Below are 57,671 nucleotides of genomic sequence, written 5' to 3' on the forward strand. Positions count from 1 at the left end.
TGCACGCCTCGTTACGCGAGATTTTCGAGAGCGATGTCGACAGCATCACCAGCCCGATCGGGGTGCCGCTGGCCCACCTCGGCTTCTTCGTGCTCGATGCATGGTTGCAGCCCGTGCCCGCCGGCGTGGTCGGTGAGTTGTACGTGGCCGGCGCCGGGGCAGCGTACGGATATGTGGGCCAGCGGCACCCCGATCGGGCTGGTGATGCTGTCGACATCGCTCTCGAAAATCTCGCGGAACGAGGCGTGCACCGTGGTCTCGGTGATCCCGTACATGTTGATCAGGCGGGGAAATCCTTCGTGGCCCTGCAGCCACGGGGCCAGCCGCTGCGGTTCCAGTGCCTCGCCGCCGAAGACCACAGCCTCGAGCTTCAGCTGACGTCCGAGCTCGGGCCTGAGCGTGTCGGCGGTTTGCAGCGCATAAAACGCCGACGGGGTCTGGCTCAGCACCGTGACGTCCTCGGTCACCAGCAACTCGTGCAGGTCTTCCGGCGAGCGCACGATCGCATCGGGTACCACCACCACGCGGCCGCCGTACAGCAGCGCACCCCAGATCTCCCACACCGAAAAGTCGAACGCCAACGAATGACACTGCGACCACACCTGACCTGCCAACTCCAGATCGGCGTCCAGAGTCTCCAGTAGGCGCGTCACGTTGCCGTGCGGAATGGCCACACCTTTCGGGGTTCCGGTCGTGCCCGACGTGTAGATGAGGTAGGCGATGTCGTCGGAAGCCGGTTCCGGTAGCGCGGTGCCAGGCAGGCTGTCGACGGCGGTCGCGTCGACGTCGACGACCAGCAGGTCATGACCGGCCAGCTGCGGCCGCAACTCGGCGGTCGTGATCGCGGCGATCGGCGCCGCGTCGCCGAGCACGAACGCAATCCGGCTGGCCGGCACGGACGGGTCGATCGGCACATACGCGGCACCGGTTTTCAGGACGGCCAACATCGCCACGACCGCTTCGGCCGACCGGGCCAACAGCAACGCCACCCGCTGCCCGGGTCCGACGCCCCCGTGCGTCAACCGCTGCGCCAACCGTTCGGCCGCCTGGTCTACCTCGCGATAGGTCCACGAACGCGCGGTGTCGCTGATCGCCACCGCGTCCGGCACTCGGGAGACCTGCGCTGCGAACATCGCCGGAATCGAGGGGGACACCGGCGCCGGCTCGGTCAGCACCGCCCGGTTACCCCAGCGATCCAACCCGGCCTGCTCGTCGTCGTCGAGCAGACGTATCGACGAGAGCCGGCGGCCCGGATCAGCGGCCAGCGCCCCCAACAGCCGCTCCAGCCGTCTGGCGATAGTGGCGGTGTCGTGGTGGGATAACGGCCCGCTGGTCCCCGCCGTGCTGAGGAAAAGCTGGTCGCCGGCGCCCGAGAAGATCAGCCCGAAGTCGCCCACCTGGCCCGGATTGGTGAACGACGCGGATGCCTCGACGCCGGCGAAGTCCATCGTCATTTTCGACGGCATGAAGTTGACGCTCACCCTGTTGGCGCGGCGCTCCGAACCGTGCGGATGGCCTTTACGTTCGAGGGAGTGCACGGGAAACCGCTGATGTTGCAGGGCCTCCCGGATCCGCGCGTCGACGTGCGCGCAGAAGTCGGTCACCGTCGTCGCCGGCGGAACCCGCAACACCAACGGCAGCGCACCGGAGACCATCCCGGGAAGCATCTTCGATTCCGGCAGCACGCGCCTGCTGACCGGGAAGTCGAGCACCACCTCTGAGCCCTCGGCGTACCAGCCCCGCACCAGAAGAGCACACGCCGCGGTGATGACCGACGATCGAGGCATGTGCCACGTCTCGGATAGATGCTGAACCTGCCGGAGCACGACGGGGTCTAGTCGAACCGGTGGCGCAGGCGAATACGGCTCGCCGTCATCCGCGGCATCGGGCAGCCGGTAATTCGATTCGCTGTCCCGCGGCAGGTTCTGCGACCAGTACGTGTGGTCGTCCGAGTAATCGGTGGAGGCTTCGTAGTCCAGCTCGCAACGGACCAAGTCCTGCAACGTTCCGAAGAAGGCCGGCGGAATGGGTTCGTTCGCAGCGATTGCCGCGTAGACCGTCGCAATCCGGTGGGCGAGAAGGGTAATCCCGGATCCGTCGATGACGATGTGGTGGAAGCAGCCGAAGAGATGGAATTCGTCGGTCCAGGTGCGAAATAGCGCAAACCGGTAGAGCGGCCCGGTTGCCGCCATCGGCGTGCCCTGGATCGACGCCGCGATCCGGCGCGCTTCTTGGACCGGATGGTGCGAGTCGCTGAGGTCGTAGAAGGCGACCTCGACGTCCGGGTCGGCGATCCGCTGGTAAGCCGTGCCATCCTGGTCGAAGATGGCCGCCCGGGCCGGTTCGGCCTCGTGCATGACGTGGCGGATCGCCCGCTCGAGCAGATCACGCTCGATCGCGCCGTCGAACCGCACCAGCACGCCCAGTTGCCATTCCGTATCGGAGCGACCGGTTTCCTGCGCGAGCCAGATGTCGAGTTGTCCCCGCGTCAGCGGGAGTGCGCGGTCGTCATGATCCATCCGGATTACCTATCGAGACCCCCTGTCCCGCTGCCAACCTGTCGCGCAGACTCTTCGGCCGGATATCAGGCCAGTTCGCTTCGATGTAGTCCAGGCACGCTGCGCGATCCCCCTCGCCGTAGACCACCCGCCAGCCGGCCGGAACATCTGCAAAAGCCGGCCACAGACTGTGCTGCTCCTCGTCGTTGACCAAGACGAAAAAGCTGCCGTCGCTGTCGTCGAACGGATTGATGTTCACGCGTCTCCAGACCGCCTAATCAACATGAGTAGAACAAGTTCTAGACGATACTGGGCCCCCGACGGCTTGTCTAAGGGTTCGGACGAAGAGTCTGGAAAACGGATCACCGGGTCACCTCACCGAGGGCCCGAAGTCGCCGGCGCACGCAATTGGGATCGCAGTATGCGGTACTCGAGCAGGCCCGCCCGCATCTGCTCGTAGATGGCGGACCCGGGCAGCGCAAGGAAGTTGGCTACCCGAGCATTTCCGTCGCCATACACCTGCTCCCAGTTGCTGCTCGCCAGATCACGCGAGGCAAGTACGTTCGCCGTGATATCGCGGTCGTCGCCGGTGGAAAACCCCAGTTTCGCCAGACGCATCCGGACGAAGTCCCAATCGTCAGGGCTCAGGAAGTCGGTGTGCAGGAACCATGCCCCGGGCCGGCAGATCCGACGGACCTCACTCAGAAACTTGGGCAAATTCCCATACGAATGTGACGACTCGACGTTGAGGACGGCGTCGCACGACTCATCGGCCAGCGGAATATCCAACGCGTCGCCGACTGTGAAGTCGATCGAATCGCCGAGGTGCGTCTTACGACAGAAGCCGATGGCTTCCGCGGACATGTCGATGCCGATGACCTGAGCGCTGAACCTCTCCGCGACGAGTCGCGAGTTGCCTCCGCGCCCACAGCCTATTTCGACGACGGTGCGGTCATTCAGGTCGAGCGATCCGATGACCTCGAACACCAGCCGGACCGAATTGGCATTGAAGGTGCCGTCGCGAATGGCGAACGAGGATTCGTTGTGGGAATCGGTGGGCACGTAACCGTAATTCAGGAAAAACGACGAGTCGGCCACCCCGACCGCCTCCAAGCGGCGGCTCAGCAGATCGTAGAAGCTGTGCCATCCGTCGGCGGTCGTCGACAGCAGGTCGTCAGCCAGGTGCGCCGACATCGGTTGGTTCATTGTGCCGCTCCTATCCGGCAGACTCGGCCGCGCCGACGGGTTCGGCTTCGACTGGCTGGGCCTCGATCGACTGGGGGACCTGACCGGCCAGGTACTCGGCCAGCGACCCGATCGTCGGATAGTCGAATACGGCGGTGGCGGTGATCGTGAACCCGCCGCCGAACTGGGGGAGCAACCTGTTGCTGAATTCGACCGCCATCAGTGAATCCGTGCCCAGTTCAAGGAAGCGGCTGGTCGCGGCCGGCGGCTGCGCGAGCCTCAGGAAGTTCTGCACTTCGCGCCGTAGGTACTCGGTGAGGAAGCTGCCGCGTTCGGCCTCGGGCACCTCGTGCAGACGGCGGAGCAACTCGCTGTCACCACTGGAGGCCGCGACAGCACTCGGCAGCAAGTGGTCGAGGATCGCGGGGCGGGTGCCGCCGAGTCCCTTTGCGGCGCGCTGCCAGTTGGCTTTCAGTACGGTGGCCTGCCCGGTCCCGTGGGCGATGATCTCGCCCAGCCCGTTGAGTGCGGCCGAGGGCTCGAGTGGGATCAGGCCTTGCGCACTGAGGTTGGCGCGGGCGGCGTGCGAGGTCGCCATGCCGCCTTTTGCCCAGGGGCCCCAGTTGATGCTGGTCGCCGGCAGGCCCTGTGCTCTGCGGTCGGCGACGAGCCCGTCGAGCAGCGCGTTGGCCGTCGCATAGTTGGCCTGGCCGGGTGAACCGATCACGCTGGCCGCCGACGAGTACACCATGAAGAAATCGAGGTCGTCGTCTCGCGTCAACCGGTCCAAGTGGCGGGCGCCGAGGGCTTTGGGCGCCAACGTCGTTCGGAACCGCGCGAGGCTCTGCTGGGAGAGCAGCGCGTCGTCGAGTACGCCCGCCAAATGTGCCACGCCCGCCAGCGGCGGCAACTCCGCCCGGATTCGCTCGATCAGTTCGCTGGCCTGCGCCGCATCGCCGACGTCGGCCGCGAAGGTGTGAATGCGGCACCGGTACCGCTCTGCCATCTCGGCGATGGCCTGTTGCGCGTCGGCATCCGGTGCACCCCGGCTGGTCAGCACGATGTCACCGGCCCCGAGCTGGGCCAGGTGGGCCGCCGTGTAGAGGCCGAGTGCACCGAGGCCGCCGGTGATCAGATAGCTCCGATCATCGCGCGGCTGTAGCGGTTTCGGCATCTGCAACACGATCTTGCCGATGTGCCGGGCCTGCTGCATGCGGCGGAACGCGGTCTTCGCCTCGGTGAGCGGGTAGACCTCGGCGGCAATGGGTGCGAGTTCACCCTTGGCCATGCTGTCCGCCAACTCGGTCAACAGGTTCCCGGTCCGCTCCGGCTCGTGCTCGATGCACCAGTCGAGCGCGATGATCTGGTAGTCGATATCCGGACGGGCCGCCGCCATCTGCTCGGGAGTCCAGATGTCGCGCTTGGCGATCTCGGCGAACCTGCCGCCCGGAGCGGTGGCCCGCACGGTCGCTTCGATGAATCCCTCGTTGGTGAGGCTGTTCAGCACGACATCGACACCCGAGCCGCCGGTGTCGGCCAATATCTGGTCGGCGAAATCCGTTGTGCGCGAATCGTAGACGTGCTCGACACCCATCTCACGCAGCGCCGCGCGTTTGTAGGTGCTGGCGGTGGCGAAGACGGTCGCACCGCGCTGCTGGGCGATCTGGATCGCGGCCAGACCGACGCCACCGCTGGCGGCGTGAATGAGCACCCGGTCGCCGCGCCCCACGTTCGCCCAGTCGAACGCGAGCCGGGTCGTCAACGCTCCCGCGGGGACGGTGGCCGCGGCTACCGCACTCACCGCGGTCGGCACAGGCGCCAGGAACTGGGCCGGCACGTTGACTCGGCTCGCGAAACCGCCAGGCATGAAGCCGAATACCCGCTGGCCGATCTCGAATCCGGTGACGCCGTCGCCCAACTCGGTGACGACGCCGGCAAGGTCGCCGCCGCCGACCCGCCCCGGATCGCCCGGATACAGGCCGAGCACGTTGAGCACGTCGCGGAAGTTGAGGCCCGCGGCCTCCACCCGGATCTGCACCTGTCCCGCGCTCGGCGGCGGCACATGTGCCTCGATCAGCCGAAGGTTGTCGATCGCGCCGCGTTCGGTCGGCTCTAGGATGTAATCCTCTGCACGAGGTATCGGGAGATGGCCGTCGCGCGCCCACGGCAGCAGTCGCGGCACCAAGCACTTACCTTGTCGCAGTGCGAGTTCGGGTTCGTCTGTGGGTGCGTCGAGCAGACCGGCCAGTGTGGGCACGGCGTCGCCGAAGCCGTCGCAGTCGACCAGTCTGCACCGAAGCGCCGGCTGCTCGGTGATGACGGTGCGGCCGAACCCCCACAGTGCCGACTGGACCGCGTCCACCGGTTCGCCGGCCTCGGTCGCCACGGCGCGTTCTGTGACGATCCACAGTCCGCCGGTGAGTTTCAGGTCCGGCTGCTCCTGAAGTGCCTGCACGACGGTGAGCAATCGATCGATCTCGATCTCCAGCCGCGCGGTGAATTCGTCGTTTGCCTCGTCTGCGCCCGGTCGCCCGGTGCTGCGCCAGACGATGCCGGTGACCGGCGTACCGCGCTCGGCGGCTTGCGTGAACAGCCGCTGCCAGGATTCCGGACGGCTGTCGTGGTCCAACGACAGGCAACTTGGAACCTCGGCAGCCAGTTCGTCGAAGCCGGTAATCAGCCAGGTGTCGTCGCGGTTCCCGTCGCCCGGAGCCGGCGGCGAAACCTCTTGCCAGCCAAGGGTATACAGGTTCCGGCTGCCGTCGCCGCCGAGTCCGCGCAACAGCGCCTCCCGGGGCGCGCGCTTGACCGTGAACTCGCGAATTTCACCGAGCTGGCGACCGCCCCGATCCACGAAATCGAGGTCGAACACCTGCGTTTCGCTGTCGACGCCGCCACTTTGCCACCGCGCGCGGCAATAGAACCGCTTCGGCAGCCGCTCACGCAATGTCACTCGCCCGTACCGCAGCGGCAGGAAAAGGTCGGCAACGCCGCCGTCTTCGGCCGCCGCGAGCACCGCCGGGAAGGCCGGGAACGCAATTCCGGTGCACAGGTCGAGCAGGACCGGATGGATCGGCTCGTCGCCGAGCTGCTCGGCGAGTTCGTCACCGATGGCGATATCCCCAACGGCCTCACCGTCACCCGCCCACAGCGACTTGAGCGAGGTGGACCAGGTCGGACCCCACGTCAGCTCCATGTCGGCGAAGGTGTCGAACAGCTGTTGCGGGCGCGTGCGGGCCAGTCTCTCGCACGCGGCGTCGATCGACTCGGTCGGCTCCGAAGTCGGCTCGTCGTCGACATCGGGGACGATGTGGCCGTCGGCGTTCAACGACCACTCGGTGTCTCGATCACCGTACGGGCGACTGTGTACCTGGAAGGTCCAGCCGCCGCCGGCCTCGACCGGGTGCACGGTGAGCTGCACCTCCCGGGACGTCTTCTCGCCCAGGATGATCGGCTCGTAGAAGAAGACGTCGCGCACCTGCGCGGGAGTCCCGACCGCCGCAATGGCCATCGTCGCGTACGTCGCGCCTGGGACAACCACGGTGCCGTAGATGACGTGATGCGATAGCCACGGCTGGGTATTGATGGACCAGCGGCTGGTGTAGACGACGTCGCCGGAAGCGAGATCCTTTGCGCTGCCGAGTATTCCGGCCCCGGCGCTGCCGCCGTCGGCGCGGATGTCGGCGGTCTTGGGCCAGTAGCGACTGCGCTGGAACGGATACGTGGGCAGTTCGAACTTCCGGCCCGGCTCGCGGTGCAGCGCCGCGAACCGCGGCCGATGCCCTGCGACGTAGGCCGCGGCGAGCGCTTCCGCCATTTGGCGCTGGGCGTCGGTGCCCTTGCGCAGCGACGCGATCGCCTGCGGAGTCGCGGCGGAGTCCGGCCAGGCCTGCAGTGCGGCACCGGTCAGAATCGGTTGCGGACCGACCTCCATCAACACCGAGCAGCCAAGCTGGGCGACGGTGCGCACGCTTTCGGCGAACTGCACCGGCTGCCGGGAATGCCGCCGCCAATACTGGCCGTCCAGAGGGATTTCCGCGGTGAGAACCTCCCCGGTGCGGTTGCAGACCAGCGGCAGCGTGGGTACCGCGAATTCGAATCCCTGTGCATAGGCCTCGAATTCATCCAATGCTGGCTCGAGCAGCTCGGAATGGAAGGCGTGACTGGTTTCCAGCCAGGTGCAGCGGATCTCATCTCCAGTCAGGCTGGTCACGATCTGTTCGAGGTCCTCGGCGGGACCCGACAGCACCGTGTTGGGTCCGTTGTAGGCGGCGACCGAAATCCGCGGGAATCCGTCGGCGACGCGTTCCACCTGTTCGGCGTCGGCGAAGACCGCCACCATCCGGCCGCCCTCGGGCAGGTTGCCGAACAGCCGGCCGCGCTCGGCCATGAGGCGTGCCCCGTCTTCGAGGCTGAACACGCCGGCCACGCACGCCGCGGCGTACTGGCCCACGCTGTGGCCGAGCACCACGTCGGGCTCAATGCCCCACGACTGCCACAACCGGGCCAAACCCATCTCGATGGCGAACAATGCCGGCTGCGCAAAAGAGGTGTGCCGCAAGGTGTCTGCGTTGTCGGTGTCGAACAGCACGTCGAGCAACGGACGGGGCAGCAGCCCGTCGACCGCATCGGCGCACCGCTGTACGACGTCGGCGAACACCGGTTCGGTATCGAACAACTCGCGCGCCATCCCCGGGTATTGGCTGCCCTGCCCGGTGAACAGCCACGCCGTCTTCGGCCGGTCGCCGCACACGCCGCGCACTGCGCCCGGCCCCAGGCGGTTCTCGGCCAACCCGGCCAACAGCTCGCGACCGCCCTGAACGGAATCCATCACGAGCGCGGCGCGGTGTTCGAAATGCGAACGACCGACTCCGGCGGTGAAGCACACATCGGCGATCTTGGCGTCCGGGCGTGCATCCAGCCAGGCTCCGTACCGCTGCACCAGGGCCGTCAGCGCCTGCGGTGATCGGGCCGACAGCGGTAGCACGCTCAGCGGTTCGGGCGTCGGCTCCGTCGCGACCTCGTCTGCCGATCGCGACGGCGCTTCTTCGATGAGGACGTGTGCGTTCGTGCCGGAGAAACCGAAGGAACTGGTTCCGGCGCGGCGCGGCCTGCCGTTGGCCTGCCAGGGAATCGCCTTGTCCACCACACGAACCGGCAGGGAATCCCACGGAATGTTCGGCGAGGGGTTCTCGAAGTGCAGGTTCTGCGGCAGCACTTCGTGCTGCAGCGACAACACCACCTTGATCAGGCCCGCGATCCCCGCTGCCGACTCGAGGTGCCCGATGTTGGTCTTCGCCGACCCGATCAGCAGCGGGCGGCTCGAGTCACGACCGGCGCCGTAGACCGCCGCAGCGGCCTGCACCTCGATCGGGTCTCCCAGTGAGGTGCCCGTGCCGTGCGCCTCGAGGTAATCGACGTCTCGGCCCTCGACACCGGCGCGGGCCAGGGCGGTGGCGATAAGCCGTTGCTGCGCACCACCATTCGGCACCGTCAAACCACTGGACGCGCCGTCCTGATTAACTGCGCTGCCCCGAATGACCGCACAGATCTGATCGCCGTCGCGCTGCGCATCGGTGAGCCGCTTGAGCACCAGAATTCCGCAGCCCTCGCTGCGCGCATAGCCATTCGCGGCCGCGTCGAAGGTCTTGCACCGGCCGTCGGCGGACAGCATTCTGGCGCGCGAGGTGGCAACGATGGAAGCCGGGCTCACCAACACGTTCACCCCGCCGGCCAGCGCCATGTCGCAGTCGCCGGAGTGCAAAGCCTGGCAGGCCTGATGGACGGCCACCAGCGACGCACTGCACGCGGTGTCCACCGCCATCGCCGGGCCTTCCAGCCCGAGTGCGAACGCCACCCGACCCGCGATGACATTGAGCGCATTGCCGGTGATGAAGTGGGCCTCAATGGTTTCCACCGAGTTGGTGTTGAGCAGTTGCGAGTACTCGTTGGCGGCCACCCCGACGAACACCCCGGTTCGGCTACCCCGCAGTGCGGAAGGCGCGTACCCCGCCCTTTCCAGCCCTTCCCACGCGATTTCCAGCATCAACCGCTGCTGAGGATCCATCCACACGGCCTCGCGCGGGGAGATTCCGAAGAACTCCGGATCGAATCCGTCGATCCTGTCGAGGTATCCGCCGTAACGGGTGTAGATCTTGCCCGGGGCCTCGGGATCCGGGTCGTAGTATTCGTCGACGTCGAACCGGTCGTCCGGGATCTCCCGGATCGCATCGACACCGCCGGACAGCAACTCCCAGTACGCTTCCGGATCGGGTGCCCCCGGAAAACGGCAGGCCACCGCGACGATCGCGATCGGCTCGTCGGTGCGGATCGGCGTGGGCGAATCCAGTTGCGCCGCTGGCTTAGTGGCGGCCGGCGCGCCGATGCTGAGTACGTCGTCGAGCAGGTAGTCGGTCACGTCGACCAGGCGGGGATAGTCCATCGCCAGGGTGGCCGGCAACTCCTGCCCGATGGCGCGCTCGAGTCGGGTGCGTAGTTCCACGGCCATCAGCGAGTCCATCCCGACGGCGAAGAAGCCGGACTCGTCGCGGATCTCGGCCGGATCGATCCGGGTCACCTCCGCGACGACGTCGCGAAGGTAGTCCACGACAAGTTGCTTCCGCTGTTGCACCGGAGCCAGGGTGAGCCGGTCCACCAATTGGGTTGTCCCAGAAGATGTCGGCACCGGTGCCGACTCGGGCACTTCCTTCTGGAGCTGCGCCAGGAATGGCCGTTTGCCGGTCAACTGGTAGAGGGGCAGGAAGCTGGCCCAGTCGATCCGGGCCACCACGCCCTGGACGGTCGAGGACGCCATGAGGTCGACCAGACCCGCCAGTGCGTCGGCGGGCGACAATGGCCGGACGCCGCGCTTGTTCAGTTGCGCGCGGGCGTCCTCGTCGGCCATGCCCGGGGCCGACCACGGACCGAAGTTGACGCTGAAACCGGGGACACCCAGCTCACGCTGCCGCCGGGCCAGCCCGTCGAGGAAGGCGTTGGCCGCGCTGTATGCGGTCTGGCCGAAGCTGCCCCACACCGCGGAGATCGAGGACGTGCTGACGAAGAAGTCCAATTCCAGGTCGGCGGCCGCTTCGGTCAAATGCCAAGCGCCCCAGACCTTGCCGGCGAATACCCGGTCGACCTCGTCGTCGTCGAGGTCGCACAGGGGAGTGGTGCCGATCTCGCCTGCGGCGTGCACGATGCCCGCCACCGGCGGCAGTTCGGCGTGCACCGTGGCGAAGAGGCGGGCGACGTGGCGTGGATTGGCGACATCGGCGGCGACAACCCGCACGTCGCAACCGGTTTGTTCCCGTAGCCCGTCGATACGCTGCTGCGCGACCTCGCTGGGCGAGTGGCGACTGGTCAACACCAGATGCCGGGCGCCGTGCTCGGCCAGGTATCCGGCGACTTCCATTCCGAGCGCGCCCAGTCCGCCGGTCACCAGATACGTTGCGTCAGAACGTAACGCCAACGGGGTCGCGACGGGCTGGCCGGAGCGTCGAGTCAGCCGGGGGACATAGACCGCGTGATCGCGCAACGCGAATTGGTCTTCGGCGGGGGTTGTGACCAGGTGGTCGATCAACCGCGACCAGTCGTCCGCGCCGCTCTGAGGCAAATCCGCCAGTCCACCCCATAATCGCGGATGTTCCAGCGCGGCGGCGCGACCGAGTCCCCACAGAGAACTCTGGTCCGGTGACACGTGGTCGGTGCTCAGGATGTGTTGTGCACCGCGGGTGATCAGCCAGATGGGTGCCCGCAGTTCGGCGGCGGCCGCGGCCCGGAAAAGTCGCCGTGCCCCGCTCAGCACCCGGATGTGCATCCGGTCCAGCGCGCGCGTCGACGCGGCGTCCTTCGGGTCGATGGCGGCGAGATACAGGATCTGTAGCGCGGCTTCGTCGGCGGCCGCGGCGCGCAGCGTGGCTTCGAGCCGCTGCTCGTCCGCCTCGGCTACCGGCAACCCGAGAATCTCGTGCCGGTGCCCGCGCGCAGTCAGCGCATCGACCAACGGCTGAACCGCATCAGCGTCGTCCCCGAAGAGAAGCCAGATCGATCCCTCGCCGGCCGGTGCACCCCCTGGGACTCCGGAACTTGACTTCTCCCACCGGATTTCGTATCGGGAGTCGGCGATCGACTGCGCTTTGCGCTGCTGGTTATGTTGGGCGGCAACCTGTTTCAGTAGGTCGACCGCCTGCTGATTGTCTCTGCCGCCGTCGATCAGCGCGACGAGTTCCTCGATTCGGCCATCCTCGAGAAGCCGGACGGTATCGGTTCGTGCGGCTTGATCGTCGTCAAAGCTCCGGGTGGCGCGGGCCCGTTGCTCACGGAACCAGTACTGACGGTGCTGGAACGGATAGGTGGGCAGGTCGAGCTTGTGCACCGGTCCCTGCTGCAGAGCGGCGAAGTCGGGCAGGTGTCCGACGATGTAGGCGTTGGCGAGGGCTTCGGCGATCTGACGGTGGTCGGCCTTGTTCTTACGCAGCGACGGGATAGCCCGCGGTGCGGTTGCCGGGTCGGGCCAGGCCCGCATCGCCGCTGCGGTGAGCACCGGTTGCGGGCCGACCTCGAGCAGCATCGTGCAGTGCAGGTCGGCCAGCGTGTTGACGCTCTTCGCGAACTCGACCGGTTGCCGCGCATGGCGCCGCCAGTACGCGCCGTCCAGTGTCGCGGTCCGGCCCAGGGCTGCGCCGGTGCGGTTGCACACCAATGTCCGTTGCGGCGAGGCGAATTCGAATCGATTGGCATACGACTCGAACTCGTCGAGGACGGGATCCAACAGCGCGGAATGGAAGGCGTGGCTGGTATCCAGCCAGTCGCAGCGCACCCCGTCGGCTTCCAACCCGGCCACGGCCTGGTCCAGATCCTGCGTCGGTCCCGACAACACGGTGTTGGCGCCGTTGTAGGCGGCCACCGACAGGGTCGGGAACTGGTCGGTCATGCTTTCCACCCGCTCGGCTGGGGCGAACACCGCGATCATCCGGCCGCCGTCGGGCAAGCTGCCGAACAACCGGCCGCGCTCGGCCAGCAGCAACGCCCCATCCTCGAGGCTGAACACACCGGCGACGCAGGACGCGGTGTATTGGCCGACGCTGTGGCCGATCACCACGTCGGGCTCGAAGCCCCACGACTGCCAGAGCCGGGCCAGGCCCATCTCCACCGCGAACAACGCCGGTTGGGCGTAGGCGGTTTGCCTCAGGGTTTCGTCGCCTTCCGGATCGAAAATGACGTCCAGCAGCGGCTTTTCGAGCACCTCGGCGACCGCCGCAGCGCACCGGGTCATCGTGTCGGCGAACACCGGTTCGGTCTCGAACAATTCCCAGGCCATTCCGGCGTATTGGCTGCCCTGACCGGGGAACAACCACGCCGTCCTCGGCTTGTCGGCGCATTCCCCCCGCACCACACCGGTTGCCGGGCGGTCCTCGGCCAGCGCCCGCAGTGACTCACGTGCGGATTCCGTCGAGTTGACCAGCAGTGCGGCCCGGTGCTCGAAGTGCGACCGGCCGGCCCCGGCGGTAAAGCACAGGTCGGCCAACGACGCGTCCGGGTTGGCGTCGAGCCAGTTTCCGTATGCCTCGGCGAGCTCCACCAGGGCGGCCGGGCTACGTGCCGACAGCGGCAGCAGGCTGAACCTCCTGTCGTCGCCGGGCGTCGTGGCCACACGGTTCACCTCGGCGACCGGCGCCTCCTGCACGATCACGTGTGCGTTGGTCCCGGAGAACCCGAACGAGCTGACCCCGGCGATCCGCGGCCGCCCATTGCGCTCCCACTGGTGAGCCTCGTCGACCACCCGGACCGCCAGCCGGTCCCAGGGAATGTGGGGCGACGGGTTCTCGAAGTTCAAGTGCTTCGGCAACATCTGGTGCTCGAGCGACAGGATCACCTTGATCAGGCCCGCGATCCCCGCGGCCGCCTCCAGGTGCCCGATGTTCGTCTTCACCGACCCGATCAGCAGCGGCCGGCCGGCGTCGCGGCCCTGACCCAGGACCGCACCGGCGGCTTGGACCTCGATGGGGTCGCCGAGCGACGTCCCGGTGCCGTGGGCCTCGAGGTAGTCGACATCGCCCGCGGCAACGCCGGCACGCTGTAGTGCTTCGGTGATGACACGTTGCTGGGCGACACCATTCGGCACCGTCAAACCGCCCGATGCGCCGTCCTGGTTGATCGCGCTGCCGCGGATGACGGCCCGGATCCGGTCGCCGTCGCGGATCGCGTCCCCGAGACGTTTGACGACGACGACACCGCAGCCCTCGCCGCGCACGTACCCGTCCGCGGACGCGTCGAAGGTCTTGCACTTGCCGTCCGGAGCCAGCATGTGGGCGTGCGAGAAGGTCATCGCAGTCTTCGCGCTGAGCATGACGTTCACGCCGCCGGCCAGGGCGAGGTCGCATTCACCGAAGCGCAAGGCCTGGCAGGCCTGATGGACCGCCACCAGCGACGAACTGCACGCCGTGTCGACGGAGACCGCCGGGCCCTGTAGCCCCAGCCCGTAACTGATCCGGCCCGCTCCGGCCGCCGACGACGTTCCGATCGCCACGTAGGCCTCGATCTCGGCGGGACTCAACTCCTCGGAGATCAACCCCAGGTAGTCGTGGGTGCCCAGCCCCATGAACACCCCGGTCTGAGTGTTTGCCAGGGCCGACGGCGCGGTGCCCGAATGCTCCACCGCCTGCCACGCCGTCTCGAGCAACAGCCGATGCTGCGGGTCGATCAACATCGTCTCGCGCTTGGACAGCCCGAAGAAGGCCGCGTCGAATCCCGTGACGTCGTCGATGAAGCCGGCCCGGCGGCTGACGATCTTGCCCGGCGCATCGGGATCCGGGTCGTAGTACTCCTCGACGTCCCACCGGTCTGGCGGCACCTCGGACACCGCGTCGCGGCCGTGGGCCAGCACGTCCCAGAACTGCTCCGCATCGGCGGCGCCCGGCACGCGCAGCGCGTAGCCGACTACCGCAAACCCCTCGTCGACCCCCTGTGATTCATCCGCCGGAATGGGTGTCTCCATGGTCAAGGGGCTGTCCTCTCGCCGATTGGGTCTTTCGATCCGGCTTGTGGGCGTCGCGGCCCGGACAGCCGCCTAGTCGGCACGAGCCGATTAGTTTGACATGAGTAGAACAAGTTCCAAACCATACTGGAGGCCCGGAGGGTCAATCCAGATTTTCGGTAAAAACTTCCGGTTGCCGGACGTAGCCCGGGCCGCCGCAAAGCGTCAGTGCCGGTCAGCCACCCGTGGCAGGCGGGCGAACTCTTCCAGCGCGTCGGCCGCGGCCGCGGCGCTGGCGGCGGGCTCGGTGATCCGGGCGGCGAACTCGCGGGCCCGGGCGACGTAGTCCGGCGCCAATATGGTGCGCAGATCTGCCACCAACGACTCCTCGGTTGCGGTCGAAAAACGCCGGGCAGTGCCCACTTTCAGTCGTTTGACCGCAGCTCCGTAGACGGCGTGCACCATGTCCCAATAGAGGATCAGCTGCGGGACGCCCGCGCGCATGGCGATCGGCGTGGTGCTGGAGCCGCCGTGGTGGACGACTGCCCGGCAGGCCGGGAAGACGGTCGTGAAATTCAGCGCGCCCACCACCTTGACGTGGTCGAAATAGGGGACGTTGCTGTAGTCGGTGCCGGCGGCGCCGACTAGAGCCCGTTGTCCCAGCCGCGCGCAGGCGGCGGCGATCATCGCGATGGTGTCGGCCGGCGATTCGACCGGGATGCTGCCGAATCCGAAATAGATCGGCGGTGTCCCGTGGGCGATCCACGACGCGATCTCGGCATCGCTGTCCGTCGCCAGACCGAGGGTGAGCGTGCCGACGAACGGCCGTTGAGCCGCCCGATGCGACCATTCGGCCGCCAGCCCCGGAAAGCACGCCTCGTCGTAGGCCTGGATTTCCAGCGAACCGCGTTCGGTGATCCGTCGCGGCGCGGAACCTGCGGCCTTCGCTAGGCCGAGTTCGCGGCGCTGTGCGTCCTCGGCCTTCTTCATCCCGAGCCACGTCACCCACCAGAACGCCGTCACCGCCGCACGGGCCACCGGCGCCGGCAGCAATCGCAGAGTCCGGCTATTGGGCCGCAGCGGAAAGTAATGCAGCGTGGCCAACGGAATGTCGTAGTACTCGGCGACGTTGGCGGCGGCGTCTTCGAAATTGATACCGGTGAAAAGGAGGTCGGCCCCGTCCGCCAACGACATCAGCGTCGTGCTCATCTCCTGCCAACCCCGCAATAGGGGTCCGGCAATGTCGAGCCGCGACCTGATCAGGCTTCGGATCCGCCAGGGCCGACTGAAGAAGCACGTCCAGAATTCGCGGTGCGCGTCCAAGATCGACTGCGCTTCCGGCCCGAAGCCGACCGCCGTAACTCCCGCGGCCTCGGTGAAGCCGACCAGGTCGGGCGGGACAGCCATGCACACCTCGTGCCCGCGACTGACCAGCTCGCGACCGACCGCGAGATTGGGCTCGATATCGCCGCGACTGCCCCAGCTGGCGAGCACGAATTTCATCGCGCGGCGAGGAATTCGCCCAGGTAGCTCGGCGGCCTCAGGTTGAGCAGGTTCTTCCGATCGGCAGCGAGATCGGAATAGCTGAGGTCCTCGATCTGCGCCGGCGTGTAGGTCAGCGGTGATTCCGGAATTCCTTTTCGGACCACCCCGACGCCCATGTCGCATTTGAGCACCGCGACCCGTAGATCGCGCCGGAGGCTGCGCAGATAGACGATCGACTTCCAGACGTCGCCGCTCCAGATGCCGATCACCAGCGGTCCTTTCTGTTGCGCGACAAAGTCTTCCCAGGTTTCCGCGCGCCGGCCGATCAGTTCGAACGCGGGATTGCAGTCGTGCAGGAAGATGACGCCGTCGTCCTTGAGGTAGCGGACGGTGTTCTCGACGTCGCGCACGACCTGCTCGTAGGTGTGCAGCCCGTCGATCAGCGCGACGTCGATCGGGCGCTCCGCGAGGAAAGCCGCTCGTTCTTCGAAGAACGAGTCGCTGGTCATTTCGAAGTAATGCGTGGCGCGCGCCTTGACGTCGGCCAACCGGCGAGTGCGCTCGGTCAGCCTGAACGCGGGGTCGACGGCGATCTTTTCGTCGGCGGTGATGCGCCGGAAAGCCTGACCTTTCGAAACGCCGATCTCCAGGTACACCGGACTCACCCGGCCGTCGAGCGCACGCTGCACGGCCCTGATCCGGTTGGCGCCCGGCAGCGCGTCGGCCACCATGACCAGCCTGTCGTTGAAGTTCACGCGACGATCCTCTCCGCCAACGGGGTCACTCACAAGAGGTTTGTTCAACAGGTGTGTGATAATGCCACGATTCGAAGACAGGTGTCCTCTTACTAGGCAGGCGACCTTGCACCAGACCGTCAGCGGCAACATCGCGGAGGGGGAACAGGGGAGGGGGCCGGCGCAGGCGGGATTCCGCCCGGACATCGAGGGATTGCGCGCGGTCGCGGTGCTGGCCGTGGTCTTGTTTCACGCCGAGGTGCCCGGAGTCGGGGGCGGCTTTGTCGGCGTCGACGTCTTCTTCGTCATCTCGGGTTTCTTGATCACCGGGCTGCTGTGGCGTGAGGCGAGTGCCACCGGCACGGTCGGGTTGCGCCGCTTCTACGGCGCGCGGGCCCGCCGACTGCTGCCGGCGTCGGCGGCCGTCGGCGTCGTCACCATGGTCGGCACGGCGCTCTTGTTGCCCCCGCTGCAGGTCCGGACCGACATCGGTGACGGCATCGCCAGCGCGCTGTACGTCGGCAACTACCGGTTCGTCATGCGCGGCGTCGACTACTTCGCCAACCACGTACCGCCGTCACCGTTTCAGCACTATTGGTCGCTGGGCGTCGAGGAGCAGTTCTATCTGGTGTGGCCAGCGTTGATCATCGCGACGGCGTGGCTGATCCGGCGTCTGCGTCGGCGCAACAAGGCCGAAACCCCGTCCTCCCCGCGTCCCTACGTCGCGGTCCTCGCGTTGGTTGCCGCGGTGTCGTTCGTGCTGTCGTTCGGGGCTACCTACGTGGCGCCCGCGGCGGCGTTTTTCTCGCTGCCGACGCGAGCGTGGCAGTTGGCGCTCGGCGGATTGGTGGCGCTCACGGTCGTCCGGTGGCGGCGGCTCTCGCCGCGGGCCGCCGCGGTGACCGGATGGGTCGGGCTGGCCCTCATTCTGTTGGCCTGCACCAGGTTAAATGCGAACACGCTCTACCCCGGTGGTGCCGCGCTGTTGCCCACCGTGGGTGCGGCGCTGGTGATAAGCGCCGGGTGCGCCACACCCGCCCAGGGAGCCGGCCGGGCGTTGGGGGCGGCGCCGATGTGCGCGATCGGGCGGATCTCCTACTCGTGGTACCTGTGGCACTGGCCGGTGCTGGTACTCGCCCCGGCGCTGCTCGGCCACCCGTTGGGCCTGGCCGCCCGGGTCGTCGCGGCCGCGTTGTCCGGCGGGCTGGCGGTGCTGACCCTGCGATTCGTCGAGAACCCGCTACGGTTCGCTCCGGCGGTGCGCCGCTCGCCCGGGCGCAGTCTGGCGGTCGGCGGTGTCGCGACCGCGATCGCGGTAGGTATGGGCATGGCGCTGCTGGTGGTGGTGCCTACCCCGGTCGGTCATGGGACGCCGGCCGCGTCGCCGACTTTCACCGCGGCGCCGGTGCCCGCCGGTGCCGACGTGGCCGCCTACGACGCGGCGGTCCAGCACGCGTTCGCTCAAGTGCAGGCCGCGGTGGCGGCGTCGGCAAACATCAAAGCCGTTCCGTCCAACCTGGATCCGCCACTTGCCGCTGCGGGAGCCGAGAAAAAGACGCTCGAATTCAACGGCTGCATGCGGACCCCTTTCGAAGGCGGCCAGCCGGAGTGCGCGATGGGAGACACCACGTCGACGGCTACGATCGCCCTGGTCGGCGACTCGCATGCCGCGATGTGGACGCCGGCGTTCCAGGACATCGCCGCCCAGCGACACTGGCGGCTGGAGCTGTTGAGCAAGGGCGCGTGCCCGTTGCTGGACGTGTCCGTCGCCAACCCCCTGCGTCGGCTGGTCGAAGAAGTCGAGCACTGCCAGCAATGGCGTGCTCAGATCATGGACAGGTTGCGTGCCGAGCATCCGCGGCTGGTCGTGTTGAGCCTCTGGCGCGGCTACGGCGCCGACGAATCGCTCACCGGCTACCGGGCTTTCGGCCCGGCGTGGCTCGACGGCATGACCCGCCTCGTGCGGCAGCTCCGCGGCATCGGCGCGAACGTGCTGGTGCTGGGCCCGATCCCGGATCCACACTTCGTGGTGCCGATCTGCCTGTCCGGCTACCTCGATGACGTGGCGGTCTGCACGCCGTCAAGATCGACCGCGGTGAACCCATCCGGCATCGCGGCGGAGTCCGCCGCCACCGAGGCCGGTGGTGGCCACTATGCCGACACCACCGAGCTGTTCTGCACCGCCGACCGCTGCCCGGTGATCGTCGGCAACACCCTGGTCTACCTCGACGAAAACCACCTCACGCTGGAGTACTCCCGGCGGTTGGCGCCGGTCGTCGGAACCCTGGCCGACCGTGCGCTGGGCGGGCGTTGACATCGTCAAATTCACCCCGGGCCTGTTGGACGTGTGTGTGATAATGCCTCGACTCGACGAACCCTCCGTACTAGGTAGGTGACTGTGCACCAGACCGTCAGCGGCAGCACCACCGAGGACCGTGCGGGTCGGGGTGCGGCGGAGACGGGATTTCGCCCGGACATCGAGGGGCTGCGCGCGGTCGCCGTGCTGGCCGTTGTGCTGTTTCACGCCGAGGTGCCCGGTGTCGGGGGCGGCTTTGTCGGCGTCGACGTGTTCTTCGTGATCTCGGGTTTTTTGATCACCGGGCTGCTGTGGCGTGAGGCGAGTGCCACCGGCACGGTTGGGCTGCGCCGCTTTTACGGGGCACGGGCCCGGCGACTGCTGCCGGCGTCGGCCGCGGTCGGCGTCGTCACCATGATCGCCTCGGTCGTCCTACTGCCGCTGTTGCAGGTCAAGAGCGTCATTGTCGACGGCATCACCAGTGCGCTGTACGTCGGCAACTACTGGTTCATCATGCGCGGCGTCGACTACTTCGCCAGCGCCCGGCCGCCGTCGCCGTTTCAGCACTACTGGTCGTTGGGCGTCGAGGAGCAGTTCTATCTGGTGTGGCCGGCGCTGATCATCGGGACGGCCTGGCTGATCCGGCGTCTTCGCCGGCGCACCCGCGTCGAGGCCACGTCGTCGCGGCGGCCGTTTCTGGTGGTTCTTGCGCTGGTCGCGGCGGTGTCGTTCGCGCTGTCATTGGTGGCCACCCCGTTCGCTCCTGCCGTGGCGTTCTTTTCGCTGCCGACCCGGGCGTGGCAGTTGGCCGTCGGTGGGCTGGTGGCCCTCACGGTCGTGCGGTGGCGCGGGCTCTCGCCACGGGCAGGAGCGATCACGGGGTGGGCCGGGCTGGCGTTGATCCTGTTGGCCTGCACCGGTTTTAGCGGCGCAACACCCTATCCGGGGCTCGCGGCGTTGTTGCCGACCGCGGGCACGGCGCTGGTGATCGGCGCCGGGTGCGCGACGGCGACCCAGGGATGTGGCCGCGTGCTGCGGGTGGCGCCGATGCGCGCGATCGGCCGGATCTCCTACTCGTGGTATCTGTGGCACTGGCCGGTGCTGCTGCTGGCACCGGATGTGCTGGGTCACCCGTTGGGGCTGGCCGCCCGGGTGGCCGCGGCGCTGGCCTCCGGCGGGCTGGCGGTGCTGACCCTGCGCTTCGTCGAGAACCCGCTACGGTTCGCTCCAGCGGTGCGCCGCTCGGCCGGGCGCAGCCTTGCGCTGGGGGGTGTCGCGACCGCGATCGCCGTCTGCGTGGGCGCCGCGCTGCTGGTCGTGGTCCCGCTGCCGACGGGACGCGGCGCGCCGACGGCAGCGCTGAACGTCACCGCGACGCCGGTGCCTGCGGGCTCGGACATGGCCGCCTACGACGCGGCGGTGCAACATGCGTTCGCTCAAGTGCAGGCCGCGCTCGTCGCATCCGCCGGGCTGACGGCCGTGCCGTCGAACCTCGACCCGCCGTTTGCTGACGTGGAAGCCGAACAGAACGCGTATATGGGCAGCGGCTGCCTTCGCGCACCGCTGCAGGGCGGGCAGCCGGAGTGCGCGACGGGCGATCTCGAGTCGCCGACCACGGTGGTCCTGGTCGGCGATTCGCACGCCGCGATCTGGAATCCGTCGTTCCAGCAGGTTGCCGCCCAGCGGCGCTGGCGGCTGGAGACCCTCGAAAAGGCGGCCTGCCCATTCATGGACATGCGGGTCAACAACCCGTTCCGTCGCGTGGTCGAAGTCTTCGAACACTGCGAGCAATGGCGCGCTCAGATCATGGACAGGTTGCGTTCCGAGCGTCCGCGGCTGGTGGTGGTGAGCGCGTGGCGCGGCTACGGCGCCGACGAACATCTGACCGGTTTCAACGCCTACGACCCGGCGTGGCTCGACAGCCTGACCCGTCTGGTCCAACAGCTGCGTGGCACGGGCGCCAAGGTGCTGGTGCTCGGGCCGGTGCCGGACCCACACACGACGGTGCCGATCTGCCTGTCCGCCCACCTCGACGATGTGGCCGCCTGCCTGCCGCGACGGTCGACGGCCGTCAACCAAACCGGCATTGCGGCCGAGGCCGCCGCGACCCAAGCCGCGGGCGGGCAGTACACCGACCTCACCGACCTGTTCTGCGCCGGCGACCGGTGCCCGGTGATCGTCGGCAACACCCTCGTGTACGTCGACGCGAGTCACCTGACGTTCGAATACTCGCGGCGGTTGGCACCGGTCATGGGTGCGCTGGCCGACCGCGCGCTCGCACGCGAATAACGCTGTAACACCGGAGGATTCGATTTTATGGCAACGTCAGTGCTCATCACCGGCGGAGCGGGATTCATCGGGTCGGCTCTTGCGCGCCGTCTCGTGAACGCCGGATACGACGTCGCCGTGATGGACGTTCTGCATCCGCAAGTGCACGGCGACCACGCGGCGATCGCTCTACCGCCCTCGGCGCGGTTGTTCACCGGCGACGTCACCCATGGTCCCGACTGGGACGCCGTGCTGCGGTTGTTCCGGCCTGCCCAGGTCGTCCATCTGGCGGCGGAGACGGGAACGGCGCAGTCGCTGTCGGAGGCGACGCGACACGGCTCGGTCAACGTGGTGGGAACGACGCAGCTTCTCGATGCCCTGAGCCGTTCCGCGCACGTGCCGGAGCAACTCGTTCTGGCGTCGTCGAGGGCCGTATATGGCGAGGGCGCTTGGCAATACGGCTCTCAGATCTGCTACCCGCCAGCGCGTAGCCACGCCCAACTGCTGGCCGGAATCTGGGATCCGCAAGGCCCGACGGGCGATCCCGCAGTCCCGCTGCCGAGCTGCGCCGGCCGCACCGAACCCCGCCCGACCAACATCTACGCCGCGACCAAGCTTGCCCAAGAGCACATCCTGGCTGCCTGGGCGGCCGCCCACGATGTCAAACTCAGCGTGCTGCGTCTGCAGAACGTCTACGGACCGGGTCAGTCGCTGACGAATGCGTACACCGGAATAGTCGCACTTTTTGCCCGGTTGGCCCGCGAGCGGCGGGCATTGGAAGTCTACGAAGACGGCCGGATCCTACGCGATTTCGTCTATATCGACGATGTCATCGAGGCGCTGTTCGCGGCGATAGAGCGGCCTGCGACGCGGATGCGCTGCGTTGACATCGGGTCGGGTGTTCCGACGACGATCAACGAGCTGGCTCACCAGATTGCCGCCATCTGCGGAGCCCCCGAGCCGATCGGCGTGCGGAAGTTTCGCGACGGCGACGTGCGCGCGGCGCAGTGCGATATCGGCCCGGCGACAACAGATCTCCAGTGGCGACCGAAATGGACCCTCGGCGAAGGTCTACGTGATCTGCTTGACTGGATCGGCGAGCAGCCCGAATTACCGGTCGAGGCCGGCGATCACACGCATGTGACAGCGCTGTTGAAGTAGGACGATCAGCCGACGCTCCGTAACCGGGCATGACATTCCACCAGATCGGCAGTGGCCGCGACACTTTCCGCGGGCGTCGTCATCCGGCCGGCCAGCTCGTGGGCCCGATCGACATATCCCGGGTTCAGGATCAGGCGCAGATCCGCAGCCAGCGTTTCTCTGGTGAGGCTCGAAAACCGCCGGGCGGTGCCCACTTTCAGCCGTTTGACGAGGGTGCCCCACAGCTGACGCTCGAGCGTCGCCCACAGGATCAAGGTGGGAACCCCTGCGCGCAGGCTCGCGGCAGTGGTGCCCGCGCCTCCGTGGTGCACGACGGCGCGACAGATCGGAAAGATCGCTGCGTGATTCATCGTGCGTACCACCTTGATGTGGTCGCCATGGGGGACGCTGCTGAAATCGGTCCATGCTGAGCACACCAGCGCCCGCTGGTCCAACTCCGCGCTGCACGCTTCGATCATCGCGAGTGTGTCGGCGGGCGAGTCCATCGGCATGCTGCCAAAGTTGAAGCAGATAGCCGGTTTTCCCGCAGCTATCCACGAGGCGACGTCCGCGTCGGCCTCGGTCGGTAACGCGAGAGTCAGCGTGCCGACGAAGGGCCGCTGGCGGGCCCGTTTCGCCCATTCAACGGGCAGGTTGGGGAAGCACACCTTGTCGTAGGCCTGGATTTCGAGAGCTCCGCGTTCGGTGACTCGCCGCCACGAGGGGCCCGTGTCCTTCGGCAGGCCGAGTTCCCGACGGTGCTTCCTTTCGAAGCTGCCCAACAGGGCCGAGCACAGCCACCAGAACGTCGCCATCGTGGCGCGGCCCACCGGCGCCGGCAGGTACGGCAGGAACTGCCCGTTGGGCCGCAGCGGAAAGTAATGCAGAGTGACCAACGGAATGCCGTAATACTCGGCGACATTCGCTGCGCCGTCTTCGAAAATCATGCCGGTGATCAGCATGTCGGCCCCGTCGGCCAAAGACATCAGCGTCTGGCTCATCTGCGACCAGCACTGGGTGGACAGCTCCCAGTTTTCGCGCCACAGTTTCGCCAAGTCGCTGACCCGCCAGGCACGATGCTCCTCCTTCGAGAGGTTGACACCGATGTCCATTTCCTGTGCTGTTCGCGAATCCGGTCCGTAGGCGACCGGCGCGAGCCCGGCCGACTCGGCGAAACCCAACAGATTGGGCGGGACGGCCATCCGCACCTCATGTCCACGGCGCATAAGCTCCAGACCGAGAGCGGCGCCGGGCTCGACATCGCCGCGCGTCCCGTAGGTTGCCAGCACAATTTTCATCGCGGTCGCCTAATTCGTTACTCCTTGGGCCCTTTGAGGTACCACGGGTTGGCTCGCGCCCACTCGATAGTGCGGCCGACTCCCTCCTCGACGTCCACTTTCAGGCGCCATCCCAGCTCCCGCTGAGCCTTGGTCGAATCGGGAATACGACGCGGGATGTCCTCGTAACGATCACCGTATTGCATTGTGGTGTCCACGATTTCGGGCGCAGATATCGCATCGACGTCAGCGATCTTGATCGCGAGTTCCACGACGTCACGCACGGTGGTCTCGGTCATGCTCCCGATGTTGAACGCTTCACCGATCGCCGTTTCGCTGTCGGCGGCCAGCAGGGTGCCGGCAATGGCGTCGTCGACGTAGGTGAAGCACCGGGTCTGGTCACCGGAGTCGTACAGCAACGGCGCCCGGCCATTGAGGATTCGGTGAATGGTCTGCGAGACAACGAATATCGGGCTCTGTCGCGGACCGTACACGTTGAAATAGCGCACCACGGTCACCGGCAAGCCGTAGGCGGTGTGCATCGCGAAGACCAGATGCTCGGCCATGGCCTTGCTGGTGCTGTAGCTCCACCGGTCGGTCCGTGTCGAGCCGAGGACCCTGTCGTCGTCCTCGGCGAACGGCGGATTCGGGTTCTTCCCGAATACCTCCGAGGTGCTGGCGAACACCACCTGTGTGCCGTGGCGACGGCTCAGCTCGAGCACGTTGCGGGTGCCGATCACATTGACGTCGAGTACCCGGAGCGGATCGTCGAGGTAGTTCTTGACACCGACGACCGCGGCCAGGTGAAAGACCGTGTCGACGTCGGCGGTCAGGGCCCGCTCGAGCGCGCCCAAATCGGTGACATCGCCTGCCACGAAACGAAAATTGGGATGCGCGTCGAAGTCGATGCTGGTGTCGCGCGTGTTCTTGGCGGCGTCGAACACGGTGACGGAATCTCCACGCCGCAGCAGTGCGGAAACCAAGTGCGACCCGATGAAGCCGTAGCCGCCCGTTACGACGACGTTAGACATATCTGCTCACTTTCACCTATCGACCGCTCACTTCTGTGCGAGCGCCCATACCACGACGGGATAGTTGGGTTCGTTGTGCAGGGAATGCCACCAGCGCCGGTACCACGCCCCTAATCGGATGAAGTTGGCACGGGCGCAGGCGCGATTGCCCCAGGAGCCGGTCTGAATCTGGTCCAGATCGAAGCCGCACTCGGCCAACAAGTATCGGATGCCCGTCTCTGTCCAGCGCGAACAGTCGTCCGGAATGTTGTGGATGCGGATCAGGAAGGGCACGGTCACCAGAAAGTAGCCACCGGGGCGGAGCATTTCGTACACGTGCTTTCCGGCACGGTAGGGCCACAGCAGGTGCTCGAACACCTGCTCGGCGATGATCAGATCGAACTGCTCGTCCAAAGCGGATGCGCAGATGTCGAATTCGGGGTAGCGGACCGAGCGATACGACTTGAATTGCTCGGTGCGGCCCCAGGAGTCGCCGGAGATCTCCAACACGTCGAGCTCACGTGGCTTGATGCCGCGCACCAGTTTCCGGGTCTCGCGATCCATCACGATGCGGACCCAATGGTGCGACGCGCGCGGCGAAAACAAGCCCGGCAGCCCTGTGTCGCTGGCGTGGTCGGTTTCTTCGGCCAAGTCGCTCATGCACTGCACTCCCTCGTAGCCAGATCCGTTGGAAATCCGGGTCATAACGCATCGGCATCGATGCGTGACAGCACCACGTCGAGGCGTTCCACGCGCTGACTGAGTACCACCAAGTCGCGTAGCCGCTGCGGCGCGCCCACGTCCCTGGGCCACAGGTACCGCGCGACCGCATAGTCGTTCGGCAGCAGGTAGATATGGAAGCCGCGCTCGAGAAACGGACGCAGTACGTCGATGGGCAGCAGCTCCGAATCGCTCCACCATCGTGGTGACAGTTCGACCACCAGTTCCGCGTCGGGAGCGAGTGCGTCCAGGGACGCCACCATGCCGGCCAGCACGCGATCCTCGGCGCCCTCCACATCGATCTTGATCACCTGCGCGGTTCGAAGCTCTTCGGGTGTGACGAGCGCGCCAAGTGTCGCGGCGCGAACGCGGCCGTCTTCCCGGAGGCCGGTGCGGGCGACCGTCGTCGTCATGCCGGTGTTGCGCATCGGGCCGGAGAACAACCGCAGTTCCTGGTCGCGATCGGACACCGCGGCCGTCACCAGCCGAACGTTGGTGAGGCCGTTTCTGTCCAGAGTCTCGTGCAACTCGGCGATTACCGATGGGGACGGTTCGATCGCGACGACCGTGCCGCGCGGTCCGACCAGTGTGCTGGCCAGCGCGCTCAGGCAGCCGATGTTGGCGCCGACGTCGACGAAGGTGTCGCCCGGTCGCAGACGCCGGCGCAGAAACGCGGCGAGATCGGGCTCCCACGTGCCGAACAGGTACAGACACGTCGGGATCGCATCGGGGAGCCGGCACCGAAGCCGGATGCCGTCCTCGGTGGTGCCATCGACGGTCAGCGGTCCCCGCAATGCGGTGCGGATGCGCAGCAGAACGAACACCGCGACGGACGGCGCCATCAGCAGCGCGCGCACCCAGCGCTCGACGGCGCCGACGCGTTGCTTGTCGGTACGCAGAAGCCTTATGTACCACCGCCACAACGCCAGGATCCGTGCCTCGATCGTCACGCGTCGGCCCGCTTAACGGCCAATGCCCTTGTAGACGAAGCCCGCGGCGCGCACCGCCGCCGGATCGAAGCTGTTCCTACCGTCGAGGAACACGCACCCAGGCGGAACCAGGTCGGCGAGCCGGGCCAGTGGTATCTGATGGAACTGTCGGTGACCGGCGAGCACGACCAAGGCGTCGGCGCCCTCGACCGCGGTCTCGATATCCGCGGTCAGCGGGATATCCGTCACGCTGAGCGCATCCTCGGCCCCCACCCACGGATCATGGATCGAGAGTTCGCAGCCGGATTCTTCCAACAGCGTGACGACGTACTTGGTCGGTGTGAGGCGGCAATCGCCGGTGTTGTTCTTGAACGCGATGCCCAGCACCGCAATCCGGCTGGTCTCAACTGCCTTGCCCTGCTCGGCGAGCAGCTGCGTGAGCAGCCCGTAGGTGTAGGCGGGCATCGTGTCGTTGACATTCCTGGAGGTCCGCGGAATTGCCAGCTCCAACCCGAGGGATTCGCCCAAATGGTTGACGAACCACGGATCCTTCGTCAGGCAGTAACCGCCGACGCCCATGCTCGGCATCAGGATGTTCACGGGGTGGTCCCCCTTCGGCATCGTGTTGGCCGCCTCGATGACCTGTAACGCGTCCATCCCGAGCCCGTCGCACACCTTGGCCAGCTCGTTGGCCAGCGCGACATTGAGGTCGATCCAGACGTTGTCGGCGAGCTTGACCATCTCGGCGGTCCGCGGATCGTCGACGACGATCGCCTCCACGCCCAGGGCGTGGCGCCACAAGGTGGAGCAGGCGCGAGCACTGCGCTCGTCGACGCCACCGACGACGATCGGTATCGACATCAGCTCCTTGATCGCCTGCCCCTCCGCGATCCGCTCGGGGCAGAACGCCAACCCGAAGTCGACCCCGGCCGTCAGGCCGGAGGCCTCTTCGACGATGGGCCTGAACAGCGTCTCGGTCGTGTCGGGTGGGACCGTGCTCTTGAGGATGACGAGGTGGCCCGGATGCAGGTGCTCTCCGACGGCCCGCGCCGCGGCCTTGATGTCGTCGACGATCGGCTCGAAGTCAGGACCAAGCGGGGTGCCGACGGTCACGATGACGAAGTCGTTGTCGGCTACGGCCCCGAAATCGGTTGTGGCGCGCAGCCTCCCGACTCGTACGTTGTTCGCCACCAGCTCGTTGAGCCCGGGTTCCGGGACGGTGGTCTTGCCCAGGTTGATCTCGTCGACGACGGTCTGGCGCACGTCGATTCCGGTCACCGGCCAGCCGCGGTCGGACAGCACCGCGCCGATCACGGTGCCGATGTATCCGAATCCAACGACCGCGATCCCGGACCGCATGCCGCGGACCAGCAGGTCGATCTCAGCGTCGGTGCGTCCGAACGCGCCTGTAAGCATCGCGGAACCTCATCCTCCAGTCCCCCGTGCGCGTCTTGTCGAACGAATGCGAGGCCTGGCATCCCCGGCCGGCCCGTGGGCAGTCTATCCAACACCTGACTAATAAGGCTTGAAAACCGGATCTTTCAGCCGATGCACTGGACTCGCGCGAAATCTTCGACCAGGTCGGCGGCCGCCATGGCGCTCTTGGCCGCTTCGGTGATGTGGGCTGTCATCTCGCGGGCGGACGCGACGTATCGCGGGGCGAGAACCCGGCGTAGGTCCTTCACCAGGGTCTTCTCGGTGGTGGTCGAAAAGCGCCGCCCAGCGCCCACCTTCAGCCGTTTGAGCTGAGCCGCAAAGAAGGGCTGATCGGGCAACGTCCAGAGGATCAGCTGGGGGACCCCGGCGCGCAGGCATGCCGCCAGAGTGCCGGCGCCGCCGTGATGGACGACCGCGCGGCAGGTCGGGAAGATCGTCGCGTAATTCACCACCCCGACAACCTTGACGTGCTCGAAGCGCGGGACGCCGCTGAAGTCGGTCGACCCGGAGCACACCAGCGCCCGCTCGCCCAACTCCGCGCAGGCCGCGGCGATCATCGCGATCGTGGCGGCCGGCGACCCGAGTGGGATGCTGCCGAAGCCGAAGCAGATCGGCGGTGTGCCCGCGGCGATCCACGACGCGACCTCCGCATCGGCATCCGTCGCCAACTGCATCGCCAACGCGCCGACGAATGGCCTGTTGAGTCCCGCCCGCTTCGCCCATTCGGAAGCCAGCCCGGGAAAGTACACCTCGTCGTAGGCCTGGATCTCCAGCGATCCGCGCTCTGTGATGCGGTGCGGCGCCGAGGATTTCGCGTTCGGTAGGCCAAGTCCGCGGCGCTGCTCGTCCTCGCCCTTTCTGGTCCCGCGCCAAACCAGCCAGTCGTTCATCGTCATCGCCGTGCGGGCCAGCGGCGACGGCAGGAATCGCAGCAGCTGGCCGTGGGCCCTAACCGGGAAGAAATGCAGGGTCGACAACGGAATGTCGTGGTACTCGGCGACATTGGCGGCCGGTTGTTCGAAAATCAGGCCGGTCATGAGTAAGTCGGCCCCGCGCGCCAGGGGTACCAGCGTCGTCGTCATCTCCGCCCAGCACCGCATGGCGAACTCTGCCGTCTCCCGCCCCAACCTGTTCAGTTCCTTGAGCTTCCAGGGAGTGCGGAAGTAGCACGTCCAATATTTTCGCTGGGTGTCGAGAATGGCCTGTGAATCCAGCCCGTAGGGGACCGCGGCAAGGCCGGCGGCCTCGGTGAAGCCGACCAGGTTGGGAGGCACGGCCATGCACACGTCGTGGCCGCGCTGCAGTAGTTCACGGCCCACCACCACGGCGGGCTCGATATCGCCGCGACCGCCGTAGCTCGCCAGCACAAATTTCATCGCCGACCCCTGGCTCTCAATTAGACGCACGCATAATATCTGCACGGTCGGACTTTGTGCCCGGTTCGTGGACTATAGGCTGGGCGTCCGGAATTGAGGAGCTCGCTCTTGGCTGGCAGCGAACTGACTGCGCACGAGGCGGAACACGTGATGTGGGACGTGATCGTGGTCGGTACTGGCATGGGCGGCGGGATGCTGGGCTACCGGCTGGCCAGGTCGGGTCGCCGGGTGCTGTTCGTCGAGAAAGGTCGCTCGACGCTGCCCGGAACGCCGGGAACGATCCGCTCGGCGATGCCGGAAATGGTCGAGCCACGTGCTTGCCGTTCGGAGGGCACCTACTACGACGCGTTGGCCCGGGCCGGGCGCTCGACCGACGAGGTCGAAGACATCAGCGGCCGCTTCCCGAAGCGGTTCGTGCCGTTCATCGGAGGCGGGACGGGCGGGTCGTCGGCGCTCTACGGCATGGTGTGCGAGCGATTCTTCGCGGCCGATTTCACTCCCCGACAGAATTTCCGCGACCCCGGTGAATCCACCGTGCCGGAGGCCTGGCCCGTCACCTACGACCAGATGCGGCCCTGGTACGCCGAAGCCGAAAAGCTACTAGGAGTTCGCGGCGAGCCCGATCCGCTCCGACCCGAGGCGGTCGAGGCCGATCTGCCTGCGCCGCCGCCTTTTTCGGTGGACAACCAGCCGCTGGTGGACTATCTGGCGGGTCGCGGATTGCATCCCTACCACCTTCCGATGGCCTGTGACTACACCGCTGATTGCCGCACCTGTCAGACCTATCTGTGCGATCAGACATGTAAAAACGACGCCGCCCGCAATGGCCTGCTGCCGGCCATCGTCGAGCACGACGCCAGCCTGCTGACCGACTGTCGGGTCGTGCGGCTGGACGCGGACCGCACCCACGTCCGGCACGTGATCTGTGAGCATCGCGGCAGCACGGTCAGCCTGGAGGCCAAGGTCGTTGTGCTGGCCGCGGGCGCGCTGGCCACCCCGGTGCTGCTGCTCAATTCCCGGTCGGGTGACTGGCCGGGTGGATTGGCGAATGGCTCAGATCTCGTGGGGCGCAACTTCATGCGCCATCTGCTCGAGCCAATCGAGGTCTGGCCCCGACCCGGCTACCGAACCATGGCCGCGAACAAGGAGATCGGGCTCAACGATTTCTACTTTTGGGAGGGACAGAAGTATGGCACCGTGCAGTCATTCGGCGCGATCCCGCCCATGGAGTGGTTGAGCAACCGGCCCGGCGCGCGGGGAAAGGCGCTGCGGCTGATGAGCCCGGCGGTGCGACGGATCTACGAGCGGTATTTCACCGGTGGGTTGGTGCTGGCCGCGATCATGGAGGACCTGCCGTATCCGGACAATCGCGTGCTGCCGAGCGATCGGCGCAACGGGGATGGCCGTCAGCGGCTGCGAATTAACTATCGCTTGCACCGCAGCGAAATCGACCGCCGCGCAGTGTTTTTGCGGCAGTTGAAGGCGGTGTTGGCGCCCTTCCGCACGATCGGTTTGGGCAGCAGCACGGGCAACTCCAATCTTGGCCACGTGTGCGGCACGTGCCGCTTCGGCACCGACCCAGAAACCAGCGTGCTTGACCCACACAACCGGGCGCACGAAGTGCACAACCTCTACGTCGTGGACAGCTCATTCTTCCCGTCCAGCGCCGGCTTGAACCCAAGTTTGACGATCGCCGCCAACGCCCTGCGGGTGGCCGCGCACGTCGATCAGGCGCATTTCGCCTCTTGAACCGATTCGAAATACCAAGTGGGCGAGCGGATCCGGATAGGATCGCCAGCATGGACCTGTTCGTCCGGGAGTCTGGTCCAGTCGGGGCGCCCGCCGTCGTCTTCCTTCACGGCGGGAGGATGAGCGGCTGGTGCTGGCAGCCCGTCGTCGAGCGAATGCCGCAATACCGCTGCCTGGTCCCCGATCTGCCGCAGTTCGGAAACAGCTTCCAGCAGGGACCATTCGAGATGGGCCGGGCCGCCGACGCGGTGGCCGGACTCATCCGCTCCCGGGTGGGTGCCGGTCGGGCGTACCTGGTGGGGTACTCGCTGGGCGCGCAGCTGGCTGTGCAGCTGCTGACCAGCGATGCCAAACTCATCGACCGGGCGGTGGTGTGCGGGGCCGTCGTCAACACCAAGTTGGGCGTCGGGCTGATGCAGCACCTGGCGGTCCCGCTCGCACGGACCAATTGGTTCAGGGCGGTCGTCCGCCGCGGCTGGAATGCACGTCGCGGCGGGATTCCAGTGACCAGACTCGACGACTACCGCAACGACGTAAACCTCATTACGAGAGCACAATTCGCTCACATCGTCGCGGCCTCCGCGCGGTTCACCCGGCCCGACGGGCTGGACGACGTGGATACCCCCACGTTGTTCCTCACCGGCGGCAAGGAGACGCGACTGGCGCACCGCTCGGCGGCAGCGCTGGCACAGTCAATGCCCAACGGAGTCGACAGGATGGCACGCGGGATGGGCCACGACTGGCCGCTGCGCTATCCGGATCTGTTCTCCCGCACCGTCGATGGATGGCTCTCCGGTACGAGCCTGCCTCCCGAGATCAGCTAGGTTCGCGCACCGGGAGCCCGGCAGCGCGATAGATCTCGTCGATGACCGTCATGTTCTCGACCGCGTCTTGCGGTGTGGTCCGTACCGGCTCCCCGCGCAGCACCGCCGCAGCGAACGCGTCGAGTTGATATTCGTAGCTGATGCGCCGCGGGAAGCGCTCGACGCGCCGTTGGCCGGCCGAGCGGACCGATAGCCGTGGAAACAGGTGTGGTGCAGCGGGACTGAGCACCCGCAGCTCACCACGGTCGCCCACCACCTTGGCCTTTGCCCGAAACAGATCCGACGACCACAGCGCGCACCGGATCCGGCCCGTATGCCCGCCCGCGAAACGCAACTCGGCCTTCATGGCCCGGTCCACTCGCGGATCACGTAACTTTGCCTGTGCGGAAACGACTTTCGGCGTCGACCCGCCGAACGTGCGCATCATGTTGACCACGTAGCTGCCGGCATCCATCATCGCGCCACCGGCAAAGGTGTAGTTGTAGCAGTTGCCGCTGAACTTCGGGATCAAGACACACAATGCGACGTCGACATGCTCCAACGTGCCGAGTTCGCCTGAGGCGAGGATCTGCTCGACGCGCAAAGTCAAAGGGTGATAACGGTATTGGATTGCTTCCATCACGACGCGGCCTGACGCTGCGGCCAATTCGGCGATCTCGCGGGCCTCGGCGGCGTTTGCGGTGAACGGCTTTTCACACAATACGTGCTTGCCTCCGGCAAGTGCGGCCCGGGTCCATCTGCCGTGCATGCTGGTGGGCGCCAGGACGTAGATCGCGTCCAGGTCAGGATCGTCGATCAGCGCCTCGTAGCTTCCGTGCGCCCGGGCGATGCCGTGTTTGGCGGCGAAGGCCTCGGCACTGGGCATGTCGCGTGCTCCCACCGCGGCCACCACGACTTCGTCGTTTCCCCGAGCTGGGTTGATCAGCGTCGTCGGTGCGAAGCTCGAAGCGCCCAGGATTCCGATCCGCAGCGCCTCGGCTACTTGCGCCACAGCACTCCGGTTCCATCGATGTCGACGATCTCAGCGGACACGCCGTGCGCCGCGCGGTAGTCGGTGACAGCTTGTTCGCAGGCCTTGACCGCCTGGTAGTCGTCGACAATGCAGAAGCCGCCGGGGGAGAGCCGTGGGTACAGCGCGTCGAGCGCTTGAATCGTCGACTCGTAGAGGTCGCCGTCGAGCCTCAACACCGAGATGCGCTCGATCGGCGCATCGTGGAGCGTGTCTTTGAACCAGCCGGGCAGGAACCGGACCTGGTCGTCCAACAGCCCGTAGCGCTCGAAATTGGCCCGTACCTCCGCCTCTGAGACGCCCAGGATGCCTGCGGCGAAGTCAGCCCGAATTCCTTTGTCCGCCTTGTAGTTTGCCGGGTCCGATCGTGGCACACCCTGGAATGAATCGGCCAGCCACACGCTTCGCGTCTCGTCCCCGTAGGCTGCGAGAACCGCGCGCATCAGGATGCACGCCCCGCCTCGCCAGACGCCGCATTCGACCAAATCGCCGGGAACGTCGTCGGCCAGCACCGTCTCGACGCACTGCTGCAGGCTGGTCAGCCGCTGCATGCCGATCATCGTTTCGGCTTCGGCGGGCCAGTCCAGTCCCAACTCACGCTTGCGCTCGTCGAACGGCCCGTCACCCGCGCGCCTGGAATTGATCCGGTTGACGGTCTTGAAGAGAAGTCGTCGGCGCCACGACCACTCCGCGGGCATGCGCTCGTGCATCCCGAACCGAGTGAGGTTGCGCCGGATCAGGTCCAGGTACAGCGATCGGACGTCGTAAGCGGTCAGTGTCATGCCTGCCCCTGTCTGGGATGCCAGCGTTTCCGGCGCTGAGTCTAAGCCGTCATTCAACGTGTGTATAAAAGTATTCCAAGATTGACTTGCCGGTCAGCGCCCGGCTTCGGCCGCGGCGCGATAGCCACGGACGGCCAATGGCCCGACCACCGCGGCCAAGCCGACGGCCCACACGACGCTCAGTAGCAGTGGCCGCAGCGCGGAATCGCCTTCGGCAAGCGCCCGCATGGATTCGATCACCGGCGCCATCGGTTGCAGCGGAATCAGTGGCTGCATCCACGCCGGCAACATTGCGACCGGAGGAATGCCGGAGCTGGAGAACACCAGCGCGATCGACGGCATCGCCAGCCAGAAGAGCATGGCGCTGCTGTTCGCGCGCACCGCGATCGCTATGACCGCCGTAGAGAACACGACCGCCACCAGCGCCGGAATCAGCAAGAACGCGATCATCGCGAGACAGCCGCCGTCGAAGCGAAGTCCGAGCGCAACGCCCACCGCGGTGATGAGCGCGGCGCCGACGGCCGTACGCGCGGCTTCGGCGATCAGCCGGCCGAGCAGCGCGCTGGCCCGGTGCACCGGCAACGTCCACAATCGGCTGAGCAGACCGCTGTCGCGTTCGCCGATGATCGTGAGACCGGCGCCGAGCGCCCCGAACATCGCGCCGGCCACCGCGCACATCGGCACCAACCCGTAGAGGCTGTCCGTGCCGGTGATTCTCACGATCGACTTGCCGACCAGCAGCTTGTACGTGATGAGCAGAAAAGTCGGGAACAACAATGCCTGGATCGGCACAGTCGGTGCGCGCCGCCACTGCGTGAGTAGCCGGCCTGCGAACAGCAGACTTTCAGAAGCCAATGAGCTTCTCGGCGGTGCGATCTGCGTCATTGGGTACGCCTCTGCATCCGCACCGCGAGGGCGCCGAACACCGCGAGTAGCCCAAGGCACCACGTCACGCTGGCGGCCAGAGTGCCGATCGTGACGTGGCCGGCGGCGAGTCCGCGCAGGGTCTCCGTCACCTGCGAAACAGGTTGGTATTGCACGAACGGATGCAGCCAGTCGGGGAACGCGTCGGCCGGTGCCATCCCGGTCGACAACATGACCAGCAACAGCTGAGGAACCAGGAGCAATTGGCTGGCCCCTCCGCTGCTGCCCATCTCGGCCCCGGCGATTCCCGACGCCGCGATCTTGGTTCCCGCGGCATCCGCGCCGAGCGAGACCGCGACCGTCAACGTCAGGACGAGAACGGCGAAGCCCCCCGCGTAGACGACGCCGCCGAGCATGCGGAAGCCGAACACGTACCCGACGGCGATCGCGGCAAGCAGGGCGAGCGCGCCGCGAAACAGGCAGTACAACATCCGGGCCGTCAGCGGCACCGCGGTCGATATCGGCAGTGTCCGGAGCCGAATCCCGAAGTCGGAGCCCTGATCTCGGGCCGCCCGGTCGACGGTCGTCAGCGCGCCGAGCAGCATCACCTGGACGATGATCACCGGCAGGAGGTATTGCGGGTAGCTCATCTGGCCGGTGTCGATGACATTGCGCAGCCCGAAGTTGAAGACGACGAAATTACCCGCGGGGGCCAGGACCGCGAACGGTAGATCATCCCGCAGCGCGCCGAGCACCATGCGCTCGGTCAGCGCGGCTACTGCGGTCACGCCGTGACACTTTTGGTGAGATGCAGGAAGGCCTCGTCCAGCGTTGGCTTCCGCAGCGATATGTCGAGCAACTCGACGCCGAGCTGGTCGACCCGGCGGAAAACCTCGCCAAACGTCACAACGCCGTCGGGTGCCAGCACCGACACCGTGTTCGCCTCGCTATCGGCCTGGGCGCCATCGAGGTCGGCAATCACGTCGAAGATCCTGCACAGATCCGACGGGTTGGCCGGGCTCACCGTGCAATAGCCGAACCTGACCCGGCTTTTGAGGTCCTCGGCCGTCCCGCTGGCGATGACGCGGCCTCCGTCGATCACGACGATCGAATCGCTGAGCACGTCGGCCTCTTCGAGATACTGCGTCGTGAGCAGGACCGTGACGCCCTGGGCTGACAGCGACGACACCAGGTCCCACACGTCGCGGCGGCTGCGCGGGTCCAACCCGGTCGTCGGTTCGTCGAGGAACAGCACTTTCGGCGGGATCACGAGTGCGGCGGCGATATCGATGCGCCGCTGCATACCCACCGAATAGGTGCCCACCCGCCGATCGGCGGCGTGTGACATGTCGAACTGATCGATCAGGGTGTCCGCTCGCAGCTGCGCATGTTTGCGGCGCATGCCCCGCAGCCGGCCGAACAGCACCAGATTCTCGCGTCCGGTCAGCTGCCAGTCGAGGGCCGCGAGCTGGCCGGTGGTCCCGATGTTCGCGCGTACCCGGGCGGGCTGGCGGACGACGTCGTAGCCAGCCACAATCGCCTGCCCGGAGGTGGGTCGTAGCAGCGTGGACAGGATCTTGATCGTGGTCGTCTTACCGGCGCCGTTATGGCCGAGAACCGCGCAGACCGACCCGGACGGAACCGAAAAGGTGACGTCCTGCAAGGCGTGAATGGTTCCGTCGAACGTCTTGGCTACGCCGTTGAGCTCGATCACGGATCAGATACTACGGTCAGTTAGACGGGTGTTGAACAAGAACCGGATTTCGCTCAGCCGACCTGCTGTAAGCGGGCGTAATCCTCGACCCGATCGGCGGCGGCCGCCACGCTTTGCGCGGGTTTCGCCATCCGGGCGGCGACCTCGCGGGCCCGCGCGACGTAGTGCGGGGCGAGGATCGTGCGCAGGTCCGCGACAAGCGACTTCTCGGTGACCGACGAAAAGCGCCGAGCCGTGCCGACTTTCAGCCGTTTGACCGCGGCGCCCCACACCACCTGAACGTCGGCCATCCAGAGGATCAACGTGGGAACCCCGGCGCGCAGGCCGGCGGCCGTGGTGCCCGCGCCGCCGTGGTGGACGACTGCGCGGCAGGCCGGAAAGACCGTCGCATAGTTCATCGTGCCGACCACCTTGACGTGATCGGGCGGGGAGACGTCGCCGAAGTCGCTGGAGGCCGCACACACCAGCGCCCGCTCGCCCAGCTGCGCGCAGGCCGCGCTGATCATCGCGATCATGTCGGCCGGTGATTCGACGGGAATGCTGCCGAACCCGAAGCAGATCGGCGGCGTTCCCGCCGCGATCCACCTCGCGACCTCGTCGTCGGCGTCGGTCGGCGACTCCAGCGTCAGCGTGCCGACGAATGGCCTGCTGCCATCCCACTGTGCCCATTCCGCAGCCAGTCCGGGAAAACACACCTCGTCATAGGCCTGGATTTCCAGCGATCCGCGTTCCGCGATCCGGCGCGGCGCGGGCCCGACCGCCTTCGGCAGTCCCAGCTCGCGGCGCTGGGCGGCCTCGACCTTGCGCACCCCGCGGGACACCAGCCATTCGTACACCGTCAGCGCCGAGCGGTTCAGCGGCGCCGGCAGCGTCGGAACGACGTGGCCGTTGACCCGAATGGGAAACCACAACACTGTGGTCAATGGAATGTCGCGATACTCGGCGACGTTGGCGACGAGTTCCTGGTAGCTCATGCCGGTGATGAGCAGGTCGGCCCCGTCCGCCAGCGAGGTCAGCATCGCGCTCATCTCCGCCCAGGCCTGGGTGCCCGGCTTTCGCGATTCACGGAACATCGCGAGCACATCCCGGACCCGCCAGAAATTGCGGAAGAAGTACGCCCAGAAGTTGCGTGTCGATTCCAGCCACGCCGCAACGTCTGGGCCGTAGGCGACCGCTGGAACCCCGGCCGCCTCGGTAAAGCCGACTAGGTCGGGCGGGACGGCCATCCGCACGTCGTGTCCGCGGCTCTGCAGCTCGCGGCCGAGGGCAACGCCGGGTTCGACGTCACCGCGAGTTCCGTAGAACGCGAGCACAATTCGCATCGCTATGCCCAAGTCCCGCTGCGCCGGTGAGCCAGCGCGAGCATCTCGAGGGCCAGCTTCACCAACCACGGCGGCATGAACCGGTTGAGCCGCAGGTAGCGGCGGGAATCCGCGAGTGCGGTCCGGAAACCGTGTTCGTTGGCCGCGTACGCCGCGAAAACGCGGTCCAGTTCAGCCGGGTCCCACGCCTCGTCCCGCGCGGCCGCGCCCAGCGCTTCGTAAACCACTGACATCCAGTCCGTGCCGAAGGGCTCCGGCACCTGGCCGCGGTGTCGGTGATGCCGAAGATCCGCTGTGAGGAACTCGTCGGTCGCTGCCTCATCCTGGGCGCTGAGATCGATGTCGAGGGCCGCGGAAATCCGTTTCACTTCCCGGCGCCAGTCCTCCAGAAGGTTGGTGTATTCGACGAAGACCCGGGGCATATCGCGGGTGTCTCGCTCGGCGAGCAGGGTGTATTTCAGCCACCACGCGCTGGTGAGCTCGGGGGAGGCTTGCACGTAATTCTGTTGGGCGGCACGCCTTTCCAGCGAGCCGATCACCTCGAGCGGGTGGCGGACGGCGATCACGGTCTTGACGTCGAATCCGGCCAGACGTGCCGCCTTGAACCAGATACCGGACACCGTCGTGATCTTTGGTTCCTTGATCACCACGACCGGCGCGTCCGGCAACGTGGTCAGAAACGCCCGGACCACCGCGACGTCGGCGGCGTTCCCGTCGGCGTCGAACACACCTTCCTGCTGCATGCGCAGCGTCAGGTCGTATCCGGAGCTGCCGTGGCGCCGCAGGATCTTTTCGTTGAGATGGATGGCCGCCCGCGGTTCCCAACAGCCGCGCGGATTCTCGGAGGTGGCCCCCAACAGCCCGGTAGGAAGGGCGGCTCCGCACAGCGAAAGCACCCGGGCGAGCGCCGACGTTCCGGACCGGCCGAAGCCCAGCACGAACAGCGCGACGGGCTTTGCGGGAATGCGTGGGTCGGGGGTCATGGCGTCGGCTACTCTACATGTGATGAATTGGCCTGGCGTCACAAACGGCGGTCCGTGCGCTGTCGGACCTAGGTCATCGGAGGTGTGATCAGTGCCAGTCCGGATGCGCCGCGCGCGGGAATCCACCAACACTCCTGGGCCCAAAGGTGCTGTCCAACAAGATGATCGGCTCGCGCTCGTCGATCAAGCCTTCTTTGCGGGGCATCAAGCCGCCGGCCAGAAAGATGTCATGCAGGTGGTGTGGCTGTATGAGCACCCCATCAACTGGGATGGCCTGAGACGTTTCCACCACAACCTGGGTCGCGGATTGCTGGGACGGCGCATCGAGCGGTCACCGTTGCCGTTCGCCCGGTATCGCTGGGTCGTGGATCACGGGCCGTCGGATATCGATATCGAGGAGCGCGCACGTCCACGCGCCGAACTGAGCGACTGGGCCGATGAACGTTCGCAGTTGCCCACCGACCCGGAATGGGGACCCGGCTGGCACCTCGGCGTGCTTCCGCTTACCGACGGCTCGACCGCCGTCAGCCTGGTGGCCTCCCACTATCTACTCGACGGCATCGGGCTGGTGGTCGCGCTGGTCGATGCGCTTTCAGGAAACACCCGCGATCTCGGCTACCGGCCACCACAGTCACGGACTCGACTCCGCGCGATGGTCGAGGATGCCCGCCGAACAGCGCGGGACGTACCCGGGGTCGCCCGGGCACTTGCCGCGGCGCCCAAACAGGTCCGCTTACGTCCGCCGGTGGGTGCACCAGCGCCGACACCGCGACCCGTGGCCATCCGTCACAGTGACGGCGATGAGCCCGTCGTCGTGCCAGGTGTCTCGATCTACGTCGACATCGATGCGTTCGATGCCCGGGCGGAGTCGCTCGGCGGATCGGGCAACACGCTGGTGGCCGGGATGGCCGCGAAATTCGGCGAGCTGATGGGCCACGAACATGACCACGACGGCAATGTCACTGTGCAGCTCGTCATGAGCGATCGCACGGAGGGCGACACGCGTGCTGTCGCAGTGTCGCTGGCCCGCATTCAGGTCGATCCGACCTGGGTGACAACGGATCTGAGGGATACCCGCGCTGCGGTCAAGGAGGCGCTGACGACGTGGCGGGAAACGCCACACGTGTCATCGCACCTCGAATCGCTGACCCCGTTCATGCCGAAGCGAACGTGGAAATGGGCGGTCGATCGATCGTTCGCCGACCCCGATCGCCCGGTGGTGTGCTCCAACCTCGGCGACGTCGGCATGGTGGTGAACCGTCTCGACGGCAGCGACGCCGAATACGCCTTCGCGCGCGGGACACGGCAACACGTGACGCGCCGGTGGCTTGAGCGCATCGGCGGACAACTGCAGTTGTTGTCGTTTCGCATTCCCGGCCGGGTCGTCGTCCACGTCCTCGGCTACCAACTGGGCGCCGAGAACAGCAAGCCCGCGTTGCGTGAGTTGGCGGCGCGGGTGCTAGATGAGTTCGACCTGACCGGCCAGGTCGACTGACGAATCGTCGGCGGCGGTTTTGGCGTGCGCGACCTGCCGTGCGCTGTATCCGATGAATAATGCCGCGCCGCAGAGCAGGCCCACCACACCGGCCAGGCAGAGCAGGCCGTCGGTGTAAGCGTGGTCGAGTGCGTGCAGCTGGGCGGCGGTCATGGTTTTCACCGGCCCGGTGGTGCCGCCCAGCCGGAGTGTCCGCGACGTGATCACGACTTGGATCGCCACCAACACCAGCGGCCCGCCGAGGTTCTGCAGCATCACCGAGATAGCCGTCGCGGGCCCGATGCGATCGACGTCGACGCTGGCCATCAGCGAAAGCGCAAGCGGAACACCGATCATGCCGAGGCCGACGGCGCCGACGACGATGGGCATCACGAGGTTAGGGAAGTAAGGGATGCCTGCGTTGAGCGTCGAGCAGTACAGCGTCGCTGCCAGCACCACGGCTCCGCCGACGATCACCGTGACTCGCGGCGAGAACCATGTCACCAGCCGTGACGACGCGGCCGTCCCGAGGGCCATCGCGAAAGCGAACGGAATGAAGCCGACGGCGGCGCGCAGCGGGCTGTAACCCATGATGGCCTGCACATACATGGCGAGCAGCACTGTCATCGCGAAGCCGATTCCGCGGACCAGGAACATGGCCGCGAATGTGGCGACCCGGTCGCGGTCGAGGAACAGGTTGAAGGGGACGATCGGGTTCTCGGCAGTCCGCTCAACCAGCACAAACGCCATGAACGCGGTTGCGGCCACCAGCGATGTGCCGATTTCCGCGCCCGACCGCCAGCCCTTCTCCGGTCCGATCGACATGGCGAAGACAGTGGCGGTGCACGCCAATGTGGCCAGCACTGCGCCGGCGGCGTCGAGCCGGGTCCGCTGCCGTTGGGTTTCAGACAGCATCGTGCGCGCCAGGTAAAACACCACCACGCCGATCGGGACGTTCACCAGGAACGCCAGCCGCCACGACACCCCGGTGAGCGCCCCGCCGACGACCAGGCCCAGCACCGCGCCGACCGCGCCCATCGCACCGAACACCGCCGCCGCCGTATTGCGCGCCGGGCCCTTGGGGAACGTGGTCGCGACCAGCGCCATGCAGGTCGGCACCACGATCGCGGCGGCGGCGCCGTGCAGCAGCCGCGCCGCGACGAGGGCCGCGCCGTCCCAGGCGATGCCGCAGATCATCGAGGCCAGGGTGAACATCGCCACCCCGATCAGCAGCGTGCGTTTGCGTCCGATGCTGTCGCCGAGGCGGCCGCCCACCAGGATCAGGCCACCGAAGGTCAGCCCGTACGCCGTGATCACCCAGCTGCGGCCGGCATCCGACAGGCCCAGCTCGTTCTGGATCCTCGGAAGCGCGAAGACTGCGACCGGGCCGTCCATCGCTGCCATCAGCTGCATCCCGCCGATCGCGCTGAGGACGGTGATGAACTGGCGAGTCGGAACGTGGCTTGTGCTGTCGTCCGGCGTGGTCGATTCGACGTGCGTCGGAGTCGCCATAGCGGATCACCTTATAGCACGTGTGCCTAGTAGTGTCGTCAGAAGTCCGGACGATTCGGCCGACATCACTGCTCATTTTTCCGAAACTCCGGATCGACCGCAGCGGCCTTGAGTATGGTTTGGAACTGTTCAACTCATGTCGAACTAAGCGGTCTGCAGAACCGATGAGATCAACCCGTTGACGACGACTTTGTCTTCGCCCGGCGGTGGAAGGTTGGGTGCGGTGGCCGAACCCGGTGTGCGCGACGATCGCGTTGCGGAGGCCCGGTCCGAATTCGCCGCAGTGGGCCTTTCCGCCTTCGACGTCTTCGACCAACCTCCCGTCCGCGGAATCACCCTTCAACCTCTCGCGCGCGAACCCTCCGTCGCGCCTCGACCTGCCCGACCGCGTCGACGAACACAGCGATTCACGATGTCGAAAATTCTGGGCAGGGTGTGGATACCGCTGCTCATTGCCGTGGTGATCGGTGCCGGCGGATTGACCGTGTCGCGACTGCACGGCATTTTCGGTGCAGAGAACCGTCCCGTGTACGCCGACAGCCAAATCATCGACCCCGCGCCGTTCGACCCCAAACACCTGACCTACGAAATTTTCGGACCGCCGGGAACCGTCGCGAGGATCAGCTATTTCGATGCCAACGCCGATCCGAAACGAATCGAGGCGGCACACCTGCCCTGGTCCTTGACGTTTGCGATGACCGACGCAACAGCAGTGGGAAGCGTTGTGGCGCAGGGGGATAGCGATACGATCGGATGCCGCATCGTGGTCGACGGGGTGGTCAAAGCCGAGAAGATCACGCACGAGACCAGCGCATTCACCTTCTGTGCGTTGAAGTCCTCATGAGCAACCACCAGCTGCATAACGCTCGCCCCCTGGTGGCGCAAACGATCCGGCGATTGTCGGTGCCGGTGGTCTTGGCCTGGTTGGCGATCACCGTGATGATCACCGTCGGCGTCCCGTCGCTCGAGCAGGTCGAGCGGGAACGCTCAGTTTCGTTGAGTCCCAGTGAGGCACCGTCGTTCGAGGCCGCAGACCACATGGTCAAGGACTTCCAGGAAGCCAATTCCGACACGTCGGTGATGATCGTCTTGGAGGGTCAGCAACCCCTCGGCGACGCAGCGCACCGCTACTACAACAGTCTGATCCGCCAGTTCGAGAACGACCACAAGCACGTGCAGCACATTCAGAATTTCTGGGGGGATCCACTGACGGCAGGCGCCGCGCAAAGCGCCGACGGTAAGGCCGCCTACGTTCAACTAGATCTCGCCGGCCGCCTCGGCGCGGCCCAGGCGAACGAATCGGCTGAGGCCATCCGCGACATTGTGGCGAGGACGCCGGCGCCCGCCGGGGTGACCGCCTATGTCACGGGCGCGGCAGCGATCGCTTCGGATATGGGTCGCAGCGGAGAAAAGACCGTCCTGCTGGTGACGGCGGTCAGCCTCGGGGTGATTTTCGTTCTCTTACTGCTTGTCTACCGCTCGATCGTCACCGTCCTTCTTTTGCTCGCGATGGTCTGGATAGAACTGCAAGTCGCGCGAGGGATCGTCGCTTTCCTGGGCCATCACCAGCTCATCGGCCTTTCCACGTACGTCGTCAATCTCCTGGTGTCGATCGTGATCGCGGCCGGAACGGACTACGCGATCTTTTTCACGGGCCGGTATCAGGAGGCCCGCCAGGCCGGCGAGGACCGGGAAACCGCCTACTACACCACCTACCGCAGCGTGGCGCCCGTTGTCTTGGCGTCGGGTGTGACGATCGCCGGGGCGCTTTTCTGCCTTCGCTTTACCCGGCTTCCCTACTTCCAGCCGCTGGGCGTGCCGTGCGCGGTGGGAGTCCTCGTGGCGGTCGCGGTAGCGCTGACCTTGACTCCGGCCGTTATCGCACTTGGTGGCCGCGTCGGGCTGTTCGACCGGAAGCGCGCGATCACGTACCGCGGATGGCGGCGGGTAGGCACCGCGATCGTCCGCTGGCCCGCGCCCATCCTGGTCGCGACATTGGCAGTCGCCCTGATCGGGCTCTTGACGCTTCCGGGGTACAAACCCGGCTACAGCGACCAGAAATACATCCCGCAAAACATCCCCGCCAATGTGGGATATGCAGCGGCGGAACGACACTTTCCCGCGTCACGGATGACACCGCCGGAGATCCTCGTGATCGAGGCGAACCACGACCTGCGCAATCCGGCAGATTTTCTGGTGCTGGAGAAACTCGCGAAGGCCATCTTCGCCGTGCAGGGCGTTTCCACCGTTCAATCGATAACACGACCCACCGGCGCCCCGCTGCAGCATGCGAGCATCCCATTCATGCTCAGCATGCAGCAGGCCGCCATGCTGCAAAATATGGCATTTCAGAAAGACCGCATGAGCGACATGCTCAAGCAGGCCGACGAGCTCGGCGAGACGATCGCGATCATGCAGCGCATGTATACGCTGATGCAAGACCTGGCAAGCACGACTCATCACATGGCCGGCGAAACGCACGACATGGCGGCGATCACCTACGAATTGCGCGATCACATCGCAGATTTCGAAGATTTCTGGCGGCCCATTCGCAGTTACTTCTACTGGGAGAAGCACTGCGCCAGCATTCCTATCTGCTATTCACTGCGATCGATCTTCGACTCAATCGATGGGGTCGACGACGTCAGCGACAAACTGGGTGAGTTGGTCAAGGACCTCGACAAGATCGATGTCCTCATGCCCCAGCTGCTCAGCCAGTTCCCCGAGATGATCCAGATCATGCAAGGCATGCGGACCATGTTGCTGACGATGCACAGCAGCATGTCCGGGATCTTCGGGCAGATGGACGAGTCGAGCAACGACCCGACGGCCATGGGAAAGGCGTTCGACGCCGCCAAAAACGATGACTCCTTTTACATTCCCCCAGAGGTCTTCAAGAATCCGGACTTCAAGCGGCTCCTCAAAATCTTCCTGTCCCCCGACGGGAAAGCCGTCCGGATGCTCATTACGCAACGAGGCGATCCCTCGACACCCGAAGGAATTGCGCGGGTCGAGCCGATAAAAACCGCAGCCGAGGAGGCGCTGAAAGGCACTCCATTAGAAGACGCAAAAATTTATCTCACCGGCACCTCGGCGATGCTGAAAGACATGGTCGACGGGTCCAAATGGGATCTGCTGATCGCGGGTGTCGCCGCACTCTGTCTCATTTTCACCGTCATGCTGATCATGACCCGAAGCTCGATCGCTGCCATGGTCATCGTCGGCACTGTCGCCCTCTCGCTGGGCTCGTCCTTCGGCCTGGCAGTGCTGGTCTGGCAGTATTTCCTCGGAATACCGCTCCACTTCGCGGTACTCGCAATGTCGGTGATCGTGTTATTGGCGGTGGGATCCGACTACAACTTGCTGCTGGTATCCCGGATGAAAGAAGAACTCCACGCCGGCATCAATACGGGAATCATTCGGGCGATGGCCGGCACCGGCAAGGTGGTGACGAACGCCGGCCTGGTATTCGCCTTCACGATGGCGTCCATGGCGGTCAGTGATCTGGTCACCGTCGCCCAGCTGGGTACCACGATCGGTCTCGGTCTGATGTTCGACACCCTGGTCGTCCGCGCGTTCATGACGCCGTCGATCGCCGCGCTGTTGGGACGCTGGTTCTGGTGGCCGCAACGGGTGCGTCCCCGGCCCGCCAGCAGCCTGCTTCGGTCGGTCGGCCCGCGACCGGTGGTGCGTGCCCTCTTGCTCAGGGAGCCGGTAGGCAACGGCCATCCGGTGCGCAACGGAACCGCGTCGGGGGCGAGCGTGACCGGCAGATCGTCGTAGGCATGATGTCGCAGCCGCCGCGGACAGCGCGTGCGATCCGCAGGCTCTCGGTGCCGGTCATCGTGGCGTGGGTGGCGCTGACTGTGCTTGTGACGCTGGGTGTTCCACTGCTGGAGACGGTCGGGCGCGACCACGCGGTCTCGCTGAGTCCCAAGGACGCCCCGTCGGTTCAAGCCATGATGCGCATGGGCACCGACTTCAAAGAATCCGATTCGGACAGCTCCGCGATGATCGTGCTGGAATCCCAGCAGCCGCTCGGGGAAGACGCTCGAACGTACTACTCCGGCCTGGTCCGTGAGTTACGAGACGATCCGAAACATGTCCAGCATGTGCAGGACTATTGGGGAGATCGGCTGACGGCGTCGGGCGCGGAAAGCCCCGATCAGAAGTCCGTGTATGTGCAAGTGAACCTGGCCGGCAACCAAGGTACGACCCTGGGCGACGAGTCCGTGGTGGCCGTGCGGGATATCGTGCACCGCACGCCGCCGCCGCCGGGAATCAATGTCTACCTCACCGGCGCGGCCCCGCTGGTCTCGGACATGCAGCGCAGTGGCAACGATTCCATTTTGAAGATCACCGCCGTAACCGGCGTGGTGATCTTCGTGATTCTGCTCGTTGTCTACCGGTCGATCGCCACCGTCATTCTGCTGTTGCTGACGGTCGGGATCGAAGTCGAGATGGCGCGGGGAGTGGTCGCTTTTCTCGGTCACAACAACTTGATCGTGCTATCCACATTCGCCACCAACCTGCTGATGTCGCTCGCGATGGCCGCCGGAACCGATTACGGGATTTTCTTCCTCGGCCGCTATCAGGAAGCACGTCAAGCCGGCGCCGATCCAGAATCGGCCTACTACACCACATATAAAGGAGTCGCTCCCGTGGTGTTGGCCTCCGGGTTGACGATCGCGGGCGCGATCCTGTGCTTGAGCACGACCCGGATGCCGTACTTCCAGACCATGGGCATCCCGTGTGCGGTGGGCCTGCTCGTCGCGGTCGCGGTGGCCCTCACGCTGGTGCCGGCCGTCATCGCGGTTGGCGGGCGCTTTGGGCTCTTCGATCCCAGCCGTAAGATCGGGGTCTTCGGATGGCGCCGGGTAGGCACGGTGATCGCGCGGTGGCCCGTGCCAATCCTGGTGTGTTCCTGCGCCATTGCGGTACTCGGCCTTCTTACGCTGCCGGGCTACAAGACGAGCTATAACGCCCGTCTCTACATCCCCAACGACATTCCATCCAACCTGGGGTTTGCGGCCGCCGACCGCCACTTCTCCCAGGCGCGGATGATGCCGGAGATCTTGATGATCGAGTCCGATCACGACATGCGCAATCCAACGGATTTCCTGGTGCTCAACAAGTTGGCCAAGGGAATCTTCAAGGTTCCCGGTATTTCGCGCGTGCAGGGGATAACCCGGCCCGAGGGCACCCCGATCGAACACACGTCGATACCGTTTCTGATCAGCATGCAGAACGCCGGTCAGCTGCAGAGCATGACGTACATGAAGGCGCGCGTGAACGACTTCCTCAAACAGGCCGACGATTTGGCGAGAACGACGGTCCTGATGGAACGAATGTACGGCTTGGCGCAGGAGCTCACCGAAACGACTCATCACACGATCACCGTGTCGAAAGAGCTCAGCATCGTCATCGCGCAATTACTCAGCAACACAGCGGATTTCGAGGACTTCTGGCGGCCGATTCGCAGCTACTTCTACTGGGAAAAGCATTGCTTCGACATCCCGATCTGCTGGTCGATCCGATCGATCTTCGACGTACTCGACGGTGTCGACGAGATGAGCGACAAGATGCAGGATCTGATCAAAGACCTGGATCATATGGACAAGCTGATGCCTGAGTTGATAGCTCAGTTCCCGAAAATGATCGCGATCATGAAGTCCACCCGGACCATGATCCTGAGAATGCACAGCACCATGGCCGGGACCTTTAAAGAGGTGGACGACGCGGGCCAGAACGCGACGGCCATGGGGCAGGCGTATGACGCCGCGAAGAACGACGATTCCTTCTATTTGCCGCCAGAGGTGTTCAAAAATCCCGACTTTCAGCGCGCGATGAAGACCTTCCTTTCTCCGGACGGAAAGGCGGCGCGGTTCATCATTGCGCAGCGTGGCGATCCCGCCACACCTGCGGCAATTTCACGCATCGACCGCATACACACCGCGGCCGAGGAGGCGCTCAAGGGCACGCCCCTGGCGAACGACAAAATCTTCATCGCGGGCGCGGCGTCGACCTACAAAGACTGGCGGGACGGTTCCAAAATCGATCTGTTGATCGCGGGCATCGGTGCGCTCTGTCTGATTTTCGCCATCATGCTGATCATCACCCGAAGCGTGGCGGCCGCGCTCGTTATCGTTGGCACGGTTGCTCTTTCGTTGGGCGCGTCTTTTGGATTGTCGGTGTTGATCTGGCAGTACATTTTGGGCATCCAGCTGTACTGGATGGTGCTTCCGATGTCGGTGATCATCCTTTTGGCAGTGGGGTCCGATTACAACCTGCTGTTGGTGTCCCGGTTCAAGGAGGAACTTGGCGCCGGCATCAACACGGGCATCATCCGCGCGATGGGGGGGACCGGAAAAGTCGTCACCACCGCCGGCCTAGTGTTCGCGTTCACGATGGCGTCGATGGCCGTCAGTGAGCTACGGGTCATCGGCCAGATCGGAAGCACCATCGGGCTCGGTCTGTTGTTCGACACGTTGATCGTGCGTTCGTTCATGACGCCGTCCATCGCCGCGTTGCTGGGCCGCTGGTTCTGGTGGCCGCAGGTCGTGCGCCCGCGCCCGGCCAGTCGGTTACTCGAGTTTCGCGCATCCCGTTCGACGGTTCGGTCCCTACTATTGGCGCCCCAGCCGGACAGCGAAGCGCAGCGGACACGCGTCGACGACGACACCGATACGAAGCCGCTCCAAGTGGTCGGGAACCGTCATCGCCGACAAGTCCGGGTGCCCGATCGGTTTGTCGGTGCGCGGCGGGAGCCGTGAAGCCGTGAGAACCGTGGCAGGTCGACACGCTAGCGCCGCTGCCCTTTTTCGTCGCGCCGCGGTGAGGTTGCGACACGGTCTCGGATGCATACCTATTGACAACGGATAGGTTTCCACCGCCACATTCGCCCCTATCGTCACATGAGTAACTGCGGGCGTCAACGTGTGTCAACGGCGACGGCCCGCCCCTGGAGAGGTGGGACATGTCGGCGATTCGTCGAACTGCTTCGGTACCCGTGGCTCTGGTAACCGTGATCGCGCTGATCGTGCCGGTCGGCTACGCGCCGCCGGCCTTTGCGGTTCCGTGCAGCGCGCCGGAGGCGAACGTCGCCCCGCCCGCGGGCATGCCCACGATTCCGTCGCCGGGCCCGGCCGCTCCACCGACCGGTCGCCGGCCTCGGGGTGCCAACGACAACGCGCCGCTGCCCAAGCTGGGTCCGCTGATTTCAGGTCTGCTCAAGGCTATTCCGCAACGGCCGGCCCAGCTCCAAGCGGCGGTGACGCCCGTCCCACCGGTTCCCGGAGCCGCCGTCCCGCAATCACCCAACGCCAATCAGGCTGTGCCAGAAGCGGTTCCGGTACCGCCGTCACCACCGCCCGCCGCGATCGCGGGCGCGCCGACCTCTCTGGTCGACTACGTCACCGGGCCCAACAGCCCCAACCGAACCCTCGCGCGCTTCGGCATTTCCGGCACCGACCTCGGGATCCCTTGGGATAACGGCGATCCGGCCAACCGCCAGGTGCTGATGGCGTTCGGCGACACCTTTGGGTACTGCGCCGTGCACGGCCAGCAGTGGCGATACAACGTGCTGTTCCGCAGCCAGGACCGCGACCTCTCGCACGGCATCCACGTCGCGGACGGGGTGCCCAACAACCCGTACTCCGGCTCGCCGGTGTGGGCGCCCGGCCTGTCCAAGCAGGTGCTCAACAGCATCCACAAGGCCAGCCACGAGACCGGCATGATTCCGACCTCCGCGATCTCGCTCGGGCGCACGCAGTACATGGACTTCATGTCGATCAAGAGCTGGGGCCGCGACGGCGAATGGTCGACGAACTATTCGGGTATCGCCCGCTCGTTGGACAACGGCCAGTCGTGGGGCGTCTACCCGGGCAGCATCCGGCTGGCCGCCGCGGACACCGTGCCCGGCGCACGGTTTTTTCCCGGCAACGAGAACTTCCAGATGGGCGCGTTCATGCGCGGAAAAGACGGCTACCTCTACAAATTCGGAACCCCGGCCGGACGTAGCGGCGCGGCGTTCCTGTCCCGCGTCCCGCCGAATGCGTTGCCGGACCTCGGCAAGTACCAGTACTGGAACGGTGAAGGGCGAGGATGGGTGCCGGTCGATCCGTCCGCGGCGACGCCGATCTTCCCGGGTCCGGTCGGCGAGATGTCGGCGCAGTACAACGACTACCTCAAGCAGTATCTGGTGCTCTACACCAACGGCGGCAGCAACGACGTCATCGCGCGCACCGCGCCGTCGCCGGAAGGGCCGTGGAGCCCCGAGCAGCCACTCGTCTCGTCGTTCCAGATGCCCGGTGGCATCTATGCGCCGATGATCCACCCGTGGTCGAGCGGCAAGGACCTGTACTTCAATCTGTCGCTGTGGTCGGCGTACGACGTGATGTTGATGCACACCGTACTGCCCTAGCGCCGGGTAGCGTCATCCGCTGCTCAGGCTGAAGCTCATGTCGACCGTCGTTCCCTTTGGCGTGCAGTCCATTTCGAGCCAGTCGCTGACCGCGCGAATCAGCAGTAGTCCACGCCCCCGGGTGCCCGGTTCGCTGGACAGCGGTTTCCACGAGCCCTTGTCGGTGATCTTGATACGTACTCGCGCGCCGTCGTTTTCGGCTTTGAGACGAATCTTTCCCAGTTTGCGGTCCTGGTAGCCGTGTTCGATGCTGTTGGCGACCGCTTCGTTGACGGCGAGCACGATGTCGGCGGCCCGTTGCTCGACGACACCGGCGGCGCTCAGCCAATCCGCGAGCTCGTGCCGGAGGTCGCCGAGTTGACCGGCGTTGACCACCCGATGGATCGCCAACGGTGGGTACGGCCGGCGGTAGACGACGATCGCGATGTCGTCGTCGTAGCCGTCGGGTGGCACCAGTTCGGTGAGTACCGCGTCGGCGACGTCGTCGACGGTCTGGTTCGTTCCGGCGGCTACCGTTTCGCCCAGGTGCGCGATCCCGTCGTCGAGGCTCACGTCGCGCCGCTCGACGAGGCCGTCGGTGTAGAGCATCAGCGTCGAACCCGGTGCCAAGGTCACCGACGCCTGCGGACGAGAACCCTTGCGCTGCACGGCTAATGGTACCGATCGCGCATCGGTGATCAGCGTGTGCTCCTTGCCGGGCGCGGCCAGCACGGCGGGTAGATGGCCGGCGCAGCTGTAGGAGAGTTCGCCGGACTCGGTGTTCAGGACGGCCAGGAACACGGTAGTGCAGAACGCATCTGGAATCAGCTCGGCGACCGCGTCGAGCTCCTCGAGCAGCCGCGCCGGCTCGGCACCGGTGAGCAGCAGCGCCCGTGCGGAGGCGCGAAGCTGACCCATCACCGCTGCGGCCGCGAGGCCGCGGCCCACACAGTCGCCCACGATGATGCCGATTTGATGGTTGCCGGTCCGCAGCACGTCATACCAGTCGCCACCGATTTCGAGCGGCGGGACCGCCGGCTCGTAGCGAACCGCGAAGCCTGGCGGCAGCTTGGCGGGTGCCAGCATCGCGTGCTGAAGGGTCAGCGACGTTTCACGGGCCGCCTCGAATTGGCGGACGTGCTGAATCGCCAATCCGAGATGACCGACCAGCACGGTGATCAGCAGACGATCGTCGCCGCTGAGCCGCCGGGGGACTCGGAGCTCGAGCCACAGCGCAACACCACCGCCGCCGGTGAGGACCGCCACCACGCCGCTCGATTGACCTGGGGTGTCGGGACTTTCGATCGGGTGGACGGTCAGCGGGAGTTGGCGACGAGCTTGCTCGAACATCTCCCGCAACGCCGGATCGAGATGACGCCAATCCGACGTCCCCCGTTCCCCGGCAACCTGAATGGTCGGCTCGGCACCTTCTGTCGGCCACACCGCGGCCACCACACGGTGCACGTCGAGGGCAAGACGGCACTCGTCCAGGGTGATCGACAAGACATCGGACATGCTCTTGGCCACGCTGACCGCGGTGGCCAGCCGCAGTACCGCGCTTTCCCGCGCAGCGAACGCGCGCTCGGCGGTGATGTCGCGAAGCGTCCCCACATAGACGTCGCCGGTGTTGTCGGCCTGGATGCGATTGACATTTGCCGCCACCCAGACCAGCCGGCCGTCGTGATGCCGAATCGGTGTCTCGTATTGCACCTGACTTTCCCGGTGCAGACGCGAGCGTTGAAACTCTGCTGCCTTGATGTCGACCAGCCACGGATGCGGCCACTGGTACGGGAGCCCCTGCGCCGAGTACCCGGTGATCTTGCGGAAGGCATCGTTGACCTCGATGACCGCCCCGCTGTCGTCGGAGACGAAAAAGCCCTCCTGTAGCGAATTGACCACGGCGTTGCGGAATACATCGCGATCGGCGAGGTCCTCGGCGCGGGCCCGCTGTTCCTCGTATCGCTTTGTGCCGTCGAGAAAGCCGCGCGTCGCGATGTCGAGCGGCGCAAGAGTCTGCAAGAGGAAGGCCAGTGCCGGTGCGCTGTCGAAAGCGGAAATCTCTTGTGTCAGTTGGCGTACCAGCTCAGAGTGTTGCTCAACGATCTTCAGCGTGCTGATGTCGTCGCGCAGTGCTCGGCGCCCGAGCTCGTGTCCGACCGCCAGGTCCTCCTCGCTACCTGTCTCCAGGTAGCTGCGCAGTGCGGTGGCATAGCAGGCATCGAAATCGTCGGATGTCATCCGGACATACCTCGGTGCCGCGCGGCCAGCACCAGCGCGTCGTCGTTGTCCTTGGCGTGGTTGTCCAGGATCTGCTCGGCGATTGCCAGAGTCGGTGCCGCAAAGTCGATGTCGTTGAGGTGGTCTTCGACGATCCCGTCGCTGACGAAGACAAGGAGATCGCCGGGGCGAATCGGAACATCCTGCGGGACAAGCACATCGGGCATCCGGTATCCGACGATACCTCCGGCCAGGCGTACCGATGAACGCACCTCGACGCCGCCGGGATGTTTGGCAACCAGATCGCCGGCGACGTTGCCGACCCCGATCCAGCTGACGGTGTCTTTGTGAAAGTCGATGCGCGCCAATGTTATCGCGGCACCGCGGGTGTTCGACAGCGCACGGTGGCAGCTCTGGAACAGTACGTCGAGCGGTTCGTCGCGGGCGTCGGCGAGAATCCCGACACCGCAGTCTGCCGCGTCGGCGGCATCCGAGCCGTGGCCGAGGCCGTCCAGCACGCCGATCAGCGCGCCGGAGCCATTCACGTCGAGCGCAATCGAGCGGTCGCCGCTGGTAACCTCGCCCGGCAGCGGGCGCGACGCGACGGCCCAATCAATGGGCCCCAGCCGGCCATATTCAGCCATTGTCCGGAATCCATTTCCACATTTCGACCGTCGTCCCCTGACCCGAGGTGGACTGCACGATCAGCCGGTCCATCAACCTGCGCGCGCCGGGCAAGCCGAGTCCCAGCCCGCGGCCAGTTGAAAAGCCGTCCTCCATCGCTCTTTCGACATTCGCGATGCCCGGGCCCTCGTCTTCGGCCCGCACCACCAGCGCTCGCCGGCCCTCGCGGTCTTGCACGGCGACTCGAATGGCACCGTGGCCGGCGTAGCTGGTGATGTTGCGTGCGACTTCAGAGATCGCGGTGGCGATCATCGTGACATCGGTCAACGAGAAACCCATGTCCTGGGCGAGCTGATGACCGGCTTGGCGGGCGGCGACGATGTCGTCAGGGTGATCTACGTTGACGACGACGTCACTGGTCACCGGCGCGTCCAACCGGTTTTCGGGCGGCCAGACGCCGATTCAGCAGCGCCAGGCCCTCTTCCAGGTCGAGCGCGGTGTCCATGTCTTCGAAGATGATGCCCAGCTGGACCATGGCGAAGGCCACCTCGGGCTGCAGGCCCACGATCACGGTGTGGGCGCCGCGCAGATTCGTCATGCGCGCAACGGTCTGTAATGACCGGGCGGCGAAGGAATCCAGGACGTCGATCGCGGTGACATCGACGACGATGCCTTGCGCTCGATACTCCGTCACCCGCTCCATCAGCCGCTCCCGGAACGCCTCGGTGTCAGAGTCGGACAGCGCGTTCTGCACCGTGGCGATCAGGATCTGTCCCTGTTTCAGGATCGGTACAGGCATGAGGTGTCTGCGGAGGCTCTAGGAGGTCGGCTCGCCCGCGCGAGTGACTTCGTACCCCAGCAGATGCTCGGCCTCTTCGATGCCGCCCTGCAGGTCGCCGACCGCGTTCATCTTCGAGAGGTCCAATCCGATCGTCACCAGCGTCAGCGCAATCTCCGAGGACAGGCCGGTGATGATCACGCTGGCGCCCATCAACCCGGACGCATCCACGGTCTGTACCAAGTGGTTGGCCACCGTCGAGTCGATGGTCGGCACACCGGTGATGTCGATGACGACGACCTTCGCCCGGTTTGCTCGAATGGCGCGGAGCAGTTGCTCGGTAACCTGTCGGGCCCGCTGACTGTCGAGGACGCCGATGATCGGCAGGATCAGCAGCTGCTCGCGCACCTGCAGAACTGGGGTGGATAGCTCACGGATGGCCTCTTGCTGCTGCCGGATGATGCGCTCGCGCTCTTGTACGAAGCTCACCGCGACGGTGTTGGCGATCCGGTTGGCGGCCGGCTCGTACGCGTCGAGCACCCGGTTGAGCATGGTGAAGTCGGATTGGTACTTCTCGAAGAGCGACCGGGCGAGCACGTCGCGCAGCAGCAGCACGATGCCGACGACCTCATCGGTCTCGACGCCTCGAGGAATGATGCGTTCGGAAAGGTCACGCGCGTAGGCCTGGAGCGCTTCAACGCTTCCGGTCTCGAGCACCTCGACGTAGCTGTCGTAGACCGTGGTCGCCTCGGAGAAGATCTCCTCGGGCGACATCGCGGTGAGCAATTCGGCTTCGGTGATTCGGCGGGCCCATTCCTCACGCAGAACCGTCCGGTTTTGCCTGAGGTGCTGCACCAACTGGGGCAGCAGTAAGCCTTCGCCGGAAGCTGCCGACGCCTGGGCGGCGCCGCTGGTTGCCGAAAGTTCTGGCGACTGATCCGACATCGGACCTCCCGAATCTGAACGGCAAGTATTGCTGCCGGGCTCAGACTAACCGAGCCTCGCGACGCCCGCGGTTGCAGTACGATTTCTCCGAATTTGCCAGGCGGCTTGGGTCGGCACCGGATCCGCCAGAAGCGACGAGACTTTACACGAAGGATGGCCGTTGTCACCTGCGGGCCCGATCACCACTTCCGTTGCGCATCGACAAGGCGCCGCCGTGGTCAGCGTTGGCGGTGAGATCGATTTGAGCACCGCGCCGGCCTTTGAGCAGGCGATCACCGAAGCGCTCGAACACCAGCCAGCCGTTCTCGCCATCGAATTGTCAGAGGTGACCTTCATGGCCTCGGTGGGGCTGCGGGTCTTGGCGGCCACCAACGAAAAGGTCGGAGACTCGACCCGACTCGCCGTAGTAGCGAACAATCCGGCGGCCTCCAGGCCGATCCAGCTGACCGGCCTGGACAACGTCGTCGAGCTGTTTCCCACGCTGGACGCTGCGCTACGGGCGACCGCCGAGTAACGGCCTAGGGCCGCAGCACCTGTCGCGCGATCGCGTACTTGTGCACTTCGGTCGGGCCGTCGTAGAGCCGGAACGCCCGCATGTCGGAGAAGATCATCCCCACCGGCGTCTCGTCGGAAATGCCTATGCCGCCGAGGATTTGAACGCACCGGTCGGCGACCTTGAACAGCTCCTCGGATACGTAGGCTTTGACCATCGAGCTTTCGTGGCGGCCGGTGCCCCGATCGCCCATGTCCAGCGTCCAGCACGCCCACCAAATCGCAAGTCGGCATTGCTGCAAAGCGATTTCGTTGTCGGCGATCATGAAACCGACACCTTGGTGCTCACCGAGCGTCTTGCCGAACGCGGTCCGCTCGCGGGCGTGCTTGATCGCGATCGACTGCGCGCGAGACGCTGCGCCAAGCCAGCGCATGCAGTGTGTCAGCCTCGCCGGCGCCAGCCGCAGCTGGGCATAGCGCAGGGCCTGCCCGACGTCACCCAGCACCGCCGACGCGGGCAGGCGCAGATCGGTGAACCGGACGACGCTGTGGCCCTCGACGTAATTGCGGTCCATCGTGTTCATCACCCGCTCGATCTCGATACCAGGGGTGTCGCCCTCGCAGAGGAACAGCGTCGGCCCGTCGGGACCGTGCGGGTTGGGCGCGACGCGGGCCATGATGATCCAGGTTCGCGCGCCGTTGGCGCCGGTGATCAACCACTTGCGGCCGTTGACGGCGTAATGGGTGCCGTAGAATTCGGCAATGGTGTTGAGCTGGTTGGGATCTGAGCCGGCGCCGCCGGGTTCGGTCATGGCGAACACCGACCGCTGCCGCCCGTCGATCACCGGCACCAAGAACTGCTCGATCTGCTCCTCGTCGGCGATCTTGCCGAGCAGGAACATGTTGCCCTCGTCGGGCGCGGCGCAGTTGAGCGCGATCGGGCCCAGCGTCGACCAGCCGGCCGCCTCGAACAACACAGCCTGTTCGCGATGCGACGGCTCCCGGCCACCAAATCGTCTGGGCGCCTGGAAGGTCAGCAAGCCGGCATCGCGGGCCAGCCCGACCAGCTCGGCGCGCAGCCCGTCGTCGGGGCCGTGGCGGGTGAGCCGGGGATCGGTTTCGTACGGCACGATCTTGTCGTTGACGAAGGCACGGATCTGGTCGCGCAGCGCGGCGACGTCGGCGGGAATGTCGAAGTCGATCATCGGGTGTCCATCAGTGTCAGGGCCTGGTCGAAAAGTTGGACGGTGGCGGCGTGGAGCAGGTCGCCGATTTCCCTGGGTGCCTTGCCGGCATAGGCACGGGCATGGGTGCCCTCCAGCACGATGCCGAGCTTGAAACACGCCAGCACGGTGTACCAGGTGACATGCGACAGGTCACGGGTGGTGTTGCGGGCGTACTGCTCGACCAGGTCGCTCTGGGTGGCCATCCCGTCGTGCTCGAACAGCTGGCCGCCGAATGCCGGCGATTGTCCCCAGGTGGCCAGCAGCCAGCCGAGGTCGAGCAGCGGATCGCCGATCGTCGACATTTCCCAGTCGACGATCGCGACGACCTCAGGACCCGTGCGGGAGAACATCACGTTGGCGGCGTGGTAGTCGCCGTGCATGATGCCCGGCGTCCAATGCGCCGGCCGGCCGGCATCGAGCCACCGGGCGACGTCGTCGACGCCCGGGATGTCCGGGCCCGGGTAGTTGTCGAACTCGCGATAGCCCTCCAGCTCCGAAAGCCAGCGTGGCACTTGACGTTCCAGGAAACCTTCTGGCTTGCCGTAGTCGCTCAGGCCGACTGCTTCGTAGTCCACCGCGCCCAGCTTGGCCAGCGACTCGGCCATCGACAGTCCCATTCCGAAGCGCACGGCCGGGTCGCCGGCGTGCAACTGCGGCAATTCCTGGCCGGCGTTGAACCCGTCGACGGGTTCCATCAGATAAAAGACCGCGTCGCCGAGCACATCGACGTCGGCACAGCTGGCGATCAGGCGCGGATGCGGCACGTCGCTGCCTGCCAGCGCCGCCAACACCTCCGTCTCGCGCATGATCACGACGTTGCTTCGCGGACGCAGATGTTCCGGGCCGCGGCGCAGCACGTACTCCCGCCCTGATCGGGTGAACCGCAGCATGATGTTTTGTGTTCCGCCGCTGATCCTGGCGACGTCTTCAAGGGGGCCATCGCCTAACCCCTGGGCCGACATCCACTCCGCAAGGCCGTCCGGGGCTTTGAGCTCCTCCACGATGGTGAAACTACTACTGGGCCAAGCGTCCTCACAGGCGGCCCGCGTAGTGTCCGATGCTGGCTACCAGAGGGAGGAACGAGGATGGCGCGGACCGACAACGATTCCTGGGAGATCACCGAGAGTGTGGGGTCGACCGCGCTCGGGGTGGCCGCCGCCCGTGCCGCCGAAACCGTCAGCGAGAACCCGTTGGTCCAGGACCCGTTCGCGCAGGTATTCCTCGACGCGGCCGGCCCAGGCATGTGGAGCCTGACGTCGGACCCGAAGCTGTCGGCCGCGCTGACCGAGCTGGCGCCGGACCTCGGTGCCCACGCGCAGGTGATGGTCGACTTTATGGCCGTGCGCACCAAGTGGTTTGACGAGTTGTTCCTCGACGCGGTGTCGTCCGGCATTCGGCAGGTGGTGATCTTGGCGTCGGGCCTCG

39 protein-coding genes (1 of these 39 running past the window's edge) are annotated in these 57,671 nt (G+C 66.0%); 12 read left to right on the top strand and 27 right to left on the bottom strand.

The annotated features are described in order from the left end of the window. Nucleotides 1–11: 11 nt before the first annotated feature. The 6 genes from A5658_RS03120 to A5658_RS03145 form a co-directional block, all read right to left on the bottom strand. The gene (locus A5658_RS03120; protein ID WP_067331044.1) at nt 12–2,519 is read right to left on the bottom strand and encodes an AMP-binding protein; all 2,508 of its coding nucleotides are present in this window, start codon (nt 2,517–2,519) and stop codon (nt 12–14) included. Beyond that, nucleotides 2,509–2,757, bottom strand: coding sequence for an MbtH family protein (locus tag A5658_RS03125; protein ID WP_067331046.1), 249 nt, complete (start codon nt 2,755–2,757; stop codon nt 2,509–2,511). The genes A5658_RS03120 and A5658_RS03125 overlap by 11 nt, the downstream gene beginning before the upstream one ends. Before the next feature lie 116 nt (nt 2,758–2,873). Further along, entirely contained in the window at nt 2,874–3,704 is an 831-nt protein-coding gene (locus A5658_RS03130; RefSeq protein ID WP_067331048.1) for a class I SAM-dependent methyltransferase, read from the bottom strand. 10 nt (nt 3,705–3,714) lie between these two features. Continuing rightward, a complete protein-coding gene (locus tag A5658_RS03135) occupies nt 3,715–14,679 on the bottom strand; it encodes a type I polyketide synthase (protein ID WP_067331050.1) in 10,965 nt (3,654 codons plus the stop codon). Nucleotides 14,680–14,883: 204 nt separating this feature from the next. Continuing rightward, nucleotides 14,884–16,161, bottom strand: a complete 1,278-nt coding sequence (locus tag A5658_RS03140; protein WP_067331052.1) for a glycosyltransferase — start codon at nt 16,159–16,161, stop codon at nt 14,884–14,886. Beyond that, on the bottom strand, nt 16,158–16,874 hold the full coding sequence (locus A5658_RS03145; RefSeq protein WP_067331169.1) for a class I SAM-dependent methyltransferase: 717 nt from the start codon (nt 16,872–16,874) through the stop codon (nt 16,158–16,160). Before A5658_RS03145 ends, A5658_RS03140 begins: the two co-directional genes overlap by 4 nt. Before the next feature lie 85 nt (nt 16,875–16,959). Here A5658_RS03145 and A5658_RS03150 point away from each other — a divergent pair, with 85 nt between their 5' ends. The 3 genes from A5658_RS03150 to A5658_RS03160 all read left to right on the top strand — a co-directional run bounded on the left by A5658_RS03150 (nt 16,960) and on the right by A5658_RS03160 (nt 22,602). Then, a complete protein-coding gene (locus A5658_RS03150) occupies nt 16,960–19,191 on the top strand; it encodes an acyltransferase family protein (RefSeq protein ID WP_082992914.1) in 2,232 nt (743 codons plus the stop codon). A 78-nt stretch (nt 19,192–19,269) separates the two neighbouring features. Continuing rightward, nucleotides 19,270–21,462, top strand: a complete 2,193-nt coding sequence (locus tag A5658_RS03155; protein WP_082992915.1) for an acyltransferase family protein — start codon at nt 19,270–19,272, stop codon at nt 21,460–21,462. Nucleotides 21,463–21,501: 39 nt separating this feature from the next. After that, the gene (locus tag A5658_RS03160) at nt 21,502–22,602 is read left to right on the top strand and encodes an NAD(P)-dependent oxidoreductase (protein WP_067331176.1); all 1,101 of its coding nucleotides are present in this window, start codon (nt 21,502–21,504) and stop codon (nt 22,600–22,602) included. Nucleotides 22,603–22,607: 5 nt separating this feature from the next. On the opposite strand, the gene A5658_RS03165 is transcribed toward A5658_RS03160, so the two are convergent. The 6 genes from A5658_RS03165 to A5658_RS03190 form a co-directional block, all read right to left on the bottom strand. Then, nucleotides 22,608–23,879 carry a glycosyltransferase gene (locus A5658_RS03165; protein WP_067331054.1) on the bottom strand — a complete coding sequence of 424 codons (1,272 nt, stop codon included), beginning with the start codon at nt 23,877–23,879 and terminating at the stop codon, nt 22,608–22,610. A gap of 17 nt (nt 23,880–23,896) precedes the next feature. Beyond that, on the bottom strand, nt 23,897–24,889 hold the full coding sequence (locus A5658_RS03170) for an NAD(P)-dependent oxidoreductase (RefSeq protein WP_067331057.1): 993 nt from the start codon (nt 24,887–24,889) through the stop codon (nt 23,897–23,899). A 27-nt stretch (nt 24,890–24,916) separates the two neighbouring features. After that, nucleotides 24,917–25,528, bottom strand: a complete 612-nt coding sequence (locus tag A5658_RS03175) for a bifunctional 2-polyprenyl-6-hydroxyphenol methylase/3-demethylubiquinol 3-O-methyltransferase UbiG (RefSeq protein ID WP_082992922.1) — start codon at nt 25,526–25,528, stop codon at nt 24,917–24,919. A 41-nt stretch (nt 25,529–25,569) separates the two neighbouring features. Next, nucleotides 25,570–26,538, bottom strand: coding sequence for an FkbM family methyltransferase (locus A5658_RS03180; RefSeq protein ID WP_082992916.1), 969 nt, complete (start codon nt 26,536–26,538; stop codon nt 25,570–25,572). Between the two features lie 12 nt (nt 26,539–26,550). After that, on the bottom strand, nt 26,551–27,933 hold the full coding sequence (locus tag A5658_RS03185; RefSeq protein ID WP_082992917.1) for a nucleotide sugar dehydrogenase: 1,383 nt from the start codon (nt 27,931–27,933) through the stop codon (nt 26,551–26,553). Nucleotides 27,934–28,058: 125 nt separating this feature from the next. Continuing rightward, on the bottom strand, nt 28,059–29,330 hold the full coding sequence (locus tag A5658_RS03190) for a glycosyltransferase (protein WP_067331059.1): 1,272 nt from the start codon (nt 29,328–29,330) through the stop codon (nt 28,059–28,061). Between the two features lie 108 nt (nt 29,331–29,438). On the opposite strand from A5658_RS03190, the gene A5658_RS03195 reads away from it, so the two are divergent. Further along, the gene (locus A5658_RS03195) at nt 29,439–31,079 is read left to right on the top strand and encodes a GMC oxidoreductase (protein ID WP_231997192.1); all 1,641 of its coding nucleotides are present in this window, start codon (nt 29,439–29,441) and stop codon (nt 31,077–31,079) included. A 50-nt stretch (nt 31,080–31,129) separates the two neighbouring features. Continuing rightward, the gene (locus tag A5658_RS03200) at nt 31,130–31,903 is read left to right on the top strand and encodes an alpha/beta fold hydrolase (RefSeq protein ID WP_082992918.1); all 774 of its coding nucleotides are present in this window, start codon (nt 31,130–31,132) and stop codon (nt 31,901–31,903) included. Here the strand turns inward: A5658_RS03200 and A5658_RS03205 are convergent. The 7 genes from A5658_RS03205 to A5658_RS03235 all read right to left on the bottom strand — a co-directional run bounded on the left by A5658_RS03205 (nt 31,896) and on the right by A5658_RS03235 (nt 38,577). Further along, nucleotides 31,896–32,894, bottom strand: coding sequence for a Gfo/Idh/MocA family protein (locus A5658_RS03205; RefSeq protein ID WP_067331065.1), 999 nt, complete (start codon nt 32,892–32,894; stop codon nt 31,896–31,898). The two genes, A5658_RS03200 and A5658_RS03205, sit on opposite strands and share 8 nt — an antisense overlap. Next, nucleotides 32,882–33,688 (bottom strand): TylF/MycF/NovP-related O-methyltransferase, encoded by an 807-nt coding sequence (locus A5658_RS03210; RefSeq protein WP_067331184.1) that lies wholly within the window; start codon nt 33,686–33,688, stop codon nt 32,882–32,884. The genes A5658_RS03205 and A5658_RS03210 overlap by 13 nt, the downstream gene beginning before the upstream one ends. Before the next feature lie 99 nt (nt 33,689–33,787). Beyond that, a complete protein-coding gene (locus A5658_RS28625; protein ID WP_067331067.1) occupies nt 33,788–34,579 on the bottom strand; it encodes an ABC transporter permease in 792 nt (263 codons plus the stop codon). Next, complete coding sequence (locus tag A5658_RS28630) at nt 34,576–35,346, bottom strand: ABC transporter permease (protein WP_067331069.1); 771 nt, start codon at nt 35,344–35,346, stop codon at nt 34,576–34,578. The genes A5658_RS28625 and A5658_RS28630 overlap by 4 nt, the downstream gene beginning before the upstream one ends. Continuing rightward, nucleotides 35,343–36,272: a daunorubicin/doxorubicin resistance ABC transporter ATP-binding protein DrrA gene (locus A5658_RS03225; RefSeq protein WP_067331072.1), complete on the bottom strand. Its 930-nt coding sequence runs from the start codon at nt 36,270–36,272 to the stop codon at nt 35,343–35,345. Before A5658_RS03225 ends, A5658_RS28630 begins: the two co-directional genes overlap by 4 nt. Before the next feature lie 53 nt (nt 36,273–36,325). Further along, nucleotides 36,326–37,594, bottom strand: coding sequence for a glycosyltransferase (locus A5658_RS03230; protein WP_067331074.1), 1,269 nt, complete (start codon nt 37,592–37,594; stop codon nt 36,326–36,328). 2 nt (nt 37,595–37,596) lie between these two features. Next, the gene (locus A5658_RS03235) at nt 37,597–38,577 is read right to left on the bottom strand and encodes a sulfotransferase family protein (protein ID WP_067331076.1); all 981 of its coding nucleotides are present in this window, start codon (nt 38,575–38,577) and stop codon (nt 37,597–37,599) included. Between the two features lie 91 nt (nt 38,578–38,668). Here A5658_RS03235 and A5658_RS03240 point away from each other — a divergent pair, with 91 nt between their 5' ends. Next, nucleotides 38,669–40,072 (top strand): hypothetical protein, encoded by a 1,404-nt coding sequence (locus A5658_RS03240; protein ID WP_067331078.1) that lies wholly within the window; start codon nt 38,669–38,671, stop codon nt 40,070–40,072. On the opposite strand, the gene A5658_RS03245 is transcribed toward A5658_RS03240, so the two are convergent. Beyond that, the gene (locus tag A5658_RS03245; RefSeq protein ID WP_067331080.1) at nt 40,037–41,563 is read right to left on the bottom strand and encodes an MFS transporter; all 1,527 of its coding nucleotides are present in this window, start codon (nt 41,561–41,563) and stop codon (nt 40,037–40,039) included. The two genes, A5658_RS03240 and A5658_RS03245, sit on opposite strands and share 36 nt — an antisense overlap. Nucleotides 41,564–41,975: 412 nt before the next feature. Between A5658_RS03245 and A5658_RS03250 the strand changes: the two genes are divergently transcribed. The 4 genes from A5658_RS03250 (at nt 41,976) to A5658_RS03265 (ending at nt 49,985) form a co-directional block, all read left to right on the top strand. Continuing rightward, complete coding sequence (locus A5658_RS03250) at nt 41,976–42,407, top strand: MmpS family protein (RefSeq protein WP_156751238.1); 432 nt, start codon at nt 41,976–41,978, stop codon at nt 42,405–42,407. Continuing rightward, nucleotides 42,404–45,346 (top strand): RND family transporter, encoded by a 2,943-nt coding sequence (locus A5658_RS03255; RefSeq protein ID WP_082992919.1) that lies wholly within the window; start codon nt 42,404–42,406, stop codon nt 45,344–45,346. The genes A5658_RS03250 and A5658_RS03255 overlap by 4 nt, the downstream gene beginning before the upstream one ends. 2 nt (nt 45,347–45,348) lie before the next feature. Next, complete coding sequence (locus tag A5658_RS03260; protein ID WP_231997193.1) at nt 45,349–48,336, top strand: RND family transporter; 2,988 nt, start codon at nt 45,349–45,351, stop codon at nt 48,334–48,336. Nucleotides 48,337–48,539: 203 nt separating this feature from the next. Then, complete coding sequence (locus A5658_RS03265) at nt 48,540–49,985, top strand: DUF4185 domain-containing protein (RefSeq protein WP_067331082.1); 1,446 nt, start codon at nt 48,540–48,542, stop codon at nt 49,983–49,985. Between the two features lie 12 nt (nt 49,986–49,997). On the opposite strand, the gene A5658_RS03270 is transcribed toward A5658_RS03265, so the two are convergent. From A5658_RS03270 to A5658_RS03290, 5 genes are read right to left on the bottom strand one after another with little or no spacing between them, the layout of a single operon-like run. After that, nucleotides 49,998–52,202, bottom strand: coding sequence for a SpoIIE family protein phosphatase (locus tag A5658_RS03270; RefSeq protein WP_067331085.1), 2,205 nt, complete (start codon nt 52,200–52,202; stop codon nt 49,998–50,000). Next, on the bottom strand, nt 52,199–52,825 hold the full coding sequence (locus tag A5658_RS03275; protein ID WP_067331088.1) for a SpoIIE family protein phosphatase: 627 nt from the start codon (nt 52,823–52,825) through the stop codon (nt 52,199–52,201). The genes A5658_RS03270 and A5658_RS03275 overlap by 4 nt, the downstream gene beginning before the upstream one ends. Continuing rightward, nucleotides 52,818–53,228, bottom strand: a complete 411-nt coding sequence (locus tag A5658_RS03280) for an ATP-binding protein (RefSeq protein WP_067331189.1) — start codon at nt 53,226–53,228, stop codon at nt 52,818–52,820. Before A5658_RS03280 ends, A5658_RS03275 begins: the two co-directional genes overlap by 8 nt. After that, nucleotides 53,218–53,604, bottom strand: a complete 387-nt coding sequence (locus tag A5658_RS03285; protein ID WP_067331091.1) for an STAS domain-containing protein — start codon at nt 53,602–53,604, stop codon at nt 53,218–53,220. The genes A5658_RS03280 and A5658_RS03285 overlap by 11 nt, the downstream gene beginning before the upstream one ends. Nucleotides 53,605–53,622: 18 nt before the next feature. Continuing rightward, complete coding sequence (locus tag A5658_RS03290) at nt 53,623–54,528, bottom strand: STAS domain-containing protein (RefSeq protein ID WP_067331094.1); 906 nt, start codon at nt 54,526–54,528, stop codon at nt 53,623–53,625. Nucleotides 54,529–54,688: 160 nt separating this feature from the next. Here A5658_RS03290 and A5658_RS03295 point away from each other — a divergent pair, with 160 nt between their 5' ends. Then, nucleotides 54,689–55,042: an STAS domain-containing protein gene (locus A5658_RS03295; RefSeq protein WP_082992920.1), complete on the top strand. Its 354-nt coding sequence runs from the start codon at nt 54,689–54,691 to the stop codon at nt 55,040–55,042. 4 nt (nt 55,043–55,046) lie between these two features. On the opposite strand, the gene A5658_RS03300 is transcribed toward A5658_RS03295, so the two are convergent. Together A5658_RS03300 and A5658_RS03305 are read right to left on the bottom strand one after the other, a co-directional pair. Next, nucleotides 55,047–56,225: an acyl-CoA dehydrogenase family protein gene (locus A5658_RS03300; RefSeq protein WP_067331097.1), complete on the bottom strand. Its 1,179-nt coding sequence runs from the start codon at nt 56,223–56,225 to the stop codon at nt 55,047–55,049. Continuing rightward, nucleotides 56,222–57,208 (bottom strand): phosphotransferase family protein, encoded by a 987-nt coding sequence (locus A5658_RS03305; RefSeq protein WP_067331192.1) that lies wholly within the window; start codon nt 57,206–57,208, stop codon nt 56,222–56,224. Before A5658_RS03305 ends, A5658_RS03300 begins: the two co-directional genes overlap by 4 nt. 123 nt (nt 57,209–57,331) lie before the next feature. Here A5658_RS03305 and A5658_RS03310 point away from each other — a divergent pair, with 123 nt between their 5' ends. Beyond that, nucleotides 57,332–57,671, top strand: the start of a protein-coding gene (locus tag A5658_RS03310) for a class I SAM-dependent methyltransferase (protein WP_067331100.1). The gene runs 593 nt beyond the window's last position; the window shows 340 of its 933 coding nt (coding positions 1–340); the start codon lies at nt 57,332–57,334; the stop codon falls past the right edge of the window.

Origin of the sequence: Mycobacterium sp. 1245111.1, assembly GCF_001673405.1 — a bacterium.
GTDB lineage: Bacteria > Actinomycetota > Actinomycetes > Mycobacteriales > Mycobacteriaceae > Mycobacterium.

Bases quoted from the DNA above. Each gene is read 5' to 3' on its own strand.
- A5658_RS03120 (WP_067331044.1), bottom strand. From the start codon at position 2,519: ATGGATCATGACGACCGCGCACTCCCGCTGACGCGGGGACAACTCGAC.
- A5658_RS03130 (WP_067331048.1), bottom strand. From the start codon at position 3,704: ATGAACCAACCGATGTCGGCGCACCTGGCTGACGACCTGCTGTCGACG.
- A5658_RS03135 (WP_067331050.1), bottom strand. From the start codon at position 14,679: ATGGAGACACCCATTCCGGCGGATGAATCACAGGGGGTCGACGAGGGG.
- A5658_RS03140 (WP_067331052.1), bottom strand. From the start codon at position 16,161: ATGAAATTCGTGCTCGCCAGCTGGGGCAGTCGCGGCGATATCGAGCCC.
- A5658_RS03145 (WP_067331169.1), bottom strand. From the start codon at position 16,874: ATGGTGGCCGACGCGCTGCCGGGCGCCAACCGGATCAGGGCCGTGCAG.
- A5658_RS03150 (WP_082992914.1), top strand. From the start codon at position 16,960: ATGCCACGATTCGAAGACAGGTGTCCTCTTACTAGGCAGGCGACCTTG.
- A5658_RS03165 (WP_067331054.1), bottom strand. From the start codon at position 23,879: ATGAAAATTGTGCTGGCAACCTACGGGACGCGCGGCGATGTCGAGCCC.
- A5658_RS03170 (WP_067331057.1), bottom strand. From the start codon at position 24,889: ATGTCTAACGTCGTCGTAACGGGCGGCTACGGCTTCATCGGGTCGCAC.
- A5658_RS03175 (WP_082992922.1), bottom strand. From the start codon at position 25,528: ATGAGCGACTTGGCCGAAGAAACCGACCACGCCAGCGACACAGGGCTG.
- A5658_RS03185 (WP_082992917.1), bottom strand. From the start codon at position 27,933: ATGCTTACAGGCGCGTTCGGACGCACCGACGCTGAGATCGACCTGCTG.
- A5658_RS03190 (WP_067331059.1), bottom strand. From the start codon at position 29,330: ATGAAATTTGTGCTGGCGAGCTACGGCGGTCGCGGCGATATCGAGCCC.
- A5658_RS03200 (WP_082992918.1), top strand. From the start codon at position 31,130: ATGGACCTGTTCGTCCGGGAGTCTGGTCCAGTCGGGGCGCCCGCCGTC.
- A5658_RS28625 (WP_067331067.1), bottom strand. From the start codon at position 34,579: ATGACGCAGATCGCACCGCCGAGAAGCTCATTGGCTTCTGAAAGTCTG.
- A5658_RS03230 (WP_067331074.1), bottom strand. From the start codon at position 37,594: ATGCGAATTGTGCTCGCGTTCTACGGAACTCGCGGTGACGTCGAACCC.
- A5658_RS03235 (WP_067331076.1), bottom strand. From the start codon at position 38,577: ATGACCCCCGACCCACGCATTCCCGCAAAGCCCGTCGCGCTGTTCGTG.
- A5658_RS03245 (WP_067331080.1), bottom strand. From the start codon at position 41,563: ATGGCGACTCCGACGCACGTCGAATCGACCACGCCGGACGACAGCACA.
- A5658_RS03250 (WP_156751238.1), top strand. From the start codon at position 41,976: ATGTCGAAAATTCTGGGCAGGGTGTGGATACCGCTGCTCATTGCCGTG.
- A5658_RS03255 (WP_082992919.1), top strand. From the start codon at position 42,404: ATGAGCAACCACCAGCTGCATAACGCTCGCCCCCTGGTGGCGCAAACG.
- A5658_RS03260 (WP_231997193.1), top strand. From the start codon at position 45,349: ATGATGTCGCAGCCGCCGCGGACAGCGCGTGCGATCCGCAGGCTCTCG.
- A5658_RS03265 (WP_067331082.1), top strand. From the start codon at position 48,540: ATGTCGGCGATTCGTCGAACTGCTTCGGTACCCGTGGCTCTGGTAACC.
- A5658_RS03270 (WP_067331085.1), bottom strand. From the start codon at position 52,202: ATGACATCCGACGATTTCGATGCCTGCTATGCCACCGCACTGCGCAGC.
- A5658_RS03275 (WP_067331088.1), bottom strand. From the start codon at position 52,825: ATGGCTGAATATGGCCGGCTGGGGCCCATTGATTGGGCCGTCGCGTCG.
- A5658_RS03285 (WP_067331091.1), bottom strand. From the start codon at position 53,604: ATGCCTGTACCGATCCTGAAACAGGGACAGATCCTGATCGCCACGGTG.
- A5658_RS03290 (WP_067331094.1), bottom strand. From the start codon at position 54,528: ATGTCGGATCAGTCGCCAGAACTTTCGGCAACCAGCGGCGCCGCCCAG.
- A5658_RS03300 (WP_067331097.1), bottom strand. From the start codon at position 56,225: ATGATCGACTTCGACATTCCCGCCGACGTCGCCGCGCTGCGCGACCAG.
- A5658_RS03305 (WP_067331192.1), bottom strand. From the start codon at position 57,208: ATGTCGGCCCAGGGGTTAGGCGATGGCCCCCTTGAAGACGTCGCCAGG.